Here is a 56,978-nt window from a genome sequence, read left to right on the forward strand (position 1 = left end):
CTACGTCGACGCCGAGGCGCTGGCGCGGGCCGTCTTCGGCACCCACATGGTCGCCAACTCCATCCTGATCGGGGCCGCGCACCAGGCCGGCGCGCTGCCGCTGTCCACGTCGTCGCTCGAGCAGGCGATCCGGCTCAACGGCACCGCGGTCGACAAGAACCTGGCCGCGTTCGCGTGGGGTCGGGCCGCCGTGCTCGACCCGGCGGGGACGGCGGAGGTCGTCGCGAAGGCCAAGGCCGCCGCGGCGCGGCAGGTGGCCGTCGACGAGCGCGCGGCCGCGCTGGCGGGCGGGGTCGAGGGCGTCGACGACGAGCTGCGGCGGTTGCTCACCGTCCGCGTCGCCGACCTCATCGGCTTCCAGAACGAGCGGTACGCCCGCCGCTACCTGCGCGTGGTGCGCGCCGCGGTCGACGCCGAGCGGCGGGTGGCCGGGGCTCCCGGCGACCTCGCCCGCGCCGTCGCGGCGGGCCTGCACAAGCTGATGGCCTACAAGGACGAGTACGAGGTGGCCCGGCTGCACCTGCTCGACTCCGCGCAGGACGCGGTGGTGACCGAGTTCGGCGAGGGCGCGGTCGCGTCGCTGCTGCTGCACCCGCCGGCGCTGCGTGCCCTCGGCATGAAGCGCAAGATCAAGCTGGGACCGCGTTATACCCCGGTCATGCGGGGCCTGCGGGGCATGAAGGCCGTGCGTGGCACGCCGTTGGACGTCTTCGGGTACGCCGAGGTCCGGCGCGTCGAGCGGGCGCTCGTGCAGCAGTACACCGCGATGATCGAGTCCGGCCTGCGCGGCCTCACCGCCGAACGGCTGCCGGCGCTCACCGAGCTCGCGGCCGCGCCGCAGGACGTCCGCGGCTACGAGCACATCAAGCTGCGCAACGTCGCGGCCTACGTCGACCGCGTGCGCACGCTCAGCGCGGCGGCCGGGGCGGACCCGAGCCTGGGCGACGGGCCGCTCACGCGGCTCTCGGCCCGTCCGGCCGAGCAGCCGGGCTGACCCCGCAAAACCACCGCTTTTGGCGGCAGGACGCAGCATGCTGCGCCCTGCCGCCAAAAGCGGGTCAGGCCGGGACGCCCAGGGTGCGCGTGAAGCCGTCGGGCACCAGCACGTGCTCGGGCGTCAGCTCGGCGAGCGACGACACCCCGATGCCCATGAGCGCCGAGTCGATCCCCGAGCGCAGCACGTCGAGGACGTTCTCCACGCCGGCCTGGCCGTTGGCGCCGAGACCCCACAGGTAGGCGCGGCCGATCATCACCGCGCGGGCTCCGAGCGCGAGGGCCTTGACGACGTCGCCGCCGCGGCGGACGCCGCCGTCGAGCAGCACCTCGATGTCGTCGCCGACGGCCGCGGCGATCGAGGGCAGGACCCGGATGGTGGCCGGGGTGCCGTCGAGGTTGTTGCCGCCGTGGTTGGAGACCGACAGTGCGGTGGCACCGGCGTCGACGGCGCGCCGGGCCTCGTCCACCCGGGTGACGCCCTTGACCATGAACGGCCCGCCCCACTGCTCGCGCAGCCAGGCGACCTGCTCCCACGTGGGCGGCGGCGTCTGCATCCACTCGCCGTAGACGCCGAAGAACGTCGGGGCGTCGGTACCGGGGTCCTGCATGTTCGGCACGGTGAGGTCCGGGATGCGCTTGGTGCGCAGGAAGTCGCGCAGCCACCGCGGCCGGGTGAGGGCCTCGGGGGCGAAGCGCACGGCCTCCTTGAGGTCGATGCGCTCCGGGATGCGCGGGCTGCCCCAGTCGCGGCCCATCGAGAACGACCAGTCGAGCGTCGCGATGAGCCCGACCGCCCCGGCGGCGCGGGCGCGCTCCATGCGCTGGACGATCTGGTCCATGCTGCCCGACCAGTAGATCTGGAAGAACGTCTGCGGGTTGGCGGCGACGACCTCCTCGACCGGCTTGCTCGCGAAGCTGGACAGCCCCATCGCGGTGCCCCGGGCGGCGGCGGCCCGGGCCACCGCGACCTCGCCGTCGGGGTGGACGGCCTGCACGCCGGTGGGGGAGATGACGACGGGCAGCGCGATGTCCTGGCCCATGACGTGCGTGCCGAGGTCGCGGGTCGCGGACTGGCCCGCCGTGCGCGGGGCCCAGCCGAGCTCGCCGAAGGCGGCCGTGTTGTCCTCGATCGTGACGCCGCGCTCGGACCCGGCGACGAGCGCCGAGTAGACGGACCTGGGCAGCCGCTTCTGCGCGCGGCGCTGGGCCTCGGCGACGCTCTCGAACCACGGGTTGGCCATCAGGTGCTCCTTCGACGGGTGGGGACGGGCCGCGCCCGCACGGGCAGCAGCGGGGTGATCGTGCGGTGCCGGACGCAGCCGGCGACGACGCCGGCGCCGTACGCGCAGTCGTCGGCGACGGCGGCGGCGGCGAAGCGGACGGGGTCGAGCTCCGGGCGGCGGCGGCGCCACTCAGTGAGCGCCGGGGCGAGCAGCAGCGCGAGGGCGCTCGTCCTGGTCCGGCGGCGTGTGGTGGCGAGCAGCAGCGCGGGAGCGGCGAACTGCACCGCGTAGCGGGCCACGCCGAGCCCGGTCTGCCCGACGCCGCGGACGACGTGCGCGGGCCGGACGGCGGTCGCGGGCAGGCCGGCCGCCGCCACCGTCCTACGGGTCGCGACCAGCGCGCCGGCCGCGGCGCCGACGGCCGTCATCGGCCGGCGGGCGAGCAGGGCGACGACGGCCGTGGTGTACCAGGGGTGCACGACCAGGGGAGCCAGGTTGCGCGGATGCTTGCGTGCCAGCGGCGCCGCGGACGTGCCGTAGCGGAACCGGCGCGCGAGCAGGCCGCGCCAGGTGTGCGGATCGTGGTGGGTGACGGTCGTGGCGGGGCAGTAGCGCACCTGCCCGCCGTCGGCGAGCAGCCGCCACACGAGGTCGACGTCCTCGCCGTAGCGCAGCGCGGGGTCGAAGACGTGACCGGCGCGGGCGACGTCGCGCAGCGCCTCGGTGCGCGCGACGAGCACCGCGGTCGGCACGTAGGACACCGGCGTGTAGGGCGCGACCCGGGCGGGCTCGGGGCCGAGGTCGAGGCTGCCGCGGGCGCGGCTGTAGCGCGCCGACGCGCTCGCCCCGCTCTCGGCGCGGATGCGCGGTGCCGCCGCCGCGGTGAGCGGGTCGGCCAGCTGGGCGGCGAGCTCGTGCAGCGCCGCCGGTGTCGCCTCGGTGTCGCTGTCGACGAGCGCGACCAGCTCGGTGGCGACCGCGGCGAGGCCGGCGTTTCGGGCGGCTCCGGGGCCGCCGTTCACGGCGAGGCGCACCACGCGGGCGCCGTGGCGCGCGGCGACCCGCCGGACGGCCGCCGCGTCGGGCGAGGCATCGTCGACCACGACGACGGGATGGACCCCGCCGAGCGCGGCGAGGGAGCGGTCGAGCTCGGCGGGCCGGTCGTGGACCGGGACCACGACCGTCAGCGACGGCACGCCGTCGCCCACCGGCGGTACGGGAGGCACCGGGTGCGCCATCCCAACGGCGACGAAGCGGCGGGCGACCAGCCCGCTCACCCGGCCCGCGACCGGCGCGCCGGAGCGCAGGTCCGCCCAGGCCTGCCGGCCGGCGGCCGAGAGCCGCAGCACGCGCGCCGGCTGTCCGCCGAACCACACCCCCGGCTCCACCTCCGTGGCGTCCGCGCCGGGGGTGACCCGGAACCCGTCGGGCAGCGGCACGTCCTCGACCGCGGGCCGGGCGGCGGTGGTGGTGGCCGCGGCCGCGGCGGTGCTCACAGCGCCAACCCGCCGTCGACCGGCACGACGGCGCCCGTGGTGCCGCTCGCGGCCGGGCTCGCCAGGAAGGCCAGGACGGCCGCGACCTCGCCCGGGTCGAGCAGCCGTCCGATGGGCTGCTGCGCGGCGAACGGGGTGGCGTCGGGCAGTGCGTAGAGTCGCGCGCTCTCGGCCAGGATGTCGGTGTCGGTCGAGCCCGGGCTCACGGCGTTGGCGGTGACGCCGGTCGGCCCCAGCTCGACGGCGAGCGCACGGATCGCGGCGGCGACGCCGGCCTTCGCGGCGCAGTAGGCCGCGAGCAGCGGGAGGCCGCGCGTCGCCGCCGCGGAGGCGACGGCGAGGAAGCGCCCGGAGCGCGGCGCGGGTCGCCGCAGCAGCGCGGGCACCGCGACGCGGGCGAGGTTGAGCGTGCCGGTCAGGTTGACGTCCACGACGGCACGTTCCTGCGCGAGCGGCACGTCGGGCTGCGGCACGCCCCCGGCGATGACGCCGGCGACGGCGACGGCCGCGTCCAGGCCGCCGAAGCGCTCCTCGGCCAGGGCGACGGCGGCGGCCAGCCCGTCGACGTCGCGGACGTCGGCCACGTGTGCGACGGCCTGCTCGCCGGCGGCGGCGACGACGGCGTCGAGTTGGGAGCGCGACGCCAGGGGATAGGGCAGGGCGGGATCGTCGGTGCACGCGTCGACCGCCACCACCTGCCAGCCCGCCGCGGCGAGGGCGGCGACGGTGGCCGCGCCGATGCCGCGGGCGGCGCCGGTGACCACCGCGACGCGGCTCATCCGGCTCGTCCGCTGGTGTGGATCGGGTCGTCGCGCGACCCGCTCGGGTCGGTGGCCCGTGGCCGGGCATCCGGCGCGAAGACCCGATCGACGAAGGCGACGAGCGCGCGTTCGAGACCGGCCAGCGTGGCCGCGCCCTCCTGCGCCGAGGCGCCGGTCGGGTCGCCGAGGACGCCGTTGGCACTCACCGCACGGACGCCGCCCGCGCGCAGCAGGGGCAGGACCTCGGCGATCGGTCGGGTGTCGCCCGGCCGTGCCGACGCGAGGTCGACGCGGCGGGCGTCCAACGCGAGCTGCAGGGACGTCTCGGTGCGGCCGGCGTGGGCGTCGACGTACCCGGTGGGACTCCACGCCTGCACCACCCGCCCCTCCGCGCGCAGCAGCGTGACCGCGCGCGTCAGCGGGGCGGCGTTGCCGCCGTGCCCCGACACGAACAGCAGCCGGCCGAACGTGAGCGACGCGGAGCGGCCGAGCTCGACGAGCAGGTGCTCCAGCGCGTCCTGACCCAGGGACAGCGTGCCGGCGAAGCCGTCGTGCTCGCCGCTGGAGCCGTAGGGGACGGCCGGTGCGACCACCACCGCCGGCCGCGCGGCGCCGAGCGCCGCGCACAGCGTCCCGGCGACGTCGGTGTCGGTCGACAGCGGCAGGTGCGGGCCGTGCTGCTCGGTGGCGCCGAGCGGCACCGCGAGGATCGACCCGGCCGCGGCGCGCTCGCGCACCTGCGGCCAGGTGAGGTCGCCGAGCAGCGTGGCGGTCACGCCGGCCGGAAGCCCGCGAGCGGGTTCTCGTCGCACGCCCGGTCGGCCGCGGCCGGCGGGGTCAGCGGGCGCGACGTCGAGAGGGTCACCGTGACCGGGGTGCGCCGCGGCGTGCGGGTCGTGCGGTGCGAGTGGTCGAGCGACGGCTTCGGCGCACCGGTCCGGTCGACGAGGGTGAGCATGCGCTCGCCGTGGCCCTTGACGCACTCCGGGTCGGGGCCGTCGAGGGGCAGGCCGGTGAAGAACTTCGCGGCCATGCAGCCACCGCGGCACGAGTCGAAGGCCGAGCAGCTCGAGCACGCGCCGCCGGTCTGCGGCTGACGCAGCTCGGTGAACAGCTCGGAGGTCTGCCACACGCCGCGGAAGCCGTCGGTGTCGCGGACGTTGCCGGCGAGGAAGTTCTCGTGGATCGCGAACGGGCACGCGTACACGTCGCCGACGGGGTCGACGAGGCACACGACCCGCCCGGCGCCGCACAGGTTGAGCCCGGGCATCGCGCCGTCGCCGAAACCGGCCAGGTGGAAGAAGGAGTCGCCGGTCAGCACGTTCTCGCCGTGCGCGACGAGCCAGTCGTAGAGCTCGCGCTGCTGCTCCGCGGTGACGTGCAGGTCGTCCCACACGTCGGCGCCGCGGCCCGACGGCCGCAGCCTGGTTATGCGCAGTTGTGCGTCATATCGGTCGGCGATCGCCTTGAAGGCGTCGAGCTGGCCCACGTTCTCACGCGTCATGACGACGGAGATCTTGAAGCCGCGAAAGCCCGCCGCCTTCAGATTCTCCATCGCGCGGATGGCCGTGTCGTAGGAACCGGGGCCGCGCACGACGTCGTTGATCTCGGCGGTGGCGCCGTCGAGGGAGATCTGGACGTCGACGTAGTCCGACGCGGCCAGCTGCGCCGCGACCGTCGGCGTGATCTTGACGCCGTTGGTGGAGAACTTGACCCCGACGTGGTGCTCGGTGGCGTAGTCGACGAGCTCCCAGAAGTCCGGCCGGACCGTGGGCTCGCCGCCGCCGATGTTGACGTAGAAGATCTGCATCCGCTCGAACTCGTCGATCAGCGCCTTGCACTCGGCGGTCGACAGCTCGCGCGGGTCGCGGCGGCCCGAGGACGACAGGCAGTGCACGCACGAGAGGTTGCAGGCGTAGGTGAGCTCCCACGTCAGGCAGATGGGCGCGTCCAGGCCGAACTGGAACTGCTCGACGAGCGGGAGCGGGGCGTCGGACAGTGCGGTCATGCGGGCGTCCTCTCGCAGATCATGCGTGACGTGGCGAGCGTGCCGAGGGCGGCGCGGTAGCGGGGGACCTCGGCGTCCGCGACCCCGGCGGCGACGCACGCGTCGCGGGCGGTGTCGAAGTCGGCGAGCCCCTGCAGCACGCGCAGCAGGGTGGGGTCCTTGAGGAAGGACAGCCGGCGGGTGCCGAAGTGGTACAGCAGCGCCCCGAAGCGTTCCGGGCGTACCGACACCTGGTCGTGCACCCGCCAGGCGGTGTCCAGGTCGAACGACATCGGTCGTGCGGTCTAGTAGACGCCGCACATGCCGTCGATGGAGACCTCTTCGACGAGGACGTCCTCGACGGGTGCCTCGGGGACGGCCGCGGTCTCGGTGGTCTCGTCGGTGACGGTGGTGGTGGTCTCGTCGGTCATCGTCTGGGTCCCTTCGGATCGGGCGGGGTGAGTTGCGGCACCCGGTGTCGCAACGTGGCAGCAGACTACGGTTGCGGCATCCGGTGCCGCAATAGGTCACGTCGGCTATCGTCGACCGGTGCCGGAGACGGGCCCCGCGAGGCCGGGCCGCAAGCCGACGACCAATCCCGAGGTCATCGAGGCGGCCGCCCTCCGGCTGTTCGCCGAGCACGGCTACGCGGCCACGACCGTCGACATGATCGCGGCCGAGGCGGGCACCAGTCGCCGGACGTTCTTCCGCTGGTTCGACACCAAGGCCGGCACGCTGTGGCGCGAGTTCGACACCGAGGTCGCCAACCTGAGCGCGCAGCTCGCGGCGGTCCCGCAGGACGTGCCGGCCATGGCCGCGGTCCGCCGGGCGGTCGTCGCGGTCAACCACTACCGGGCCGCGGACGTCGGGGAGCTGCGGGCGCGGATGACGCTCATCGGCTCCGAGCCGGAGCTCGCGGCCAGTGCCGCGGTCCACTACGACGCGTGGGAGCGGGCGGTGAGCGACTTCGTCGCCCGGCGCGCGGGGCTCGCCGCCGACTCGCTCTACCCGCTCGCCGTCGGTCGGGCGACGCTCGCGGCCTGCCGGGCCGCCTTCGACCGCTGGATCGCCAACGCCGACGCCGACCTGACGGTCTACCTCGACGCCGCGCTGGCCGCCCTCGCCGACGGGTTCGCCGACGCGGTCCTCGTCGCGGAGCCGACCGGCCCGCGGCGGCGCCGTCGCGCCCCGCGCCGCTGACGCGAAGTCGAATCCCTCGCGCCGCCCTGTTGAAGTGACGCACGTCTCGTCCTATGGTCTGACCACAGCAAGGTTGACCGAAAAGCGAGGTGCAGGGGATGACGGCAGTGCAGCAGCGGGCGGTCCCGATCCGCGTCATGCTGGCCAAGATCGGGCTCGACGGGCACGACCGCGGGGTCAAGGTGGTCGCGCGGACGCTGCGTGACGCCGGCATGGAGGTCATCTACACCGGGCTGCACCGCAGCCCCGACCAGGTCGTCGACGCCGCCGTGCAGGAGGACGTCGACGTGCTCGGCGTCAGCCTGCTCTCCGGTGCGCACATGCCGATCTTCGGCCGGATCTTCGCCCTGCTCGACGAGCTGCCCGAGCCCCATCGCTTCGTGCTGCTGGCCGGCGGGGTCATGCCCGAGGAGGACGAGGCCGAGCTGCAGCGCCTGGGTGTCGCCGCCGTCCTCGGGCAGGACACCACGCCCGAGACCATCGTCGCGACCGTGGAGCGGTTGGTCGACGAGCGCGCCGGCGAGAGCGCCGTGCGATGACGGTGACGGCGACCCGCATGGAGCAGTGGACGTGGCCGCCGGCCTACGACGACGACTACCGCCCGGCCGACGACGCGACGCACTGGTTCCCGGTGCGCGAGACCATGGCTCCCGACCGACGCGACGAGCTGCTGCTCGCCCGCATCCAGGAGGTCATGGCCTACGCCTGGAGCACGTCGCCGTTCTACCGCGCCAAGTGGGGCGCGGCCGGGCTGGAGCCCGGCGACGTGCGCACCCTCGAGGACTTCGAGCGGGTCCCGGTCGTGCACAAGGACGAGCTGCGCGCCGACCAGGCCGAGCACGAGCCGTACGGCAGCTACCTGTGCGTGCCGCCGCGCGACGTCCGCCACGTCAACGGGACGTCGGGGACGACCGGGCGCCCCACCGCGTTCGGCGTGAACGGTCGCGACTGGCGCAGCATCGCCAACGCGCATGCACGGGTCATGTGGGCCATGGGCATCCGGCCGAGCGACACCGTGCTGATCGGCTCGCCGCTGTCGCTCTACTGGGGCTCGTGGGGCGCCTACATCGGCGCCGAACGCCTAGGGGCCACGGTCTTCCCGTTCGGCGCCGGCACGGCGGGACAGAGCTTGCGGACCGTCCACTGGATGCGGCAGATGGGCGTGACGGTCTTCTACGGCACGCCGTCCTACGCGCTGCACCTGGCCGAGGTGGCCCGCGACGCGGGCATCGACCCGCGCCACCTCGGCGTGCGGCGGATGTTCTTCTCCGGCGAGCCCGGCGCGAGCGTGCCGTCGATCCGCGAGCGCATCGCGACCGTCTTCGACACCCGCGTCTACGACTCCGGCAGCATGGCCGAGGTCAGCCCGTGGATGCACCTCGGCGCCGGCTCCGACGAGCCGGGCGTGCTGTGCTGGCAGGACCTCGTCCACACCGACGTGTGCGACCCGACGACGCTGCGCCGACTGCCCTACGGCAGCGAGGGCACGCCGGTCTACACGACGCTCGAACGCACGGCGCAGCCGATGATCCGGCTGCTGTCGAACGACCTCACCCGCTGGGAGGCGCCGTCGGCCGAGCGGGGCCGGACGTACCCGTTCCTGCCCCGCGGCATCTACGGCCGCATCGACGACATGTTCGTGGTCCGCGGCGAGAACATCTACCCGAGCGCGATCGACGAGGTCGTGATGCGTTCGGACAACTACGGTGGCGAGCACCGGATCGTCATCAGCCGCGACGGGGCGATGGACGAGCTCGTCGTGCAGGTCGAGCACGACGGCGGGCTCGGCGGCGAGGGCGGGCTGACGCAGTGGTGCGCGACGATCTCCGGCCGGCTGCGCACCGTCCTCGGGGTCGGCGCGAAGGTGCTGCCCGTCGCGCCGCAGACCTTCGCCCGCACCGAGTTCAAGGCCCGGCGGGTGATCGACGACCGCGACCTGTTCCGCTCGCTGGAGGCGAGCACAGCCGGGGCGAGCACGGACGGGGTGTCCTGATGCCGGCCCCGACGCCCGCGGTCGCGGCGCCGTCGATCGAGGAGACGGTGACGCGCCTGCGACGCCGGGAGGCCGGGGCACTCGCGCGCGCGCTCACCGCGGTCGAGCGCCGCGCCCCCGGCGTCGACGACCTGCTCGCCCGGCTGCACCCCGACACCGGCCGCGCCCACGTGCTGGGCGTGACCGGCCCCGCCGGCAGCGGCAAGAGCACGCTCGTCACCCGGCTGACCCAGCAGTACCGGGCCCGGGGCCGGACGGTCGCGGTGCTCGCCGTCGACCCGTCCAGCACGTACAGCGGCGGCGCGATCCTCGGCGACCGCATCCGGATGTCGGACCTCTCCGGCGACGCGGGTGTCTACATCCGCTCCCTCGCCACCCGCGGGGCGATGGGCGGGCTGTCCCGCGCGGTGCTCGACGGCATCACCGTCCTCGACGCCGCCGGCTTCGACGCCGTCGTGCTGGAGACCGTCGGGGTCGGCCAGGCCGAGGTGGACGTCATCAGCGTCGCCCACACCGTCCTCGTCGTCAGCGTGCCCGGCCTCGGCGACGACGTGCAGGCGATCAAGGCCGGGCTGCTCGAGATCGCCGACGTGCACGTGGTGAACAAGGCCGACCGCCCCGGCGCCGACCAGACCTACGCCGAGCTGCGCGACATGCTGCGGCTGTCCCACCGCCGGCCGCGGCAGTGGAACGTGCCCATCGTCAGGACGACGTCGACCCGGGGCGAGGGCGTGGCCGAGCTCGCCGACGAGTGCGACACGCACCTGGCCTGGCTCGACGAGCACGGCGGCCGGGCCGAGCGGGAGAGACGCAACGCCGCGACCCGCGTCCGGTGGGCGGCCGAGGAGCTCGTGCTCGACCGGCTCCGCCCGGGGCACGGCGCCTTCGACGCGCACGTCGACGCCGTCGTCGCCCGCACCATCGATCCGCGCGCGGCCGCCGCCGAGCTCGTCCACCACCTGTGAGCCGACCGCAGGCACCCCGCAGCATCCGCAGCACACCGCAACGAGAGAGGCACCCATGGCAGAGGACGGCACGACCCCGGACCGTGACCGGCTGAGCAGCGACGAGCTCGTGGCGGCGGTCGCGGCCCAACTCACGGCGTGGGAGGCCGACGAGCTCGCCGGCTTCACGGCCCGCGCGCCGGAGAGTCGGACCGACTACGTGAGCGGCAGCGGCCTGCCCGTGCAACGCGTCTACACGCCGGCCGACCTGCCGGGGAGCTGGCAGGAGATCGGACTGCCCGGCCAGTACCCCTACACCCGCGGGCCGTACCCGACGATGTACCGCGGCCGGACCTGGACGATGCGCCAGATCGCCGGCTTCGGGCAGGCGGAGGAGACCAACGAGCGGTTCCGCTACCTCATCAAGCAGGGGCAGACGGGGCTGTCGGTCGACTTCGACATGCCGACGCTGATGGGGCTCGACAGCGACGACGCCATGAGCCTCGGCGAGGTCGGCCGCGAGGGCGTCGCCATCGACACGCTGCCCGACATGGCGGCGCTCTTCGACGGCATCGACCTGGAGCACATCTCGGTGTCGATGACGATCAACCCCTCGGCGTGGATCCTGCTCGCCATGTACGTGGCGGTCGCCGAGGACCGCGGGTACGACCTGGACAAGCTGTCCGGGACGGTGCAGAACGACATCCTCAAGGAGTACGTCGCCCAGAAGGAGTGGGTGTTCCCCGTGCACCCCAGCATGCGCATCGTGCGTGACTGCATCGTCTACTGCGCCGAGCACATGGCGCGCTACAACCCGGTCAACATCAGCGGCTACCACATCAGCGAGGCCGGCGCGAACGCCGTGCAGGAGGTCGCGTTCACGATGGCGATCACCCGGGCCTACGTCGAGGACGTCGTGGCGACCGGGGTGGACGTCGACGAGTTCGCGTCGCGGTTGTCGTTCTTCTTCGTCAGCCAGGCCGACTTCTTCGAGGAGGTCGCGAAGTTCCGGGCGGTGCGCCGCTACTACGCGAAGATGATGCGCGAACGCTTCGGCGCCACGAAGCCGAACTCGATGCGGCTGCGGATGCACACCCAGACCGCGGCCGCGACGCTCACCAAGCCGCAGCCGATGAACAACATCATCCGCACGACGCTGCAGGCGCTGTCGGCCGTGCTCGGCGGCACGCAGTCGCTGCACACCAACGGCCTGGACGAGGCGTACACGATCCCGAGCGAGCAGGCGATGAAGATCGCGCTGCGCACGCAGCAGATCATCGCCGACGAGACGAACGTGACGCAGGTGATCGATCCCCTCGGCGGCTCGTACTACGTCGAGGCGCTGACCGACGAGATCGAGCGCGGCATCGAGGACTACATGACGCGTGTCGAGGAGATGGGCGGTGTCGAGGCCGCGATCGAGCAGGGCTTCTTCCAGCGCGAGATCTCCGACACCGCGTACGGCTACGCCAAGCGCAAGGCCAGTGGCGACCGTCCGGTCATCGGCGTCAACCGGTACGTGGACGAGGACCCGGGCGAGCCGATCGAGACCCACAAGCTCGACCCGGAGTCCGAGCAGCGCCAGATCAACCGCCTCAAGCAGACCCGCGAGGACCGCGACCAGGAGCGGGCCGGACGCGCCCGTGCCGAACTGCTGCGCGTCGCACGCGATCCCGCGGCCAACCTCATGCCGGCGACCATCGAGGCCGTCCGCGCGCACCTGTCGATGGGCGAGATCACCGGCGCACTGCGGGAGGTGTTCGGCAGCTACACCGAGACCCCCGTCTTCTGACCGGACGGCCGGATCTCCTCGCGTACCCGTTCCACCCGCACCACTCGCACAACCACCGCGGACCGGCGACCGCCGGCTCGTCAGTTCGTCGCGTCGTCGTGAGCCCGGGAGAACCCATGTACAAGCAGATACTCGATCCGATCGCGGACAGCCTCGGCTGGTCGGCCCTGCTCGCCGCCCTGCCGCTGGTGCTGCTGTTCGTCCTCCTCGGCGTGTTCCGCGTCCGGGCGTGGGCCGCGTCGCTGCTCGGTCTCGGCGCGGCGATCCTGGTCGCCGCGGTCGGCTACGGCATGCCGTGGGGGCAGGTGCTGCTCGCCGGCAGCGAGGGTGCGGCGTTCGGTCTCTTCCCGGCGATGTGGATCGTCGCCAATGCCATCTGGGTCTACGAGATGACCCGTCGTTCCGGTCACTTCGACGTGCTCAAGCGCAGCTTCTCCTCGATCAGCCCCGACCGCCGGATCCAGGGCATGATCATCGCGTTCTGCTTCGGCGCGCTGCTCGAGGCGCTCGCCGGGTTCGGGGCGCCGGTGGCGATCTGCTCGGTGATGCTGGTGGCGCTCGGGCTGAGCCCGCTCAAGGCCGCGACCACCGCACTGGTCGCCAACACGGCGCCGGTCGCGTACGGCGCCGTGGCGCTGCCGATCATCACGCTCGCGAAGGTGGCCGACCTGCCGACGCGCGACCTCGCGCAGATGACCGGCCGGCAGGTGCCGATCCTCGCCGTCGTGGTGCCGTTCCTGCTGCTGTTCCTGCTCGACGGCCGGCGCGGCCTGCGTCAGCTGTGGCCGGCCGGGCTGGTCTGTGGCCTGTCGTTCGCGATCGTGCAGTTCGCGATGGCGAACTACGGCCCGGTACAGCTCAGCGACATCGCGGCCTCGCTGGTGTCGGCGGCGGCCACGCTGCTGTTCCTGCGGTACTGGCGCACTCCGGAGGTCCTGCCCGTCGAGCTCGACGGTGACGACGCCGGCGCCGTGCCCGCGGGCGGCACCACGCCCGGCGCCGGCTCGGTCGGCACGCTGCCGCGCACCCGGCCGTCCGCCGCGGCGCGGGTCGCCGTGCAGCGCGACCCCGCCGTCGAGCAGCTCAAGGCCTTCGCGCCCTACATCGTGGTGGTGGCGCTGTTCAGCATCGTCGCGATCCCCGCGGTGTCCGAGCAGCTGGCCAGGACCACCCGCATCGTGCAGTGGCCCGGGCTGCACCTGGTGAACTCCGCGGGCAAACCGCTGACGTTGACGTCCTACAAGCTCGACTGGCTCGTCGGCGGCGGGACGGTGCTGCTCGTCAGCGGCCTGATCACCGCGGCGATCCTGCGGCTGTCGCCCACGGTGGTGCTGCGCTGCTACGGCGCCGTCCTGCGCCAGGTCAGGGCGGCCGGCGTGACGGTGATGAGCGTGCTCGCGCTCTCCTACGTCATGAACGCCTCCGGCATGACCGTGACGATGGCGGCGTGGTTGGCAGGGGCGGGCAGCGCCTTCGCGGTGCTGTCGCCCGTCCTCGGCTGGTTCGGCACCGCCGTGACCGGTTCGGACACGTCGTCCAACTCCCTGTTCGGTGCACTGCAGGTGCAGGCCGCGCAACGCACCGGGCTGGACCCGGTGCTGCTCGCCGCGGCCAACAGCTCCGGCGGTGTCCTCGGCAAGATGCTCAGCCCCCAGAACCTCGCCATCGGCGCCAGTGCGGTGGGACTCTCGGGTCGCGAGGGCGAGCTGTTCCGGCGCGTGCTCGCGGCGACGGCCATCCTGCTGCCGCTGCTGTGCGTGGTCGTGGTGCTGCAGGCCACGTCGGTGCTGTCGTGGCTGGTGCCGTGACCGGGGCGCGCGGTACCCGGCAGTAGCGTGGTCCCCCGATGGTGCCGGTGCGGCGTGACGCCCCGGCCGAGGGGAGGCAGCGCGGTGGACGAGCCGCCGGTCGACTGGCAGCCGGTGCACCGGCAGCGCAGTCACGAGCAGGTGCTCGCGCAGATCGAGCAGCGCATCGTGCTCGGTCAGCTGCGTCCGGGGGACCGCCTGCCGCCGGAGCGGCAGCTCGCCGAGGTGCTCGGTGTCAGCCGCTCGGCGGTGCGCGAGGCGTTGCGGGTGCTGGAGTCGATGGGCGTGCTCGACGCGTCACCCGGTTCCGGGCCCGGTGCCGGGTCACGCATCGTGGGCGGCGGCGGCCCGGCGCTGTCCACCCTGCTGCGGTTGCAGGTCGGGCTGTCGGCGTTCAGCCAGCGCGAGGTCATGGAGGTCCGCGTGCAGCTCGAGCGGTGGGCGGTGCGCGAGGCGGCCGGCCGCGTCACCGACGCCGACGTCGACCGGCTGCATCGGCTGATCGAGCGAATGCGCGACGAGCACATCGACGCCGACCGGTTCAACAGCCTGGACTCCGAGCTGCACGTCGCGATCGCCGAGGTCAGCGGCAACAGCCTGCTGGCGGCGTTGATGCGTGGCATCCGCGACGCCGTGCACGCCGCGATGATCGTCGTCTTCGCCGGGCTCGAGGACGTCATGGCCGTGCGCACCGCGCTGTGCGACGAGCACGCCGCCATCGTGGCCGCGGTCGCCGAGGGCCGCGGCGAGGACGCCGCCACCCTGGTGCAGGCGCACATCGAGAGCTTCTACCGGACGGCCACGACCCGGCGACCCGGGTAGCGGCGCCGGCCGGGGGAGCCGGCCGGCCGCGCGACGGTCAGCGGTCGTCGGTGAAGTACGACGCGACCTGCGCGGCGGAGACCGCGGCGAGCCCGGTGACCGACCACCGGGGCGTGCGGTCCTTGTCGACGACGGTGGCGCGGATGCCCTCGGGCAGGTCGGGACCGGCGAGGAACGCGCACGACAGCGCGTAGTCCTGGCGCAGGCACTGGGCGAGGTCGGTCATCGCCGCGGCCCGTCGCAGGCCGGCGAGGGTGACCGCGAGCGCGATCGGACTGCCCGACTCCATGGTGTCGGCGGCGGCGTGGGCGGCGGGCTCGGCCTCGGCCCGCAACCGGCGCACGATCTCCTCGGCGTCATCGCCGGTGAAGCAGCGCGGGATCCACGCCGGGGTCGGCGCAGCGTCCGGCGGGGTGGTCGCGGCCGCGGCGACCGCGACCGCGGCGTCGGTCGTGCGCAGCCGGTCGAGCAGGTCCGGCAGGTGGTCGGTCGGCACGAACGCCTCGGCCAGCCCCACCCGCAGCAACGTCGCCGCGTCGAGCCGGGCGCCGGTCAGCGCGGCGTGGGTGCCGAGCTCGTCGGGCAGCCGGGCGAGCAGGTACAGGCCGCCGACGTCCGGGGCCAGACCGATGGCGACCTCGGGCATCGCCAGCTGCGTCGTGGCGGTGACGACGCGGACCGGCCGGTGTGCACCGATGCCCACGCCGCCGCCGAGCACGAGGCCGTCCAGGAACGACACGACGGGCTTCGGGTAGCGGGCCAGCCGCAGGTCGAGGGTGTATTCGTGCCGCCACAGGGCGCGCGCGAGACGGTGGTCGCCCAGCGCGGAGTCGCGGACGGCCACGATGTCGCCGCCGGCGCAGAACGCCCGCGGCGACGCGGTGCTGTCGAGCACCACCGTGCGGACGGCGTCGTCGTGGAGCCAGGCCCGGAGCGCGCGGTGCATGCCGTGCAGCATCGGCATCGTCAGCGCGTTGAGGGCCTTCGGCCGGTCGAGCGTGATGCGCCCGACCCGTCCCTCGACGCGAGCGTGCAGGTGCTCGGTACCGGTCTCGACCGTCCGGAGCGCGGTCACGGTCGTGGCCCGTCGCCGGCGGCGCGGGCGGCGCGGTCGAGCGCGGCCGTCCAGCCCGGGTCGTAGTCGCGGTGGCGGGTGTAGGCGAGCAGCAGCATCCGCACCGCGAACGGCGGCGGGGTGGCGCCGGCGTGCAGGTCGGCGATGACGTCACGCATCATGGCCAGGCCCGCCTGCGAGCGGCCGCCGGCCGCGGTCTCGTCGGCCAACCGGGCCTGCAGGAAGTCGAGCGCCGCCGGCGGGACGTCGATCGCGAGGCTCTCCCGGGTGGCGCGGGGCCGGCCCGTTCCCGTCATCGCGCATCCCTCGTCCGTCGAGCCGTCGGTCGGTCGGCGCCACCCTAACGACCGCCCGGACGTCAGCCGGACGTGACTCGGGGGTAGGTGATCTGACGTACGCGTCAGCGAGGCCGCGCGCGGGGCGCTGCGGCCGATGGGAGATTCCATGAAGGCAGTGACCTGGCAGGGCAAGCGCGACGTGCAGGTGATCGACGTCCCGGACCCGGTCATCCAGGAGCCGACCGACGCCATCATCAAGATCACGAGCACGAACATCTGCGGTTCCGACCTGCACCTGTACGAGACGCTGGGCACGTTCATGGATGCCGGCGACGTCCTGGGCCACGAGCCGATGGGCATCGTCGAGGAGGTCGGTGCCGAGACCGGCGACCTGAAGGTCGGCGACCGGGTGGTCATCCCGTTCCAGATCTCGTGCGGCCACTGCTACATGTGCGACCAGACGCTCTACACGCAGTGCGAGACCACCCAGGTGCGCGATCAGGGGATGGGCGCGTCGCTGTTCGGCTTCTCCAAGCTGTACGGCCAGGTGCCGGGTGGTCAGGCGGAGTACCTGCGGGTGCCGCAGGCGCAGTTCACCCACATCAAGGTGCCGGCCGGCCCGGGGGACGAGCGGTACGTCTACCTCTCCGACGTGCTGCCGACCGCGTGGCAGTCGGTGCGTTACGCCGACGTGCCCGACGGCGGGTCGGTGACGGTGCTCGGGCTCGGCCCGATCGGGGACATGGCCGCGCGCATCGCGCAGCACGAGGGCAGGCGCGTGATCGCCGTCGACCTCGTCCCGGAGCGGCTCGCCCGCGCGAAGGACCGCGGCATCGAGACGATCGACCTGCGCGAGCACGAGAAGGATCTCGGCGACGCGATCCGCGATCTGACCGACGGCCGCGGCACCGACTCGGTCATCGACGCGGTCGGCATGGAGGCCCACGGCTCGCCGGTCGCGAAGGGGATCCTCAAGGCGGCGTCCGTGCTGCCCGACGCCCTCGCGGCGCCGGTGACCAAGGCAGCGGGCGTCGACCAGCTCGCCGCGGTCAACTCCGCCATCGACATCGTGCGGCGCGGCGGCACCGTCTCGATCATCGGCGTCTACGCCGGCGCGGCCGATCCGTTCCCGCTGAACATCATGTTCGACAAGCAAATCCAGCTGCGCATGGGTCAGGCGAACGTCAAGAAGTGGGCGCCGGAGATCCTGGACAAGGTCCTGGGCGACGACGACCCGCTCGACGTGGAGTCGTTCGCGACGCATCGGCTGCCCCTCGCCGACGCCGCCCACGCGTACGACATCTTCCAGAAGAAGACCGACGGCGCGATCAAGGTCGTGCTGCAGCCCTAGCGTCCGGCCGGCTGGCCCCATAGGGGCGCGGTCATCGCACCACCTGGCCCCATGCGGGCGCGGTCACGGAGTCGTCACGACCGCGCTGGCATGGGGCCAGCTTGCTGTCGGGTCAGGTCAGGCCGGGTCGCGGACGAGCCGCGGCGGGGCGTCGACGACGTCAGCGCCGTTGGCCAGCCCGACGACGGCTGCGTCGGCCCAGCGCACGAGGGCGGGGACGTCGATGCCGTACGGCGGCTCGGGCGCGCCGGCCGCGATGCGTTCGCGGCCGCGGGTCAGCAGGGCGACGGCGCCGGTCCGATTGCCCCGGGCGGCGTGGGTCAGCCCGACCGCGAGCTGGGCCAGCCCCTGCCAGAGCTCGCGCTCCTCGGCCGGCGCCGCCTTCCACGCGCCCTCGAGCACCTCGTGGGCGTGGAACGGCGCGCCCATGTCGAGCAGCCGCTGCGCCTCGACGAGGGCCCCGCGGGGTGGCCGGACGATCGTGTCGTCGGTGGTGGGCACGCCGGCCGACCCCCGGGGGAGCGGGCGACCCAACCCGTCGCGCGGCCGGGAGTTGCGCGCACGTCCCTGCTCGTCGCGGTCTCGTTCGGTCCCGGTGACTGTCCGTCGGGCGTCCTCCTCGGCCATCCGACGATGGTGGCACCGATTCCGCCCGGATGTGGGCTCAACGATCGTGCGCACCGTCCGATGTAAGGGCCATGGGTGGTAGTGCCGTGGGCGGGGACGCCTACGTGCCCCGCGACGTGGCGGTGGCGAAGCGACTGGTGGTCGTGCTGACGGCGGTGGCGACCGCCGTCTCGGTGCTGTTCGCCGTGCTCGTCCCGTCCTCGCAGAGCTTCGAGCTGACCCTGGTGTCGTTGGCCGGGCCGGTCCTCGTGCTCGGCCTGGCCACGGTGATCAGCGTGTCCCCCGAGCCGGCGGGGTGGGTGTGGCTCGCCTACCCCATGACCGCCACCGTCTCGATCGCCGTCAGCGACTTCGCGAGCGCGGACGCCTCGGTGACCGGACAGCTGTTCTTCCTCTTCCCGATCCTGTTCGCGGGCTCCCAGCTGCGGCGCCGGCCCGCGGTCCTGCTGACCGTCGCCGCCTGTGCCTGCGAGGTGCTGGTCACCTTCAGCCTGCTGCCCGCCCGCAGTGCCGCGGTCGACGCCGGATACGTCTGCGCCAGCCTGGCCGCGACCGCCGGCATCCTCGCGTACGGCGCCGAGCGGGCCGACCGGCTCATCGAGCAGCTGCAGGAGCAGGCCGCCGTCGACTCGCTGACCGGGCTCTACACCCGCCGCATCCTCGACAGCGCGGCGGCGACGTCGCTGCACAGCGCCGGGAGCGACGGCGGCACGGCGTTGATCATCATCGACATCGACCGCTTCAAGCAGATCAACGACGAGCACGGCCACCTGGCCGGCGACATCGTGCTGCAGCGGATCGCCGACCTGCTGCGCGACAACAGCCGCCGCACCGATCTCGTCAGTCGCATGGGCGGCGACGAGCTCGCGGTACTGCTGCCCGGGTGCACGCTGCCCGATGCCGTCGAGCGGGCCGAGGAGCTGCTGCGCCGGGTCCGCGCGCTGCGCATCGATGTCGCGGCGGTGAGCATGTGCCGGACGGCGGACGGCTCGTCCCTGCGCGTCACCGCGTCGCTCGGGCTGGCGCACCTGCCCACCCACGCGACCGACGTGCACGACCTGTACCGGGCGGCCGACCTGTCGCTCTACGCCGCCAAGCGCGGTGGGCGCGACCAGCTGGCCACCCCGCTGACCGCCCCGGTCTGAGCCGAGCGACGCGGATCGCGCACCGCCCCATTGTCGCTACGTTCGATAGGAAAGCTAGAGTTATCGGACCGACTCCGGGAAGGTCCGATGAGCAGCATGCCGCGTTACGCCGACCCCGCGGACGTCACGCGGTACGGCGAGTACCGGGTCGTGCGCGACGACCGGCCGCTGTACCGCTTCGCCGAGCGGGTCAGTGCCGACGGACGGACCGGGTTCCGCGCCGAGCCCGGTCGGTACCACGTCTACGCGGGCTGGTTCTGCCCGTGGTCGCAGCGGGTGACGATCGAGCTCGCCCTCAACGGGCTGACCGACGTGGTGTCGGTGTCCTACGTCGACGGGGAGCGGGACGGTCGGGGCTGGGCGTTCCGGGAACGGCACGGCCCCGACTCGGTCAACGACTTCGCCCTGCTGCGCGAGGCCTACGACGCGACCGAGCCGGGTTTCGACGGCCACGTCTCGGTTCCGACGCTGTGGGACCGCGCGACCGGTCGGGTGGTGAGCAACGACTACCGCACGATCGGGCTCGACCTCGCGACCGAGTTCGCCGCGCACGGCACGCCCGCCGACACCTACCCCGTCGCGCTGCGCGAGCGCATCGACCGCCTGGACGCGTGGCTCGGCCCCGCGGTCAACCACGGCGTCACGGCGGCGGCGACCGACCTGCCCGCCCGGGCCGAGCTGCTCGACGCGTTCGAGGGTCTCGACGACCTGCTCGGCCGGCAGCGCTACCTGACCGGGGACACCGTCACCGAGGCCGACGTCCGCCTCTGGGTGACGCTCGTGCGCTTCGACGCGCAGCACAACGCCGGTGGCGACATCCTGCCCGAGGGGCTGCCGACCTTCCCCGAGCTGTGGGACTACGCGCGCGACCTCTACCGGCAGCCGGCCTTCGCCGCCACCACCGACTTCGCCGCCTTCGCGGCGCCGGGGGCACGCTCGTTCGACTGGAGTGCACCCGAGCGCTGACCGCTCGCGGTCCGGTATAGCGCACATGTGCGCAAAGTTGCGCCGTCCGGCCGACGGTGACGTTTGGTGATCGTCCCGGACATGGTTTACAGTGCGGCCTGACAAAGGTTAGCCTTGCCTAACTTAGCCGGATCGGAGCCCCTCCCACGGGTTCCGCGCCGCGCTTCGGCGCGCCCGGCGGACGGCACGGCGAGTACGACGGGGGTGGCCGGTGCAGGTCTGGCGAGCACGGCAGCGCGCCGCGCGCCTCGTCGTCGTGGCCACGGCCGCCGTCGTGGCGCTGGCCGCGGCCGGGTGCGACGGTGCCGCGGCACCCGGCTCGTCGACCGGCGACCCGCGGGTGACCGAGCGCGCGCAACCGCTGTCCGCCCTCACCGCCGCGCCCGACGCGCGCGCGTTGACCGGGCCGACCACCGCGACGGTGGCCGACGCCGACATCGTGCCGATCACCCGCACGCCCCACCCCGTCCTCCCCGCGACGGTGACCGACGTGCAGGGCACCCGGGTAGCCGTGCGCAGCGCCGCGCGCATCCTCGCCCTGGACCTCTACGGCAGCCTCGCCGCCACCGTCGCCGGGCTCGGGCTCGGTGATCGGCTCGTCGGCCGGGACGTGTCGACCGGGTTCCCGAGCGCTCGTGCGCTCCCGGTGGTGACCACGAACGGCCATCAACTCAACGCCGAGGCGATCCTGGCGCTGCACCCGAGCGTGCTCATCACCGACACCACGCTCGGCCCGTGGGACGCCGTCCTGCAGGTCCGCGACGCCGGCATCCCCGTGGTCGTCGTCAGCGCGCAGCGCACGCTGGGCACCGTCGGCACGCTGGTCGGCGAGGTGGCCGCGGCGCTCGGCGTCCGGGCGGAGGGCCGGACGTTGACCTCGCGGCTGCACGGCGAGATCGCCCGCACCGAACAGCAGATCCGGCGGATCACGCCCCGCGACCCGGCGCGCCGTCCGCGCATCGTCTTCCTGTACGCCCGCGGGCAGAGCGGGGTCTACTACCTGTTCGGCAAGGGCTCGGGGGCGGACTCGCTCATCACGGCGATCGGCGGGATCGACGTCGCCAGCGAGAACGGCGTGCGCGGCTTCACCCCGCTCAACGCCGAGGCGCTCGCCAAGGCCAAGCCCGACGTGATCCTGATGATGACCAAGGGGCTCGAGTCGGTCGGCGGCGTCAGCGGCGCGCTGCAGCTGCCCGGTGTCGCGCAGAGCCCGGCCGGGCTGCACCGACGCATCGTCGACGCGAGCGACTACGAGGTCCTGTCCTTCGGCCCGCTGACGGCCCAGGTGCTCGCGGCGTTGGCGCGTGCCGTCTACGCGCCCGGCTCGTGACCAGGGACCGGCGGCCGTGACCACCCTGACCCGGGCCGGCAGGGACACCGCACCCGCACCCACACCCGCGACCGCTCCGGGCCGGCCCCGCGTGCGGGGCCTGCGCAGCCGGGTCGCGGTGCTGTTCCTCGTCCTGACCGCGGGCATCGTGACGGTGGCGCTGATCTCGGCGGCGCACGGCCAGTACGGCATCGGGCTGTCCGACGTCGCCGCCTCGATCGCGCACAAGTGGTCGGGGCCGCTGCACCTCGGCCATCCCGTCCACGACCGCTTCGCCGAGGCGACGCTGTGGCAGGTCCGCATGCCGCGGGTGATCATGTCGCTGCTCGTCGGCGCGGTGCTCGCCACCGCCGGCGCGGTCATGCAGGGCATCTTCGGCAATCCGCTCGCCGAGCCCGCGGTCGTCGGGGTGTCCTCGGGGGCAGCCGTCGGCGCGGCGATCGTGATCGTGGCCGGCATCGGCGTCCTCGGCCAGTTCACCGTGCCCGCCGCGGCCTTCGTCGGCGGCCTGGTCACGGTGCTCACGGTGTACGTCCTCTCCCGGTCGAACGGCCGCAGCGAGGTCGTCACGCTCGTCCTCACCGGGATCGCCGTGAACGCGGTGACCGGTGCGGGGCTCGCCTTCTGCCTGTTCTTCGGGTCGCAGACCGCGCGCGACCAGATCGTCTTCTGGCAGCTGGGCAGCCTGAACGGCAGCCGGTGGAGCTACGTCGCCATCGTGGCGCCGATGGCGGCGGTCGGCCTGGTCGGCGCCATGGTGCTGGCCCGCCGCCTCGACCTGCTCGCCCTCGGCGACCGCGCCGCGCGGCACCTCGGCGTGCACGTGGAGCGGTTGCGCCTGGTCAGCATCGTCCTGGTGACGTTCATGGTCGCCGCGGCCGTCGCCTTCAGCGGCATCATCGGCTTCGTCGGCCTCGTCGTGCCGCACCTCATCCGCATGGCGGTCGGGCCGGGGCACCGGGTGCTCGTCCCGGCCAGCCTGCTGGCCGGCGGCCTGCTGCTCGCCTGCGCCGACCTCGTCGCCCGGACGGCCATCCACTACGCCGACCTGCCGATCGGCATGCTGACCGCCCTGGTCGGCGGGCCGTTCTTCTTCTGGCTGCTGCGCCGCACCCGCTCCCGCGCGGGCGGGTGGGCATGAGCGCCGTGAGCAGTGCGGTGACCACCGCAGTCGGCGGTGCGGTCGACGCCGTGCGCCGCCTGGTGCGGGTCGACGCGACCGTGCCGCCGGTGCCGCGACCGGGCGAGACCGCGATGTCCGCGCGTGGACTGGGACTGCGCATCGGCGGCAGTTGGCTGCTGCGCGACGTCGACCTCGACCTGGTCGCCGGCGAGGTGCTCGTCGTCGTGGGGCCGAACGGCGCCGGGAAGTCGACCCTGCTCGCGCTGCTGGCCGGCGACCAGAGCCCGACGGCGGGCACGGTGACGCTGGGCGACGCGCCGGCCCGCGGCACCCACCCGACCTGGCTCGCGCGCCGTCGCGCGGTGCTGACCCAGCGCCCGGAGCTCGCGTTCCCCTTCACCGCGGCCACCGTCGTGGGCATGGGACGGGCGCCGTGGGCGGGCACCGACGCCGAGGACGAGGACGCCGAGGCCGTCGCCGAGGCCCTCGCGACGGCCGACGTCGAGCAGTTCGCGCAGCGCCGCTACCCGACGCTGTCCGGGGGCGAGCAGGCCCGCGTCTCGTTCGCGCGCGTCGTCGCCCAGCGCACCGGCGTGCTGCTGCTCGACGAGCCGACCGCCGCGCTCGACCTGCTGCACCAGGAACAGCTCATGGCGAGCGCGCGGCGCCACGCCGAGGGCGGGCGGGCCGTCCTCGTCGTCCTGCACGACCTGCAGCTCGCGGCGGCCTACGCCGACCGGATCGCCGTGCTCGCCGGCGGTGCGCTGCTGGCCGTGGGGACGCCCGCGCAGGTGCTCGACCAGGACCTGCTCGAGGGCGCCTACGGCCTGCCTATCGAGGTCCTCACCCACCCCGTCACCGGCGGCATCGTCGTCGGGCCCCGCCGGGCGGCGGTGTCCGCCGGTCCCGAGCCCGACCCTGTCGGTACCGGGCCCGCCGCCGAGTCCGTCGTCGAGTCCGCCGCCGAGTCCGTCGTCGAGTCCAGGAGGACGACCGTATGACCCGCACCCGCACGTCCCGCCGCCGCGGTGTCGCCGCCGCGGCCCTGCTCGTCGCCCCCCTGCTCGCGGTGTCGGCCGGCGGGCTGGCACCCGCCCCGGCCGGCGCGGCCCCGGCGGCGCAGGTCTCCGTCGCCCCCGGGACCGCCGACCCGGACTACGCCACGACGCTGCACCTGCGCGGCACCCACTTCCAGTCGGTCAAGAACGGCTTCGGCGGGGTCTACGTGTTCTTCGGCGTCGTGCGGGGGACGTGGCGGCCGAGCCAGGGCGGCGTGAGCGGCACCAACTACGTCTACGTCCAGGACACCGAGCAGAAGGACAACCACGGCTACCAGCGCTTCGTCGCCTTCCCCGGCGACCCGACGGCCTACGCCGCCAACGGCGGCACCGTCTCGGCCAAGGGGCGCTGGAGCACCGACCTCGTCGTCCCGTCGGCGACGTTCCCCGCGCGCGGCCGCAGCGGCGGCGTCAGCACGATCGACTGCCGGCGCGAGCAGTGCGGCATCATCACGATCGGCGCCCACGGCGTCGTGAACCCTCGCAACGAGACGTTCACGCCGGTCACCTTCGCCGCGCCGGCCGCGGCGACGTCCGCCGCGCCCCGACGGACCCACTCCGCGGCCGCCGCACCGCGCACCACGTCCCGGCCACGCACCTCGGCGGCGCGACGCACCACGGCGACCACCAGCGCGGTCGCGACCACGAGCGCGGCCGCGACCGTCACGACCCCGGCGCCGCGGACCTCGCCGACCGTCGCCGGCCTCTCGGAATCGCCGGCCGCGGCGAGCACCGAGGAGACCGGCGGTGGCAACGCCGGGCTCGTCGTCGGCCTCGTGGCCGCGGGGGCGCTGCTCGTCGCCGTCCCCACCGGCCTGCTGCTGCGCCGCCGTCGCACCGGCACCGCCGACTGACCGTCCCACCCACCGACCCGCCCCACCCACGACCTGCCCCACCCACGACCTGCCCCACCCACGACCTGCCCCACCCAGACCTGCCCCACCCACGACCTGCCCAGCCCTGAACCACCCGGCCCAGCCCGAGATCGGAGCACCACCGATGCGCAAGTCCCTCCACGTCCTGGCCGCAGGGGCGGTGGCCGTCGCCGCCGCCACGGCGACCGTCACCCTCGCCACCGACGCCCATGCCAGCGAATCGCAGGTCACCGGGGTCTCGCTGGCCTGGGCGGTGTCCGACGAGCAGGGCGGGGGCGCGTTCTTCGGCGGCTGCAACTTCCTGTCCGCAGGCAAGGCCGGCAACACCGGTTCGTCGCGGTTGTGGACCCAGGCCGACGGCTTCTACTCCACCCGTGCCGGCAACGTGACCGTGGAGAAGCCGGACGCGGCCGGCACGTACGCCGAGCCCACCTGGAGCACCAAGTGCCAGGACGCGCAGGGCGCTGCGGTCAGTGCGGCCGCCACGACGTCGCTCACCCGCAACCGCGTGGTCCTGGCCGCGGGTCACGGCACGGTCGACCCGGCGAAGGGGACGGCCGATCTCGCCTGGACCGGGTCGTTCACCTCGGTGTTCTACGGCGGGCTGACCTACTGGTCGGCCACCGACCCGGCGCTGCACGTCGCCGCCGACGGCACCGGCACGCTCACCGCGACGGCCTCGGGGTACGGCGCCGACCGCGATGACACGTCCACGTGGGTGGCCATCAGCCCGCGGACGATCACGCTGGCCACGCTGCACGGTGTGCAGGTCACCGCCACCGGCATCACGGCCCCGACCGACTACGTCGGCGTCGCCGTGACGACCCCGTCGGGCGCGACCGCGCAGACGGCCAAGACCACGCAGAACGCGTCGTACTGGGGCTCGTTCCCGCAGAGCTACGTCGACTTCCAGCAGCTGACGGGACAGTCGTCCTACTGGTTCGCCAGCGGCGGCTCGCGCGACGCCGCGAAGGTGGCCCGACCGCTGGACGTCACCTGGCCGGCCGTCACCGAACCGGATCCGACCGACACCACGACGACCCCGGTACCGGACCCGACCGACACGACCACCACCCCGGCACCGGACCCGACCGACACCACGACCACCCCGGCACCGGACCCGGCCGACACGACCACCACCCCGGGCACGGCCACCACCCCGGGCACGGCCACCCCGTCGTCGGACGCCCCGTCGAGCAGCGCGACGGGTCGGCTGGTCGACGGCGTCCAGGGCGGGTCCCTCACCTGGGGCATGAAGAAGAGCTTCCGGGCCTACGTGGCCGCACCGAGCGGCAACAGCATCGTCGCGAAGGACGGCGCGACCATCCTGGCGCAGGACCAGGCGGTCGCCGGCAAGGCGAACAGCGGCACCTACCGCTGGCCGTTCAGCACGCAGCAGAGCTACACGTCGCCGTCGCGCTTCGCCACGCAGTTCGGCGGCGCGGTCACCTTCAGCTACCCCGCGCACTACTTCACGCTCACCCTCGCCAACCCCGCGGTGACCGTGTCGGGCGACACCGGCGTGCTCTACGCCGACACCACGCTGCAGGTCGACGAGCCCGGCGCCCGTGCCCTCGCGGCCGCGCCGACCACGCGCAAGCACGTCGCCCTCGCCTCGCTCACCGTCGACCCCGCCGCCGGGAGCACGACGGCGAGCCGGCTGACGCGGGTCGCGCACGTCGCGATCCGCGACACGTCCGCCTTCGAGTTCAACGGCACGAGCTTCTACCAGGTCGGCCAGGCGCTCGACGACGCGACGATCGTGCTGAGCGCGTCCGACGCCGCCGGCACCACCGACCCCGACGCCGCGGCCGGCGCGGTCGACACCACCACCGCGACCGGCAGCGACGCCGCCGACCTCGTGCCCGACGCGGTGACCAGGCCGGTCGCCGGCACGGCGGGGCTGGCCTCGACCGGGTCGGACCTGCGCGACGGCATCGTGCTCGCCGTGCTGCTCGGCGCCGCCGGGGCCGGCGCGCTCGCGCTCGGTCGCCGCACCCGCGGGACGCACCGATGACGGCGCCGGAGCGCACCGGCACGATCGGCACGGTCGATACCGTCGACACCGTGGCCGGCCCTCCCCTCACCGCCCGGCTGCGCGCCGCGACCCGCGACGCGCACGAGCGGGCCGAGACGACCCCGTTCGTCGCCGACCTCGTCGCCGGCCGGGTGCCGTTCCGCGGGTACGTCGCGCTCGTCGTCCAGAACTGGGCGATCTACCGGGCGCTCGAGGGGGTCGCCGAGCGGTGGGCCGCCGACCCGGTGGCCGGCGCGTTCGTGATCCCGGAGCTCATGCGGGTGCCGAGCATCGAACGCGACCTGGCCCACCTCGCGCCGCAGTGGCGCGAGGTCGCCGAGCGGCTGGTGCTGCCGGCGACCACGACGTACGTCGCGCGGCTCGAGACGCACGCGGCCACCCGGCCCGAGGCGTACGTGGCGCACCATTACGTGCGCTACCTGGGCGACCTGTCCGGCGGACAGGTCGTCGGCCGCAGCGTCGAGCGCGCCTACGGCGAGGACGGCGAGCGCTCCAGCTCGTTCTACCGCTTCGACGCGATCGCGAAGATCAAACCGTTCCGCGACGAGTACCGTCGCCGCCTCGACGACGCGCCGCTCACCGCCGCGCAGCGCGACGGTGTGGTGGCCGAGGCGGTCACCGCGTTCGAGCTCAACGTCGACGTCCTGCGCGAGCTCGGCGCCGCCGGCCGCGACACGGCGACGGGGCCGCTGCCCGGCTGACGATCCCACGGCGCGGACGAGACGCGCCCCGCACGCCAACGGGGCCGGGCATGCGACGCCCGGCCCCGTTGCCCGTGGCGTCGCCGACCGGCGGCGCCACAGATTCCTTGAGGAAGGAAGCCTCGAATGTATCCCACCAGCGGGCGAACCCGCCCGGACCGGACAGGGCGCGGCCGCGGCCGCGCTCGTGGCGCCGGCGTAGGGCTGGCCGCCGCTCTCGGCCTGGCCACCCTGGCCGTCCCCGGCACCGCCGCCGCCGCGTCGCGCTCGATCGACCACGCGACCTTCGAATGGGGCGTCAACGCGGTGTGGCAGGGCGCCGCCGCCAACGGCTCGTGCAACCAGTTCGTCGCCGGCATCGGCGACGGGACCGAGTCGACCTACAAGACCGTCGACGGCAACCTGCACCTGATCAAGCGTGGCCTGGACGGCTCCGCCGTCACCGTGACCGCGGACGACCGCTGCGCCGAGATGGCGCCCGGCGACGCGGCCCAACGCGGCCTGTGGGTCGACGGCACCGGCACCACCGACCCCGACACCGGCGCGACCACCGTGCAGTGGACGGGCGCCCTGACCGTCAACTCCTACGGCGGTGCGGTGCCCTGGTACGTCAAGGACCCGAAGCTCGTGACCGACGGCGACGGCACCGGCGCGATCTACGCCACCGTGGGTGGGTACACGTCCTCGCTGGCCGATCCCACGACGAAGACCCCGCTGCCGCCGCAGATCGGCGTGCGGGTGCTCGACCTGAAGGACGTCAGCATCAGCGGTGACGACATCGCCGCGACCCCGGTCTACGAGGGCGTGGACTACTACCCGCTCAACAAGCCCGACGACCCCGACTCGGGACGGCGTGCGACGTCGGTGATCACCGACGAGGTCAAGCAGGCGAACCCGCACTGGGGATCGTGGCCGACGCCGTTCGTCGACTTCCAGTACCGCACCGGGCTCTCGTCCTACTGGCACAGCAGCGGGCTGTCGGCCGACCCCAAGAAGCCGCCGCTGCCGATCGAGCTCGGCCTCGCCGGTGCGCTCCCGGCCACGCAGCCGCTCGCGGACGCACCGAAGATCACCGCACAGCCGGTGGGCGTCGCCGCAGTCACGGGTGAGGACGCGACGTTCTCGGTGACCGCCACCGGCGACGACCTCCGGTACAGCTGGCAGCGCAGCCCCGCCGCGGCGCCGGACTGGAAGACGGTGGCCGGCGCCCACAGCTCGACGCTGACCGTGCCGACGGTGACCGCCGCCGACTCCGACACCTCCTACCGGGCGGTCGTGACCAACGGGCAGCGGGGCACCTACTCCACGGGCGCCGGGCTCACCGTCGGCGACGCGAAACCGCTCGCGGTGGCCAGCGGCACCTCCGCCACCACGGTGTTCGCCGGCAACGACGTCACCTTCGAGGCGTACTTCACCGGCTACCCGACGCCGAAGTACAAGCCGCAGCTCAGCACCGACGAGGGCAAGACCTGGACCGATCTCGCCGGCTTCGGCGACGAGTCGTACCACACGATTCTCGGCGTCACCGAGAAGCAGAATGACGCACTTCTGCGCATTCTCGCCGACAACGGCCGCGAGAGGCTGGCCGGCACCCCGGGCGTGCTGCACGTGTTGCCGAAACCGACCACGCCGACCCTCGTCCGGCGGCCGAACGACCAGGACGCGCTGCCCGTCCTCGACGCCGCGAAGGGCTTCTCCGTGCTCGCGCTCGCCGGTGGCTACCCGGCACCGACGCCGGCCCACTACGACGCGGTCGTGCCGGCCGCGGTGTGGAGCGCGCGGGGCAGCAGCTACGACGGCACGGGTGCCGTCGCCGCCACCGAGGTGGACGGCTCCGGGTTCGACGCCGGCTACGGCTACGCGTACGTCGACGTCGCGGCGGGTGCGCTCGACCCCTCGGTGCGCTACGTCCTCGCCACCTACAGCACCGACCCGGCCGACCGCAGCCTCGACGCCGCCGTGCCGCTCGTGCTGAGCGGCCAGGAGGTCGTGGCGTCCACGGCGAGGGTGACGCTGTCGCGTAGCTCCGCTGCGTTCGGAACCGCGCTGAAGGCGACCGTGGCCGTCACCAGGGCCGGCAAGGCCGCCGCGGGGAAGGTGACGGTCGGCATCGGTTCGCGCCGCTACGCAGCGACGTTGGACAAGGCCGGCCGCGCGTCGGTGGCCCTGCCGCGCACGCTGGGCGTCGGCACGTACCGCGTGAGCGCCGCCTACGCCGGCAACGGCACCACGAAGGCGTCGTCGGCCGCGACGACGCTGCGCATCGTGAAGGCGACGGCGAAGGCGCGGCTCGCGATCACGAAGAAGCCGACGTCGCACAAGACCGGCCGGGCCGCGGTGCGGGTCGTGCGGACGGCGTCGGGTCCGGTCGCCCCGACCGGCACGGTGCGGGTGTACTTCGTCCGCGGCGGGAAGACCGCCTCGGTCGCCGTCTCGGTGCGCAAGGCCGCGCTGCAGGCCCTCACCGTGCCGAAGCTCGCCAAGGGCACCTGGCGGCTGTACGTCCGCTACTCGGGCTCGGCGCAGTACCGGGCGATCGGCAAGACCGCGGCCGGCCGGCTGACCGTCACCCGGTAACCCCTCGATCGTGGACCGAACTGCTCGCATTCCGAGCGGTTCGGTCCACGATCCGCCCGTCAGTGGGGGAGTGCCTCCCGCGCGTCGTGCCAGGTCGTGACGTCGGCCGGGTGGGGGACGAGGGTGACCGAGCGTGCCACGGCGAGCAGGTCGGCCCGTGACAGCCGGAACCCGCCGCCGATGTCCTGCTCGGGCTGCTCCTCGATCGTGAGCACGGGGCCGTCGTAGTCGATCGACACCGCACGCGACGTCGAGGTGACGGTGACCGACGCGGTCCGGCCGTGGATCGTGACCTGGTCGGTGCCCGCACGACCAGGCAGGTCACGCGGCATCGCGTCCGCGGTGACGGTCAGCGAGGCCTTGCCCAGTCGCAGGTCGTAGAGCGCGCTCCACCCCGAGTACCCGTGCTGGCCGGCGTTGTGGGGGTCGTTGCCGAGCGAGGTCAGCCACGAGCCGGTCGTGAGACCGGAGCCGGGCGCGAAGAGCACCGGGGTGCGGACGACCGAGGGCCTGCCGACGCCGACGTCCTCGGCGAGGGCGATGCCCGCGCGGCGGCTGATCCCGGCATCGCTGCGGGCGACGCTCGCCCAGGCACCCGGCGCGTACTGCCAGGCCACGCCGCGCTGCGCGCCGACCGGGTCGGCGCGCAGTTGCGCGTACACGCCGGGTCGGCCGTTGACCGTCACCGGCGTGGCCCCGGCGGTGGTGACGGGTGCCTTCGCGCCGTCGGGATAGACGCGCACGACGTACGAGCCGGCGGTGCCGACCAGCTGCAGGATCTGGACGTCGCGGTCGAGCAGGACGCCGGCGGGCCGCAGGCCGGGGTGGTCGACGGTGAAGGCCAGCGTGCGCCACGGCAGCGTGCGCAGGGCGCTGACGGCCGGCGGCATCGTCACGGCGGACCGCGACGTGCCCGTCGACCCGGACGGATGCGGGTCGGCGACCCGGTGCCGCTCGCCGTCCCGGCCGGCGAGGACGAGGGCCGCCGCGGCGACCAGGGCCACGGCGGCGACGCTCGCGGCCACGGCGAGCGGCCGGTTGCGGCCGCCGGACCGCTTCGGCGCGGCCGCGGCGGGCCGCTCGGGAGGTGCGGGCGACGGCGTCGCGGTCTCGTCCGCGATCCGCTCCAGCAGGGCGAACGCGGCGTGCAGGTCGGCTTCGGTCCTCACGGACGTGCCTCCATTCGGGACGGGGAGCCGGCCGGCGGGTCGCCGGCCAGCTCGATACGGAGGTTCGCGAGCGCCCGGGAGACGTTGCTGCGCGCGGCGTTCTCGCCGCTGCCCAGCACCTCGGCGATCTCGGCGTAGGGCATGTCCTCGTAGTAGCGCAGCACGAGTGCCGCCCGTTGCTGCCGGGGCAGCCGGGCCAGCTCGGCGACGAGCGCGAGCGCGTCGGCCCGACCGTCGGCGGGGTCGGCCACGGGCGTCAGGTACGCGTCGAGGTCGGCGTAGCTGCGCGTCCGGCCGGTCCGGCGGCGCCAGGTGAGGAACTCGTTGACGAGCATCCGGCGCACGTAGGCGTGGACGCTGTCGGCGGCCGAGACCTGTGCCCACCGTTCGAAGACCCGGGCGAGGACGTCCTGCACGAGGTCCTCGGCGAGCACCGGGTCACCGCAGAGCACGACGGCGAACCGGCGCAGGGCGCCCCGGCGCTCGCCGACGTACGCCTCGAACGTCGTGCCGATCGTCATGGCGCGCGCTGTGGCCCTGACCCGATCGTGGACCGAACTGCTCGGAATCCGAGCGGTTCAGGCCACGATCGCGGCGAGGTAGGGGGCGGTCCGTCCGGCGCTGCGCGCGACCTCGGCCGGCGTGCCCGCGGCGACGACCCGGCCGCCCTCGTCGCCACCGCCCGGGCCGAGGTCGACGACGTGGTCGGCGCCGGCGACGACGCCCATGTCGTGCTCGACGACGACGACGGAGTGCCCGGCGTCGACCAGCGAGTGGAGCAGGTCGAGGAGCAGGTCGACGTCGGCGGGGTGCAGGCCGGTGGTCGGCTCGTCGAGGACGAACAGCGTGTGGGCGCGACGGGTGCGCTGCAGCTCGGTCGACAGCTTGATGCGCTGGGCCTCGCCGCCCGAGACCTCGGTCGCCGGCTGGCCGAGCGTCAGGTAGCCCAGCCCCACCCGGCGCAGCGTCGCGAGGCTGCGGGCCACCGCGGGCACGTCGGCGAAGAAGTCCGCCGCGTCGTCCACGCTCAGCGCGAGCACGTCGGCGACGGACAGGCCCCGGTAGCGCACCTCGAGCGTCTCGGGGAGGTACCGCGCACCGTGGCAGACCGGGCACGGCGAGTAGGTGCCGGCGAGGAAGAGCAGCTCGACGGCGACGAAGCCCTCGCCCTGGCAGTGGTCGCAGCGGCCACCCTCGACGTTGAAGGAGAACCGGCCGGGCGAGTAGCCGCGCCGCCGCGCCTCGTCGGTGGCGGCGAAGAGCTTGCGCACCGCGTCGAACAGGCCGGTGTAGGTGGCGAGATTGGAGCGCGGCGTCCGGCCGATCGGCCGCTGGTCGACCTCGACGAGGCGGGCGATCGCGTCGAGGCCGGTGATCGTCTCGGCCGTCCCGCCCGGATCGCTTCCGGTGCCGGTGGCGTCGTCGTCGGCCGCGGTCTCGTCGTCGGCCGCGGTCTCGTCGGCGCGCGGACCGGCACCGCCGAGGTGGTCGCGCACCGCGGCCGCGAGCACGCCCAGGACGAGCGAGCTCTTGCCCGACCCCGACACCCCGGTCACCGCGGTGAGCACCCCGAGCGGGACGTCGACGTCGACGCCGGCGAGGTTGTGGTGCGTCACCCCGCGCAGCGACACGGTGGCCGTCGGGGTCCGATGACGCGGACGGGGACGCGGCGGGTCGAGCAGGTAGCGCCCGGTGGCGGAGTCCGGAGCCTCGCCGATCGCGGCGGGCGGCCCGCTGTGCAGGACCCGGCCACCGTGTGTCCCGGCGCCGGGACCGACGTCGACCAGCCAGTCCGCACGACGCATGACCTCGACGTCGTGCTCGACGACGAGCAGCGAGTTGCCGGCCGAGCGGAGCCGGTCGAGCACGCCGAGCAGTGCGCGGGTGTCGTCCGGGTGCAGCCCCGCCGACGGCTCGTCGAGGACGTACACGACGCCGAACAGCGTCGAGCGCAGGGCGGTGGCGAGCCGGAGCCGCTGCAGCTCCCCGGCGCTCAGCGTCGGGGTCGCGCGGTCCAGGGCGAGGTAGCCGAGCCCGAGCTCGGCCAGCGCGTCGACGCGCGCGACGAGGTCGGGCACGATGCTGCGCGCGACGTCACCGTGCGCGGCCCCGGCGAGGTGCGTGGCGAGCTCGGTGAGGGGCAGCGCGGCGAGGTCCGCGAGGGTCGCGCCCCCGAGCGTGACGGCCAGCGCCTCGGGGCGTAGGCCGGCACCACCGCACGACGCGCAGGGTCGTACCTCGACGTGGGCCAGCGCCTTCCTGCGCAGCGTCGCGCTCTGGGTGGTGGCGAGCGTGTGCAGGACGTAGCGGCGCGCGCTCTGGTAGGTGCCCTGGTACGGCCGCTGGATGCGGTGGGCCTCGCGCTCGGCGCGGACGGTGACGACCGGCTGCTCGTCGGTGAACAGGATCCAGTCGCGCTCGGCCTGCGGGAGCTCGCGCCACGGCACGTCGACGTCGTGACCGAGCGTGGCGAGGATGTCGCGGTAGTTCTTGCCCTGCCACGCCCCGGGCCAGGCGGCGATCGCGCGGTCGCGGATCGACAGGCCCGGGTCGGGGACGAGCGAGGCCTCGGTGGCCTCGTGCACCCGGCCGAGGCCGTGGCAGGTCGGGCAGGCGCCGGCCGGGGTGTTGGGGGAGAACGCGTCCGAGTCCAGCCGCGGGGCGCGCGCCGGGTAGTCCCCGGCGCGCGAGAAGAGCATGCGCAGCAGGTTCGACAGCGTCGTCGCCGTCCCGACGGTGGAGCGGGACTGCGGGGCGCCGCGGGCCTGGCGCAGCGCGACCGCCGGCGGCAGCCCGGTGATCTCGCGGACGTCCGGCGCGCCCACCTGGTCGATGAGCCGTCGGGCGTAGGGGGCGACCGACTCGAGGTAGCGCGCCTGCGCCTCGGCGTACACCGTCCCGAACGCCAGCGACGACTTCCCCGAACCCGAGACGCCGGTGACGACGACGAGCGCGTCGCGCGGCAGGTCGACGTCGACGTCGCGCAGGTTGTGCACCCGGGCGCCCCGGACGCGGATCGTCGCGTCGTCGCCCGGGGTCACCGGGGGATCCTCCCAGCCCCGGGGACGGCGGGGGTCAGGGCACCTCCACGACCTGCCCGGCCCAGGCGAGGCCGGCGCCGAAGCCGAGCAGCAGGGCGAGCTGGCCGCTGCGCGCGCGACCCTCGGCGAGCAGCTGCGTCAACGCCAGCGGGATGGACGCCGCGGACGTGTTGCCGGCCGAGGTGACGTGCCCGGCGACGACGGCGCGGGTGAGCCCCAGCCGCGCGGCGATCGCGTCGATGATGCGCAGGTTCGCCTGGTGCGGGACGAAGACGTCGACGTCGGCGAGGTTCACCCCGGCCCGGGCGCAGGCCTCGGCGGCGATGCCGGGCATCTGCTCGACGGCCCAGCGGAACACCGCCCGCCCGGCCATGCGCATCCGGCCACCGACCTGCGGACCGCAGTCGATGAGCCCGCCGGCCGACCCGTCGCTGCCCCAGACGACCGGGCCGACCCCGGTGCGGCCGCCCTCGGCCGGCCCCACGACCGCGGCGCCCGCGCCGTCGCCGAAGATGATCGACGTGCCGAGGTCGGCCGGGTCGACCAGGCCGCTCATCCACTCGGCCGCGACGATGAGGACGCGTTCGGCCACGCCGGTACGGATGAGGCCGTCCGCGGTGGCCAGCGCGTAGCTGAAGCCGCTGCAGGCGCTGTTGAGCTGCATCCGCCCGGCCCGCGGCGCGATGTCGGCGGCGAGGCTGCCGACGTCCCACGGCCCGGTTCCCGCGCTGCAGCTCGCGGTGATGACGAGGTCGACGTCCTGCTCGGCGAGCCGGGCCGCGGCGAGCGCCTGCCGGGCGGCCGCACGGGCGAGCGCGGCGATCTCCTCGGCGGACCCGGCGCGGCGCAGCTCGGCGATGCCGGTGCGGGCCTGCACCCAGGCGCCGGGCTTGTCGAAGGGAGCGCCGAGCTCGGCGGCGGTGCGGGTCGGGTCGGGCTGCGCGGCACCGAGGCCGAGCAGGCGCGAGCCGGCGCGCCGGGGGAATGAGATCACGCGGGCTCCGAGCCGGTCGGCGGGCGAATTTTGCTAGGACGACCAACTATCGGTGTTACCCGGAGGTATCGGAAATGCCCGGCCACGGCGCGTGCCGGGTGGCCGTTCGGCGGCCGGCCCCGTCGAGCGCCCGGCCGTCCGGCGGGCGCGTCGGTGGCCCGTGGCAGGGTGCGGGCATGGCCAGCCGACGCGACCGGCGCATCGTCCCCACGCGCCCCGACCTGCCCGCCGAGCTCGCCGACGCCGGCGCGGATCTCGCCGGCGTCCGCAGCTGGGACGGCCTGCGCGCCGACGCGTCGCTGCTGCTCCCCGAGCGCGTCCACGACCTCGACATGGTGGAGTGCGTCTGGCAGGACGTGGACGCGACCTCGCGGCGGTTCGACGGGTTGGTGTGCCGCGACGTCGTGTTCGAGGGCTGCGACCTCGCCGGCGCGGTGCTCGACGGCGCCCGGCTCACCCGGGTGCGTTTCGTCGACTGCCGGCTGACCGGGACCGACTTCGGCGGGGCCGCGCTCGAGGACGTCGTGATCGAGCGCGGTGTGGCCACGCTGGCGAGCTTCCGCGGCGCGCAGTCGTCGTGCCTGTGGGTCTGCGACACCTCGCTCGCCGAGGCGGACTTCTCCTCCGCGCGGCTGCGTCGCTCGGCCCTGCTCGACTGCGAGCTGACGGGTGTGGACTTCACCGGTGCCGACGTCGAGGGGCTGCACCTGCACGGCTCGTCCCTGGACTCGCTGCGGGGTGCCGGCGCGCTGGCCGGCGCGGCGGTGCGGGTGGAGGCCGAGCAGCTGGTGCCGCTCGGCGTGGCCCTGCTCACCGCCATGGGCGTCGAGGTCGCCGAGCGGCCCACGGCGCCCTGACCGATCCCGGCGGTCGCGGGGAAGGATGCAGCCATGACCGACAGTGACAGCGGGATCCTGCACCACATCGACGAGCTGGTCGCCGAGGAGAAGTCGCTGCGCGCGACGCCGGGCGGGCTGTCCGACGAGCAGCGGCAGCGGCTGCGTCACGTCCAGGAGCAGCTCGACCAGGCGTGGGACCTGCTGCGCCAGCGGCGCGCCCGGGAGGAGACCGGCGAGGACCCCGGCTCGGCCCACGAGCGCAGCGTGGGCGAGGTCGAGGGGTACCTGCAGTAGCGCCGTCCCCTCCCTCAGCGGGACAGGACGGCAAGCCGGGCGGCGTTGCGTCGTAGCGTCGCGGCGACGACGTCCGGGCGCTCGGCGTAGTGGCGCAGCTGCGTCGCGACGACCTCGGCCAAGGGCACCGGACGACCGTCGACGACCCACACGTCCCGGCCGCCGTCCGGGGCCGCACCGAGCGCGGCAGCGACGTCGGGCTCGACCGGGGCGCGCCGCTGGCCGAGGTACTCGCGGGCGGGTGGGACGACCTCGCCGGGCACGTCGAGGGCTGTGAGCAGGTCGGCGGCGATGCCCGCGAGGACGGCGTTGCCCGGGTGCGTCATCGTCCACAGCGCGCCCGGGTCGGCGAGCCGGTGGGTGACCTGCACCGTCAGCGGCCGCTCGCGGCGTGCGAGCTCGGCGAGCGAGTCCGCGGCCACGGCACGGACCGCGTCGGGCGCCGGGCGCGGCCAGCGGCTTACCGTCTCCTCGACGGTCAGCCCGGCCGCGGCCGCCTCGACCACCCGCAGGTCGTGGTAGTCGGTCAGCGGGGCGTCGACGCGGCGGCCGGCGCCGTCGTGACCATGGGCCTGGTACGGGAACGCCGCGACGTGGTGGACGACGGGAAAGGTCAGCAGCCGGCCGTCGGCGGGCAGCTGCGCGGCCAGCGCCGCCGTGCCGCAGCCCGGGTGGGAGTACTCCTCGCGCACCGGCTGGCTGATCAGCACCGCCGCCCGTCGGACCGCGGTGTGCACCGCGGCGAGCTCGGCGGGCGTCACCAGGTACACCGGCGGCACCGTCACGACCGCGAACCCGGCCGCGGCGAGCGGCACCCGCAGCAGGTCGGCGACGGGCGCGGCCTGGCAGTTGCCCCACACCACGACCGTCCGCCCGCTCACCGGGCCCCCCGGCGCCGGGCGAGCGGCGACCCGGCTGCCAGACTGCCGCCATGCCGATGAGCTCGACCGAGGGCAAGGACTGGACGCGGGCACGGATCGCGGCGCTCGCGCGGACGGGCCCGCTCACCGTGCTGGACGTGGGCCCCGGCGTGGGGACGTACGCCAAGCTGCTCGCCGGCCTGCCGATCGAGCGCATCGTCGGCCTGGAGGTGTGGGAGCCGTACGTGACCACGTACCGGTTGTCCGAGTACTACGACGGCATCGTCATCGGCGACGTCCGCACCGCCGAGCTGCCCGCGGCGGACGTCGTGATCCTGGGCGACGTCGTCGAGCACATGACCCGGGCCGAGGGCATCGCCGTCTGGGAGCGGTGCGCGGCGGTCGCGCGCCGCGCGGTCTACCTGTCGATCCCGATCGTGCACTACCCCCAGCACGAGATCGAGGGCAATCCGTACGAGGTGCACGTCGAGGAGGACTGGTCGCACGAGGACGTCCTCGCCACCTTCACCGGCATCGGCGAGTGGACGCTCGGCACCGAGGTCGGCGCCTACGAACGGCTGACCGGTCACGGCTGACCCCCCGGGGCGACGGCCGGCCGGAGCCGGCCGGCGAGGTCGCGTCCCGGCCGCGGTGCCGGGGCGGTGCGCTCGTGCCGCCCGAACAGCAGCGCGGCGAGCGCGTCGTCGCCGCGGGCCCGCGCGAGCGATCGCGCCGAGCGCAGCCGCAGGGCCGGGGTGTCGACGCGGCCGTGACGCTCGGCGAGCGCGGCGAGCGTCATGAGGTCGGCGAGGTCGGCCGGTGCGGTGAGCTCGGCGTGGCACCACGCCCGCGCCAGGACGTCGGCCGGTGGGTCGCCCAGCTGGACACCCGGCCCGGCGAGGACGTGCTCGGCGCCCGGCCCGTCGATCGCTGCGAACCAGAAGGAGCAGTCGGCACCGGCCGCCCGGGCAGAGCGGACGGTCGCGAGCGCGTCGACGTCGCCCACGCACCCCGCCCGGACCACGACCGAGGGGTAGGGCAGCCACGGTCCGGGGCCGCGGGACTCGGGGTCGGGCAGCAGCGCGGCGAGGGTGAGCGTCTCACGGTCCTTGCCCGCGGTCCGGGTGTCGGTGTCGCCGCGGTCGGCCCAGTCGGGGCCGTCGTGCCAGGCCACCGCTGCCGGCACGTGCGCGAGCACGGCGCCGGCGTTGCGGGCCCGGTGCGCGAGCTCCCAGTCCTCGCCGCCGTAGCCGACGAACCGCGGGTCGAAGCCGCCGGCCCGCCGGTACAGCTCGGCCGACATCGACAGCACGGCGCTGATGACGAAGCGGTAGGACCGGCGGTCGGCGTGCAGCAGGTCGGCGGTGTCGCGGTAGGCGTCCCGCAGCCACGCCGGCTCGGTCAGCTCGGGGGGACTGACACGACCGTGCCACCAGTCGGCCAGGGCGCTCGCCGGGAGTCCGGCGAGGTCGGCGTGGCGTCGCCGGCCGACGGCCAGGACGTCCGGGCACCGCGCGGGCAGCCGGGTCAGCTCGCGCACGAAGCCGGGCTCGGGGACGGTGTCGCCGTCGAGGAAGACGAGGACGTCGTGTCGGGCGGCTCGCGCGCCGAGGTCGCGGGCGGCGGCGGCGCGGAAGCCCTGGTCGTCCTGGTGCAGCACGCGGACCGGCACGCCCGCCGCCGCGGTCACGTCGGGTGGCCGGGGGGAGCCGTCGTCGACGACGACCACCTCGAGCGCGCCGCGGTGGTCCTGCGCGGCGAGACCGGTGAGCACGAGGTCGAGCTCGCGCTGCGCGTCGTAGTACGGGATCACGACGCTCACCGACGGCGGGTCGGCGGGTTCGCTCGCGAGGAGGTCCCAGCGGTTGCCGGGCACGACCGGCCGGCCGTCGGCGTGCCGGACGGCCGGCGGGGCACAGGCCGCCAGGTGCTCGCGGTAGCCGGCGGCGACGTCGGCGACCGCCGGGCCGCGCGGCGTCCCGGGGGCGAGCCGGGTGCGGCCGGGGTCGGCGAGGGCGGCGCGCACCGCCGCCGCCAGCGCGTCCGGGTCGTCCGGGTCGTAGAGCTCCACCGCGCCGGGGCGCTCGGCGGCGAGCTCGCGCGTGTACGCGCAGGCGGGCACGAGCGGTCGGCGGCCGTGGGCCAGCCAGGTGTTGATCGACGCCGACGCGGTCACCCGGCGGTTCGGGGCGACGGGCACGGCGGCATCGGCCAGATACGCCGCGAGCGCGTCGTCGGGCACGTAACCGGTGAGCAGCCAGCGCTCGCCCGCCTGCGCGGCGTAGCGGGCGACGAGGTCGTCGTGGCCGTCCGACGCGCGCCCCACCGCGGCGAGCGTGCTGCCCGGCGGGAGCGCGGCGACGACCTCGTCGTAGCCGCGGTCGGGGAAGACGAAGCCGAGCACGGTCACGCTGGCCGGGGGCAACGGCGAGCCCCCGGGCTCGGCCGGGTGGGCGGGCTCCAGCGGCAGGGGAACGGCGCGCAACGAGTGCACGGCGTCGAGACTGCCGGGCGGCAGACCCTCGACCAGGGCGAGCTCGGTGCGGCTGTTGACGACGACCCCCCGCGCGGCGGCGATCACCCGGGCATAGAGCACCCGGCGCCGCCGCTGCAGGTCGCTGTCGTCGTGCGGGACGTCGTGCAGGGTCACCGAGAGGGAGGCGCCGGCGGCGGCGACCCACGCCGCCACGCGCTCGAAGGCCGCGCCGGAGACGTCGAGGGCGGGGCCGAGGAGCCGGTCGGTCCAGGCCAGGTGGACGACGTCGGCGTCCGGGCGGGCGGGCAGCTCGTCGATCGACGCCACGTGCAGCGTGCGTTGCCCGCAGGCGGCCGCGACCAGCCGCGCGTGCCGCACGACGCCGTGCTCGGCCGGCCCGACGACGAGGTGCACGACATCGGTCATCGCCCGGTCACCCGGCGGTAGAGCGCGTCGTGGTGCGCGCGGACGAGGTCGCGCTCGGCCTCGCGCCCGCGGCGGTCCGCGGCGGCCGGGCGGGGCGCGGCGCAGACCGCGGCCACGGCGGCGCGCAGCGAGCCGCGGTCGAGCCCGCGCTGCTCGTCGTTGCCGTAGGTCGTGACGGCGTCCCACTGCGCGCGGTGGTGGCCGCAGTCGGGCGCGACGACGTGCGTGCCGAGGTCGCGGCACAGCTCCGTCCAGCCCGAGTGCGTGCCCCAGCGGTAGGGCAGGACGACGGCGTGCGCGGCCGCGACGCGCGCGACGACCTCGTCGTGCGGCAGGTAGGGGGCGACGTCGAGGTCGACGGGGAGGTCCGGTGCCAGTGCGGCCAGCCCGGCGAGCTCCGGCCGGTCGAGCACGGTCGGCCCGACGAGCACGCGGACCCGTCCGCCGGCGGCCGCCGCGCCCTCGGCGGCGGCGCGCACGACGTCGAGCGGGTCGCGCACGTTGCCGCGCAGCCCCTTGAGCGGGACGAGGACGGTCGTCGCGGCGTCCACCCGGGCCGGGACGGTGTCGAGCAGCGTGGGGTGGGCGACGACCTCGGGCCGCCGGCCGAACCGCGTTCCGCACTCCGCGGCCGCGCCGTCGGTGAGCGTCAGTGCCGCGTCGGCGGCGGCGAGCACGAGCGCCAGGTGCGCGTCGTGCCGGTCGCGGGTGGGGTGGTGCGGGTTGCGCAGGTCGTGGACGGTCACGACCAGCGGCAGCCGCAGCTCGCGCAGGCAGCGCAGCCACGCCGCCAGGTCCGCCGGCGCGAGATGGTCGAACCCGAAGTGCAGGTGCACGACGTCGACGTCCTGCGCGGATTCGCGCAAGACCGACGGGTCGAGCAACGGGTCGGGATCCCACCCGGCGACGCGCTCGGTCGCGACCCGCTCGACCGTCGGCGGGAGCACGGCGTCGAGGTAGTCGTGCCGCGCCGGGACCGTCGCGACCCGCACCGCGGCCGTGCGCCGCGGCGGCCGGTCGGCGGTGATCAGCCCGCGCTCGGCGAATGCGGCCAGCCAGCCGGCCATCGGCAGCTCGCCGTGCCGGCGCAGGTACACCGCGCTGTTGCGCAGGATGTCGTCCAGGTGCTCGACCGGCGGCCGGCTGACCGGGTGGTGCTGATGGAACGCATCGGCGCCGCCCGCGACCGCGGTCGGCACGCCGGCCCGGGCGGCGCTCGCGGCGAAGTCGGTGTCCTCGGCGCCGTAGCCGACGTACCCGGGGTGGAAGCCGTCCAGCCGCGCCCAGAGCGAGGTCGGGAGTGCGAACGACAGCGACCAGAACAGCTCGGGCGCGACCTCCTCGACCGCACCGGCCGGCGGGTCGGGGCGGGCGGGGTGCGGCGCCCGGGCGGCGACGAGCGCCGGCGCCGTCCACCCGCCGTCCGGTGCGGGGGGCAGGTAGGTGACCGGGCCGCAGACCAGCGCGTCCGGGCGGGTCGCCACCGCGGTGCGGTACCGGGCGAGCAGGTCGGGAGCCGGCACGCAGTCGACGTCGAGGAAGACGAGCAGGTCGGCGCCGGCCGCGATCGCCGCCGCCGCGCCGGCGTTGCGGGCGGCCGCCACCGGCAGTCCGGCACCGGTCGTGGGCAGCGTGAGCAGCTCGGTGGGGAGGTCGGGTCGGGCGTCGACGACGGCCGCGACCTGCGGGTCGTCGATCGCGACCACGACGTGCACGGCCGGCGCCGGGACGCACCGGGCGAGGAACTCGCGCTGCGTGCGCAGGTGCGCGTGCCGGCCGGAGACCACGGTGACGACGGCGGTGCGGCCGGCGACGAGGGCGGTCCGGGCGGTCACGCCGGTGCCCCGACGAGGGCGGTGCGGGCCAGGCAGGCGGCGAAGCGCCGCGCCCCACTCCCGTCGTTCCACCGGGCCCAGCCCGCGCCGCCCCGCTCGCGGGCGGCGGCCAGGACCGCCGGCCAGCGCTCGGCCGCCGGCCAGCCGGGCAGCACGACGGCCAGCCCGGCGTCGTCGAGCGCGGCGGCGGTCGCGTGCTGCTCGGCGAAGGGGCGCGACTGCGGCAACACCACCGCGGCCCGCCGGGCGGCCGACACCTCGGCGAGTGCGTTCAGCCCCGCGTGCGTCACGACGACCTCGGCGGCGTGCAGGTCGGCGAGGACGTCCTCGCTGCGCGGGCGGCCGGCCACCCCGGCGGCCCGGGTCGGCCAGCCGGTCGCGGCCGCGAGCGCGTCCACGTCGGCACCGGTGACCTCGGTGCCGCCGGTGCCGAGCAGCACCAGCAGCCGGCCCGGCTGCGGGGCCGGCGGCGCCGGGTGGCCGTCGAAGCGCGAGAGCGCGCCCGTCCACGTCGTCTTGGCCGCGAAGGGCCGCAGGTACGCGGGGTCGTAGACCTCACGGGGCCACGGCGCGAGCACGGCCGTCGCCAGCCGGTAGGCGAGGGTGTGGGCCGGGTCGTCCCGCTCGCCGGGCATCGCGACGACGGCGACCGGCACGCCGGTCAGTCGCAGCAGCGCCGCCACCTCGACCGAGACGTCGACGACCACGAGCCGCGGCCCCGCGGCCGCGGCCCACTCCACGAGCCGGCGCATCCGCGCGCGGTAGCCCGGTGACTCCACCGGGGCCCAGTGCAGCGCGCCGCCGGCGTCGGCGTCCATCGCGCCGGGGAGCGGCGGGTCGGCCGGCAGCGTGACCCAGCCCGCGAACGGGTGCGCCGCGGGCTCGGGCAGCGACGACAGCGCGACGACCGGCTCGGCGCACGCGGCGGCCACGGTGCTCGCGCGGGTCAGGTGCCCGCTGCCGTGATGGTGGACGTAGTAGCCGATCACGGTGCGGGAGTGCGGGCCGGGGCGGTCATGCCGCGACGGCCCCGGTGAGCAGCGCCTCGTAGCGGTCCATCATCAGCTCCAGCGAGCACGCCTGCTCGGCGCGGGCCCGCGCCGCGGCGCGGGGCAGCAGCACCGCCTCGTCGATCGCACCGGCCAGCGCCGCGATGTCGCCGCCGCGCACCAGTCGGGCGCAGCTGTCGTCCACGACCTCGGGCACGCCGCCGCGACGGAAACCCGCGACCGGGGTGCCGGACGCCAGCGCCTCGGCCACGACCAGGCCGTACGGCTCGTCCCACACCGGGGTGACGACGACGGCCGCCGACGTGCGGACCAGCTCCGACAGCGCCGCCTGGTCCAGGTGGCCGGCGTGCACGACGTCGTCGCCGAGCAGCGGCTCGATCTCGAGCTTGTAGTAGTCGCGGTCGTCGACGGGGCCGGCCAGGACGAGCCGGCGACCGGCGCGGCGCGCGGCGTGGATCGCCAGGTGGGGCGCCTTCTCGGGCACGAGCCGCCCGGTCCAGGCGAGGTCGCAGCCGCCGGGCCCGGCCGGCCAGCGCGCGAGGTCGACGCCGTTGGGCACGACGTCGACGTGGTCGAGCAGCGGCCGCCAGCGCCCGGCGGTGTGCTCGCTGACCGCGACGAAGCGCATCGCGGTGCGCGGGCCGGACTGCACGGCGCTCTCGAGCCACGGCGTCGGTGGCGTGTGCAGCGTCGTGACCATCGGCGTGGAGACGAAGCGTGCCATCGCGATGGGCAGGTGGTGCAGGCTGTGGTTGTGGACGACGTCGTAGCGTCCCGGCTGCGCGGCCAGCTGCATCATGACGCTGAGGTAGGCGTGGTGCTCGTCCAGGACGACGTCGGGCGGCATCGAGACGTCCGCGCGGGCGTCCTCGGACAGCACCGGCCCGGTCAGGGCGATGTCGCTGAGCGGCAGCCGCGGGTCGCTGCCGGGCGAGGCGAACACGGTGACGTCGTGACCGCGCTGCAGCAGGTTCGTGCACAGGGCCCACACGTGCGCGACCAGCCCGCCGGAGAACGGTTCGGCCAGCGGCGAACGCGAGGGGGCGATGACGGCGATACGACGTGGGCGCAGCACGGAGCCTCCGGCTCGATCCGGGTGCGCACCGCGGCTTGATGCGTAGGAGTGCCGGGCTCGGGCGTGCCGAGTCGACACCGCCGATCCAAGCAGACGGGTCCGACATTGCACCGGGCCCCCGTAGTTCAGGGTCCCCATCCACCGCCGGGTGGTCACGCACCCGTCGGGTGGTCGCACGGACGGCGACCGGTCGGGATGCCGACCGAGCGCTCGGCGGGGTCAGCGGTCCTCGAGGTCGCCCTCCGTCTCGAGGTAGGCCCGGCGCAGGGCGTCGAGCGTCTCGGGGTCGGGGGAGTCCCAGAGCTTGCGCTCGGCGGCCTCGAGCAGCCGCTCGGTGATGCCGTGCAGCGCCCACGGGTTGGACCGTTCGAAGAAGGCCCGGGTGTCGGCGTCGCGGACGTAGCTGTCGGCGAGCTTCTCGTACATCCAGTCCTCGACGACGCCGGCGGTGGCGTCGTAGCCGAACAGGTAGTCGACGGTGGCGGCGAGCTCGAAGGCGCCCTTGTAGCCGTGGCGCTTCATCGCATCGATCCAGCGCGGGTTGACGACGCGGGCGCGGAACACCCGCGCGGTCTCCTCGGCCAGCGACCGGGTGCGCACGGTGTCCGGACGGGTCGAGTCGCCGATGTAGGCGCGCGGCGCCCGGCCGGTCAGCGCGCGGACGGTCGCGATCATGCCGCCGTGGTACTGGAAGTAGTCGTCGGAGTCGGCGATGTCGTGCTCGAGCGTGTCGGTGTTGTGCGCCGCCACCGCGATGCGCCGGTACGCCGTCTCCATGTCCGGCCGGGCCTCGCGACCGTCCAGCCCGCGGCCGTAGGCGAAGCCGCCCCACGCCGCGTAGACCTCGGCGAGATCGGCGTCGTCACGCCAGTTGCGCGCGTCGATCAGCGGCAGCAGCCCCGCGCCGTACGCACCGGGCTTGGAGCCGAAGATGCGGATGGTCGCGCGGCGCTCGTCGCCGTGCTCGGCGAGGTCGGCCTGCGCGTGCGCGCGGACGAAGTTCGACTCGGCCGGCTCGTCGAGGTCGGCGACCAGCCGCACCGCGTCGTCCAGCATCGTCACGACGTGCGGGAACGCGTCGCGGAAGAACCCGCTGATGCGCACGGTGACGTCGATGCGGGGCCGCCCCAGCTCGGCGAGCGGGATCGCGTCGAGCGAGCTGACCCGACGCGACGCCTCGTCCCAGACCGGCCGGACGCCGAGCAGCGCCAGCACCTCGGCGATGTCGTCGCCGCTGGTGCGCATCGCCGACGTCCCCCACGCCGACAGGCCGACCGACGCGGGGTACTCGCCGGTGTCGGCGAGGTGGCGTTCGAGCAGCGAGTTCGCCATCGCCTGCCCGGTCTCCCACGCCAGCCGGGACGGCACCGCGCGCGGGTCGACGGTGTAGAAGTTCCGCCCCGTCGGCAGCACGTTCACGAGTCCACGCAGCGGCGAGCCGGACGGGCCGGCGGGCACGTGGCCACCGGCCAGCGCGTGCAGGACGTGGTCGATCTCGGCCGCGGTGCCGGCGAGGCGGGGCACGACCTCGGTGGCGGCGAAACGCAGCACGTCGGCGACGGTCCCGCTCGCCAGCCCGTCGACGGCGGCGGGCGACCAGTCGGCGTCCTCCAGGGCCTGCACGAGGCGGCGGGCCTCGGCCTCGTGCTCGTCGGCGTCCACGCCGGCGCCCTCGACGAGGCCCAGCGCCTCGCGCAGGCCCGGCAGCGAGCGGGCGCCGGCGAACATCTGCCGTGCCCGCAGGATCGCCAGCACCAGGTTCACCCGCGCCTCGCCGACGGGGGCGCCGCCGAGGACGTGCAGCCCGTCGCGGATCTGCGCGTCCTTGATCTCGCAGAGCCAGCCGTCGACGTGGAGCAGGAAGTCGTCGAACTCGGCGTCGTGCGGCCGGTCGTCCAGCCCGAGGTCGTGGTCGAGCTTGGCCGCCTGGATGAGCGTCCAGATCTGGGCGCGGATCGCGGGCAGCTTGCCCGGGTCCATCGCCGCGATGTTGGCGTGCTCGTCGAGCAGCTGCTCGAGCCGGGCGATGTCGCCGTAGCTCTCGGCCCGGGCCATCGGCGGGACGAGGTGGTCGACGATGGTGGCGTGCGCGCGCCGCTTGGCCTGCGCGCCCTCGCCCGGGTCGTTCACGAGGAACGGGTACACGAGCGGCAGGTCGCCGATCGCCGCGTCGGCGGCGCACGCGGCCGACAGCCCCGCGGTCTTGCCGGGCAGCCACTCGAGGTTGCCGTGCTTGCCGACGTGCACGACCGCGTCGGCGCCGAACTGCTCGCGCACCCAGTGGTACGCGGCGAGGTAGTGGTGACTCGGCGGCAGGTCCGGGTCGTGGTAGATCGCGACCGGGTTGGCGCCGAAGCCGCGCGGCGGCTGCACCATGACCACGACGTTGCCCGAGCGCAGCGCCGCCAGCACGATCTCGCCGTCGGCGGAGTTCGAGTGGTCCACGAACAGCTCGCCCGGGGCGGCGCCCCAGTGCTCGGTGACCGCGTCGCGGAGCACCGGGTCGAGGGTGTCGAACCAGCGGCGGTAGTCGGCGGCGGCGATGCGGACGGGGTTGCCGGCCAGCTGCTCCTCGGTGAGCCACTGCTCGTCCTGCCCGCCCGCGGCGATGAGGGCGTGGAAGAGCGCGTCGCCGTCCTGCTCGTCGACGCCGGGGAGGTCGGTGGCGACATCGCGGCCGAGGTCGTACCCCGCGTCGCGCATGGCGGCGAGCAGCCCGACGGTGGATGCGGGGGTGTCGAGGCCGACCGCGTTGCCGATGCGGGCGTGTTTGGTCGGGTAGGCCGACAGCATCACCACGATCCGCTTGTCGGCGTTCGGGATGCGGCGCAGCCGCGCGTGCTTCACGGCGATCCCCGCGACGCGCCGGGCGCGCTCGGGGTCGGCGACGTAATGCGTGAGGCCGTCCTCGCCGACCTCCTTGAACGAGAACGGGACGGTGATGATGCGACCGTCGAACTCGGGGATCGCGACCTGGTTGGCGGCGTCCATCGGCGAGAGGCCGTCGTCGGACTCCACCCAGGCGTCGCGCGACGAGGTGAGGCACATCGCCTGCAGGACCGGCACGTCCAGCCCGCTGAGCGCGGCGGCGTCCCACTCCTCGTCGGTGCCGCCGGCCTGCGCCGCGGCCGGCGTCGTCCCCCCGGCGGCCAGGACCGTCACGATCACGGCGTCGGCCGCGCGCAGGGTGTCGACGAGCGCGTCCTCGGGCGCGCGCAGGGACGAGCAGAAGATAGGCAGCGCGCGTCCGCCGGCCGCCTCGACCGCGGCGTCGAGGGTGCGGACGAAGTTCAGGTTCCCGGCGAGCTGGTGGGCGCGGTAGTACAGGACGGCGACGGTCGGCCGCTCCGCGTCCACGGCCGGCGCGACACCGTCGAGATGCCCCCACGACGGCATCGGGGTGGGCGGGTCGAACCCCTCGCCGGTCATCAGCACGGTGTCGGAGAGGAACGCGTGCAGCCCCGCGAGGTTGGCCGGGCCGCCCTCGGCCAGGTAGCGGTGCGCCTCGGCCGCGACGCCGATGGGCACCGTCGACAGCGCCATCAGCTCGGCGTTGGGGGTCGCCTCGCCACCGAGCACGATCATCGGCTTGCCCGCGTCCTGGAACCGGGCGAACCCGCTGCACAGGTTGTCCGGCGAGCCGAGCAGCCGGACGACGATCAGCTCGGCCGCCTCGAACGTCCCGCTCGACTGCTGGTGATCGGGGCCGCCGTCGGCGCGGGCCGGGTTGGCCAGCCAGTAGTCGGCGCCGCTCGCGCGGGCCGAGAGCAGGTCGGTGTCCGATGTCGACAGCAGGACGATGGTGCTCACGCGGGGCTCCTCACGGCCCGGGTCCGCGCCCGGGCATGGCGGCTGTGACGCACCGGGGCAGTTCCTGACTCGCCCGATCACGATCGGACTCACAGTGGCGGGACCGCGCTGGACTCGCACCAGCTTCCTGCGGCTCCGGTACCGCCCCAGCGTCTCACAGCGTCACCGTGCCGGTCGCGCCGTCTCCGGCGCCGTGACCGGCGCCGTGGCCGGGCGCCGCCGCGCGGACCGGCGGCCCGGCGGGTGCCGCCCCGGCGAGTGTCCGACAGCGCGTGTGCAGCCCGTATGCGGCCCGTGTGCAGTGCGTATACGGGCTGCACACGGGCCGTGTGACACCGGAGGCAGGGTGACGTGCGCGTCCGCGGCGCGGCAGGCGCCCCGTACGATCGGCCGCTGTGCCGCCGACCCCGCCGACCCTCGCCGCGGACCGCTGTCCGGGGCTGCTGCGGCTGATCGAGGCCGCGGACGGGCTGCTGGCCCGGGTACGGCTGCCCGGCGGACGGCTCGGGGCCGCCGAGCTGCACGCCCTCGCCGACGCCACCGACGCGGTCGGCGACGGCCGCCTCGAGCTGACGTCGCGCGGCAACGTCCAGGTGCGCGGCATGACGGCGGCGGGCGCCGACGAGCTGGCGCGCCGCATGACCGCGGCCGGGCTGCTGCCGGTGCCGGCGCGCGACCTCGTCCGCAACGTGCTCGCGTCGCCGCTCGCCGGCCTGACCGCGCCGCCGGAGCGCACCGCGCCGCTCGACCTCACCGCGCACGTGCGCGCGCTGGACGACCGGCTGCGGCACGACCCGGGCCTCGACGGCCTGTCCGGCCGCTTCCTGTTCGGTCTGGACGACGGCCGTGGCGACATCGCCGGCCTGGCCCCGGACGTGCTGCGGGTCGTGGGCGCCGGGGACCGGCCCGACGAGGTCGCGCGCGGCATGGTCGACGAGGCGCGGACGTTCCTCGCCGGCGCGGGCGGCGCCTGGCGCCGACCGGCGGCCGAGCGCCGCCACGACGGCGTCGTCCGCGCGCGGTCCGGACCCCCGCCGCTCGGTCGCGTCGCCCGGCTCGACGGCGGCGTCGCGCTCGTCGTCGCGCCGCCGCTCGGCCGGTTGACGTCGGCGCAGGCGCGGTGGCTCGGGGCCCACGCCCCGCGCGTCCGGGTCACCCCGTGGCGCTCGGTCGTGATCCCGCAGCCCACCGCCGGCGCCGACCCGGGCGACGCGGGCCTGGTCACCGACCCCGCCTCACCCTGGCGGCTGGTGAGCGCGTGCGCCGGCCGGCCGCGCTGCGCCAAGGCCCACGCCGACGTGCAGGCCGACGCCGCCGGCGGGCTGCGCGCCCATCCCGGCCGGCGGGTGCACTGGGTCGGTTGCGAGCGGGCGTGCGGTCGCACGTCCGATGTCGAGGTCACGATGGTCGCCACCGGGACCGGCTACCGGACGGAGGCCGTGCATGGCTGAGACCCGCTACGACTACGTGCACGAGGGCGCCGAGATCTACCGCCGGTCGTTCGCGACGATCCGGGCCGAGGCCGACCTCACCGGGCTGCCCGTCGACGTCGCCCGCGTCGCGGTGCGCATGATCCACTCCTGCGGCATGGTCGACCTCGCCGGCGACCTCGGGTACTCGTCGCAGGTGGTCGCTGCGGCGCGGACGGCGCTGCTGGCCGGCGCGCCGATCCTGTGCGACGCGCACATGGTGGCCTCGGGCATCACGCGCTCGCGGCTGCCGGCCGGCAACGACGTCGTGTGCACGCTGTCCGACCCCGGCGTGCCCGAGCTGGCTGCGCGGATCGGCAACACCCGCTCGGCCGCCGCGCTGGACCACTGGCTGCCGCGCCTCGACGGCGCGGTCGTGGCGATCGGCAACGCGCCCACCGCGCTGTTCCGGCTGCTGGAGCTCGTCGCCGACGGCGCGCCGCGGCCGGCCGCCGTGCTCGGCATCCCGGTCGGCTTCATCGGCGCGGCCGAGTCGAAGGAGGCGCTCGCGGCGTCGGGCCTGGAGCATCTCGTCGTGCACGGCCGCCGCGGCGGCAGCGCGATGGCGGTGGCCGCGGTGAACGCGATCGCCAGCGAGGAGGAGTGATGGCGGCACCGACCGGAGCAGGCACGCTCTACGGCGTCGGGCTCGGCCCGGGCGACCCCGAGCTGGTGACCGTCCGCGCGGCCCGGTTGATCGGCGCGGCGCACGTCGTGGCCTACCACTCGGCGCGGCACGGCCGCTCGGTCGCCCGCGCGATCGCCGAGCCGTACCTGCGGGACGGGCAGGTGGAGGAGCAGCTCGTCTACCCGGTGACCACCGAGACGACCGAGCACCCGGGCGGCTACGAGGGCGCCATCAACGACTTCTACGAGGCCGCCGCCGCCCGGCTCGCCGAGCACCTGGCGGCGGGCCGCGACGTCGTGCTGCTGGCCGAGGGCGACCCGCTGTTCTTCAGCTCGTACATGCACATGCACAAGCGCATCGCCGGCCGGTTCCGCACCGAGATCGTCCCGGGCGTCACGTCGGTCAGCGCGGCCGCGGCGGCGCTCGCGCAGCCGCTCGTCGAGGGCAACGACGTGCTCACCGTGCTGCCCGGCACGCTGCCGCCGGACGTCCTGGCCGAGCGGTTGGCGCAGACCGACGCCGCCGCGATCATGAAGGTCTCCCGCCACTTCGCCGGTGTCCAGGACGCGCTCAAGCACGCCGGCCGCATCGAGGACGCCTACTACGTCGAACGGGCGTCCGCCGCGTCGCAGCGCACCGAGCGGGCCGGGGACGTCGACCCGGCCTCGGTGCCGTACATGTCGCTGGTGATCGTCCCCGGCCCGGAGGCCGCGCAGGACCCGGTCGCCACCGCCACGGGCGGCGGGACCGCGGCGGCGCCGGCCGGTGGGCGGGTGGACGTCGTCGGGCTCGGGCCGGCCGGTCGTGACTGGCTGACCCCGCAGGCGATGGCGGTGCTGGCCGCCGCCGACGACGTCGTCGGCTACTCCACCTACGTGGCGCGGGTCCCGGCCAACCCGCGGCAGCGGCGCCACGCGAGCGACAACAAGGTCGAGGCCGAGCGGGCCGAGTTCGCCCTCGACCTCGCCCGCCGCGGCCGCCGGGTCGCGGTGGTCTCCTCCGGCGACCCCGGCGTCTTCGCGATGGCGAGCGCGGTGCTCGAGGCCGCGACCGACGAGCGCTACGCCGGCGTGCCCGTCGACATCGTCCCCGGGCTGACGGCGGCGCAGGCGGTCGCGAGCCGCGCGGGTGCGCCGCTCGGCCACGACTACGCGGTGATCTCGCTGTCCGACCGGCTCAAGCCGTGGGACGTCGTCGCCGCCCGCCTCGACGCCGCCGCGCGGGCCGACCTCGCGATCGCGATCTACAACCCGGCCTCGCAGACCCGACGGCAGCAGCTGCACGACGCGCGGGACGTGCTGCTGCGCCATCGCGACCCGGTCACGCCGGTCGTCGTCGGCCGCGCCGTGGGCAGCGACGACGAGACCGTCACCGTCACCACGCTCGGCGAGCTCGACCCGGAGACCGTCGACATGCGCTGCCTGCTCATCGTCGGGTCCTCGCAGACGCGCACGCTGGCCGTCACCGGCGAGCCGCGGGTCTTCACCCCGCGGCGCTACCCGGCAGCCGACTGAGCACCGCGTCGACGGTGTCGACGGCGGTCACCCCGTCGGGCAGCGGCGGCCGGTCGACGACGAGCACCGGGACGCCGAGCTCGCGCGCGGCGTCCAGCTTGGCGACGGTGAGCGGGCCGCCGCTGTCCTTCGTCACCAGCAGCCGCACGTCGTGCGCCTGCAGCAGCGCGCGCTCGCGGTCGAGGTCGTACGGGCCGCGGTCGAGCAGCAGGGTCGTGCGTGGCGGCAGCGGCACGTCGGGCGGATCGACGATCCGCACCAGGTAGTCGTGCCGGTCGTCGTCGGCGAACACGGCGAGGTCGCGCCGTCCGGTGGTGAGGAAGACGGTGCCTGCCGGTGACGTCCGCACGTGCTCGGCGGCCGCCGCGATGTCGGACACCCGGGTCCAGTCGTCGCCGGCCCGCGCGGTCCAGCCGGGGCGGCACACCACGAGCAGCGGGACGGACGTCGCCGCGCAGGCGGCCGCCGCGTTGGCGGAGATGGTGGCAGCGAAGGGGTGCGTGGCGTCGACCACGATGGTTGGCGCGAACTCGCGCAAGAACTCGGCGAGCCCGGCAGCGCCACCGAAGCCGCCGATGCGGACGTCGCCCACCGGCAGCGCGGGCCGGCTGACCCGGCCCGCCAGCGAGCTCGTGACGTCGGCGCCGGCCGTGACCAGTCGACGGGCGAGGTCGCGGGCCTCGCCGGTCCCGCCGAGCACCAGCACGCGCACGTCCACCACACTATGGCCGTGCGCGAGATCCTCGTCATCGGCATCGGCCCGGGCGATCCCGACCAGATCACGGTCGCCGCCGTCGCGGCGCTCAACCGCGTCGACGTGTTCTTCGTCGTCGACAAGGGAGCCGCGAAGTCCGGTCTGCTCGACGTACGCGACGAGATCCTGCGCCGCCACGTCCGCGACCAGGACAGGTTCCGCGTCGTCGAGATCGCCGACCCGCCCCGCGAGCGCCGCCCCGACGGGGCCGACGCCTACACCGGTGTCGTCGCCGACTGGCATGCCGCGCGCGCGGACCGCTTCGCCGACGCGATCGCCGGCGAGCTGGCCGAGGACGGGGTCGGCGCGTTCCTCGTCTGGGGCGATCCGGCGCTCTACGACAGCACCTTGCGCGTCATCGACCGCATCCTCGCCGGCGGGCGCGTGGAGTTCGGCTATTCGGTGATCGCCGGGGTGACGAGCGTGCACGCGCTCACGGCGGCGCACCGCATCCCGCTCAACCGCATCGGCGAGCCGATCCACGTCACGCCCGCCCGCCGCATCGCCGACGGGCTGCCCGACGGCCTCGACAGCGCCGTCGTCATGCTCGACCAGGGCTTCACCGCCGCCGCGCTCGACCCCGACCTCGAGGTCTTCTGGGGCGCCTACCTCAGCACGCCCGACGAGGTGCTGATCGCGGGCCGGCTCGGTGACGTCGCCGCCGAGATCACCCGCCGGCGCGCGGAGCTGCGCGAGCAGCACGGCTGGATCATGGACACCTACCTGCTGCGCCGCCCCACCCCGTGATCGACATCCACTTGCCGTCGCCGGGACGGCGGTAACCGGATGTGGATCACCGGCGAGGGTCAGCGGGTGCGGGACGCCGAGTACAGGTGGCTGTCGGGGAAGTGGGCGGCCGCGAGGGCCGTCCCGACGACGACGACGGCGGTCCGCCGGACGCCCGCCGCCCGGACCTGCGCGGCGATCGTCGCGAGCGTGGCGCGCAGGACGACCTCGTCGGGGCGGCTGGCGTACGCGACGACGGCCACCGGACAGTCGGCGCCGTAGCGCGGCGTCAGCTGCGCCACGACCTCGTCGATCGCCTGGACCGCGAGGTGCAGCACCAGCGTCGTCCCCGGGGTGGCGTGCGTGGTGAGGTCCTCGCCGGCCGGCATCGGCGTCGCCCGCTGCGCGAAACGGGTCAGCACCACGCTCTGCGCGACCGCGGGCACCGTCAGCTCGCGCCCCAGGGTGGCGGCCGCCGCCGCGAAGGCGGGGACGCCGGGCACGACGTCGTACGCGACGTCGGCCTGCTCCAGCCGGCGCACCTGCTCGGCCACGGCGCTGAAGACGGACGGGTCGCCCGAGCAGAGCCGGACGACGTCCTCGCCGCGGGCGTCGGCGGCCACGAGCTCGGCGACGATCTCGTCCAGCGTGAGGTCGGCGGTGTCGACGAGGCGGGCGTCGGGCGGGCAGTGCGCGAGCACCTCGGCCGGTACGAGCGAGCCGGCGTAGAGGCACACCCGGCACGAGGCGAGCAGCCGCTGCGCCCGCAGCGTGATCAGGTCGGCGGCGCCCGGGCCCGCCCCCACGAAGTGGACGGTCACGAGTCTCCCGCCGAGGGTCCCGGCTTGGTCCAGGACCACTGCGTGACGGGCATCGCGGGTCGCCAGCCGGTGAACCCGCCCACCGGCGACGCGCGTTCGACGTGCAGCCGGGTCAGCGTCCCGCCGTGCCGGGCGTACGTGTCGGCGAGCACGGTCTCGGTCTCGACCGTGACGCCGTTGGCGACGAGCCGGCCGCCCGGACGCAGTGCGGCGACGCAGGCGGGCAGCACGCCCGCGCCGCTCACGCCCCCGCCCACGAAGACCGCGTCGGGCGTCGGCAGGCCGGCCAGCGCGCTGGGCGCGGCGCCGGCGACGACCTCGAGGCCGGGGACGCCGAGCCGCTCGGCGTTGCGCAGCACGCGCTCGCGGCGGTCGTCGCGCGGCTCGATCGCCACCGCCCGGCAGGACGGGTGGGTGCGCAGCCACTCGATGCCGACGCTGCCCGACCCGGCGCCGACGTCCCACAGCAGCGCCCCCGGCAGCGGACGCAGCGCCGCCAGCGTCACCGCGCGGACCTCCTGCTTGGTCAGCTGGCCGTCGTGTTCGAAGGCGTCGTCGGGCAGCGCCGCGGCCCGCGACCGCGGCTCGGTGCCGGGGTCGGCGCGACAGGCGACGGCGACGATCGCCAGTGCGTCGTGCGGGTCGTCCGAGGCCGGCCCGACCCACTCGTCCGGGCCGCCGAGCTGCGCCAGCACGGTGACCTCGCTCGCCGCGTACCCCTCCTGCGCCAGCACGTCGCGGACGTCGCGTGCTCCGGACGTGCCCGGCGTCAGCACCAGCACGCGGTGGTCGGGCGCCAACGCCGGGCGCAGCAGCGCGAGCGGCCGACCCACGACGCTCACCACCTCGACGTCGGGCAGCGACCAGCCGAGCCGGGCCGCGGCGAGCGACACCGACGACGGGCTCGGCACGACGCGGACCGCGGCCGCGCCGAGGGCGCGCACCAGCGTCGTCCCGATGCCGAAGAACATCGGGTCGCCACTGGCCAGCACGACCGCGCGCCGGCCGGCGAGCTGGCGCAGCAGCGCGGGCAGCCCGGACGCGAGCGGCGCCGGCAGCGGCACCCGCTCGGCCGTCGTCGCCGCGTCGTCGAGCAGCGCCAACTGCCGCTCGCTGCCGACCAGCACCGCGGCCGTCGCGATCTCGGCGGACGCGGCGGGGGACAGGTCGGCGCGTCCGCCGGCGCCGATGCCGACCACCGTCAGCACGGACGACGACGGCGGGGCGGGCACCGTGCGAGTGTGCCGCACCGCATCGGTGGGCCGCGTTGACCCCGTCTTCGGAAGGCACCTAGGGTGGGTGGGCACTGCGGTGTGGGAACTCCGGTGAGAATCCGGGACGGTCGCGCCACTGTGAGTCCCGTGCAGGTACGGGGCGAGTCAGGTCGCACGCCGCAGCAGCACGTCCGACGACTGGGGACGCACGATCCCCGAAGGAGGCTCACCATGAGCAGCACGCACGCCCCCACCACCGCCGCGACGCCCGTCGTCGTCTCGCTGCCGAAGGCGGGGCTGCAGCTCGCGGCCGTCGTGCTCTTCGCGCTGCTGGCCTACTACTTCGTCGGCGTCGACCAGGGCATGACCTCGGTCTTCGGCGACAACACCGCGGTGCACGAGTTCGTGCACGACGCGCGGCACTTCCTCGGCTTCCCCTGCCACTGACGCGCCGCGCGGAGCGCTGACATGGAGTCACGCATCATCGTCCGCGGCATGCTGGCCGGCCTCGTGGGCGGCGTCCTGGCCTTCGTCTTCGCGCGCATCTTCGCCGAGCCGAAGATCCAGGCCGCGATCGACTACGAGAGCGACCGCGACGCCGCGCAGCACGCCCTCGACCGGGCCAACGGCATCCACGTCGAGGAGCACGAGCACGAGCTGTTCAGCCGGGCCGTCCAGGGCAACCTCGGCATCGGCGTGGGCATCGTCGTCTTCGGCATCGCGATGGGCGCGCTGTTCGCCGTCGCGTACTCGATCTGCCTGGGGCGGGTCGGCCGGCTGCAGCCGCGTGCCATCGCGCTGCTCGTCGCCGCCGGCGGGTTCCTCGGCCTCTACCTCGTCCCGTTCGTGAAGTACCCGGCCAATCCGCCGGCGATCGGCCACGAGGAGACGATCAAGGCCCGCGGCGCGCTCTACCTCGTCACCGTCGCCTGCTCGGTCGCGTTCCTGATCGCGGCGGTGTGGCTGGGGCAGCGGCTCGCCGAACGCTTCGGCAACTGGACGGCGGCGCTGCTCGCCGGCGCCGCGTTCGTCGTGGCCATCGGCGTCGTGATGATCGTGCTGCCCTCGACGGGCGAGCTCGCCGCCAACCGCGACGCCGGGTACGGCAACGTCGGGTCCGAGACACCGCTGCCGTTGCGCAACGCCGCCGGTGACATCGTCTTCCCGGGCTTCCCGGCCGACGTGCTGTTCACCTTCCGGCTGTACTCCGTCGGTGCGCAGCTGCTGATGTGGACGGCGATCGGGCTGGTCTTCGCGCCGCTCGCCGACCGGCTGCTGGGCCGCGGGACGCCGCGCCCGACCGTGCGACGGAGCGATCCTGTCCCGAGCTGAGCCGTCAGCGTGCCGCGGCGGCGCGCCACATGTCGTGTCGCGCCGCCTCGGGCACGAGCACGCAGTCCGCGCACTTGCCGCCGGCCGGGACCCGGTAGAACAGGCAGCAGTTCTCGCGCACGAAGAAGCGTCGCCCGGCGAACGGCTCGTAGCGGCCGGCGCCGGCGAGCGGTGCCCGCTCGAGCAGAGCGGCGACGACGTCGAGCGGATCGAGCGACGTGTCGGCGGGCAGCATCCCGGCGGCGCCGTTCAGGGCCGAGGCCAGGTTGCCCCAGAGCGTCTGCGGCGACACCGCGAAGCATCGCCGGTACGCGTCCAGGACCGGCCGCGCCACCGGCTCGATCACGAGCTCGACCAGGGCCGTGGCGGCCGCCGCGGCAGAGTCGACCACGCGGCCCCCCGGGGCGGCGAACGCGACCGGCAGCGGTCCGCCGTCGGCCGGTCGCCACGCCACGCGCTCGACACCCAGCTCGGGCACCACGCCGGCGAGGCACGCGGTGGCCAGCGCCGGGGCGACCAGCCGCG

The 56,978-nt window shown here is 75.0% G+C and carries 51 protein-coding genes and 2 riboswitches (2 of these 53 only partly in view); of the genes, 27 read left to right on the forward strand and 24 right to left on the reverse strand.

Going from position 1 to position 56,978, the window contains the following annotated elements; all coding sequences use genetic code 11:
- On the forward strand, positions 1-994 hold the 3' end of the coding sequence (locus tag BUE29_RS16185; RefSeq protein WP_200800251.1) for an indolepyruvate ferredoxin oxidoreductase family protein. The gene continues 2,618 nt to the left of window position 1, outside the view; only the last 994 of its 3,612 coding nucleotides appear in the window; its start codon lies beyond the left edge, outside the window; its stop codon occupies positions 992-994.
- Positions 995-1,058: 64 nt separating this feature from the next.
- Here the strand turns inward: BUE29_RS16185 and mftD are convergent, their stop codons facing one another.
- From mftD to mftA, 7 genes are read right to left on the reverse strand one after another with little or no spacing between them, the layout of a single operon-like run.
- Positions 1,059-2,237 (reverse strand): pre-mycofactocin synthase MftD, encoded by a 1,179-nt coding sequence (gene mftD / locus BUE29_RS16190; RefSeq protein WP_073391454.1) that lies wholly within the window; start codon positions 2,235-2,237, stop codon positions 1,059-1,061.
- Complete coding sequence (mftF, locus tag BUE29_RS16195; RefSeq protein WP_073391455.1) at positions 2,237-3,715, reverse strand: mycofactocin biosynthesis glycosyltransferase MftF; 1,479 nt, start codon at positions 3,713-3,715, stop codon at positions 2,237-2,239. The genes mftD and mftF overlap by 1 nt, the downstream gene beginning before the upstream one ends.
- Positions 3,712-4,494 carry a mycofactocin-coupled SDR family oxidoreductase gene (locus BUE29_RS16200; protein ID WP_073391456.1) on the reverse strand — a complete coding sequence of 261 codons (783 nt, stop codon included), beginning with the start codon at positions 4,492-4,494 and terminating at the stop codon, positions 3,712-3,714. Before BUE29_RS16200 ends, mftF begins: the two co-directional genes overlap by 4 nt.
- A complete protein-coding gene (mftE, locus tag BUE29_RS16205; protein WP_234971489.1) occupies positions 4,491-5,252 on the reverse strand; it encodes a mycofactocin biosynthesis peptidyl-dipeptidase MftE in 762 nt (253 codons plus the stop codon). Before mftE ends, BUE29_RS16200 begins: the two co-directional genes overlap by 4 nt.
- On the reverse strand, positions 5,249-6,484 hold the full coding sequence (gene mftC, locus BUE29_RS16210; RefSeq protein WP_073391457.1) for a mycofactocin radical SAM maturase: 1,236 nt from the start codon (positions 6,482-6,484) through the stop codon (positions 5,249-5,251). Before mftC ends, mftE begins: the two co-directional genes overlap by 4 nt.
- On the reverse strand, positions 6,481-6,756 hold the full coding sequence (gene mftB, locus BUE29_RS16215; protein WP_073391458.1) for a mycofactocin biosynthesis chaperone MftB: 276 nt from the start codon (positions 6,754-6,756) through the stop codon (positions 6,481-6,483). Before mftB ends, mftC begins: the two co-directional genes overlap by 4 nt.
- Before the next feature lie 12 nt (positions 6,757-6,768).
- Positions 6,769-6,894: a mycofactocin precursor MftA gene (gene mftA / locus BUE29_RS16220; RefSeq protein ID WP_073391459.1), complete on the reverse strand. Its 126-nt coding sequence runs from the start codon at positions 6,892-6,894 to the stop codon at positions 6,769-6,771.
- A gap of 118 nt (positions 6,895-7,012) precedes the next feature.
- Between mftA and mftR the strand changes: the two genes are divergently transcribed.
- From mftR to BUE29_RS16255, 7 genes are all read left to right on the forward strand, one after another.
- Positions 7,013-7,663, forward strand: coding sequence for a mycofactocin system transcriptional regulator (mftR, locus tag BUE29_RS16225; protein WP_073391460.1), 651 nt, complete (start codon positions 7,013-7,015; stop codon positions 7,661-7,663).
- 98 nt (positions 7,664-7,761) lie between these two features.
- The gene (locus BUE29_RS16230; protein ID WP_073391461.1) at positions 7,762-8,202 is read left to right on the forward strand and encodes a cobalamin B12-binding domain-containing protein; all 441 of its coding nucleotides are present in this window, start codon (positions 7,762-7,764) and stop codon (positions 8,200-8,202) included.
- Positions 8,199-9,656, forward strand: a complete 1,458-nt coding sequence (locus BUE29_RS16235) for a phenylacetate--CoA ligase family protein (RefSeq protein WP_200800252.1) — start codon at positions 8,199-8,201, stop codon at positions 9,654-9,656. Before BUE29_RS16230 ends, BUE29_RS16235 begins: the two co-directional genes overlap by 4 nt.
- Positions 9,656-10,621 carry a methylmalonyl Co-A mutase-associated GTPase MeaB gene (gene meaB / locus BUE29_RS16240; RefSeq protein WP_073391462.1) on the forward strand — a complete coding sequence of 322 codons (966 nt, stop codon included), beginning with the start codon at positions 9,656-9,658 and terminating at the stop codon, positions 10,619-10,621. The genes BUE29_RS16235 and meaB overlap by 1 nt, the downstream gene beginning before the upstream one ends.
- A 55-nt stretch (positions 10,622-10,676) precedes the next feature.
- A complete protein-coding gene (locus tag BUE29_RS16245) occupies positions 10,677-12,392 on the forward strand; it encodes a methylmalonyl-CoA mutase family protein (protein ID WP_073391463.1) in 1,716 nt (571 codons plus the stop codon).
- Between the two features lie 116 nt (positions 12,393-12,508).
- Entirely contained in the window at positions 12,509-14,200 is a 1,692-nt protein-coding gene (locus BUE29_RS16250; RefSeq protein ID WP_073391464.1) for an L-lactate permease, read from the forward strand.
- 84 nt (positions 14,201-14,284) lie between these two features.
- Complete coding sequence (locus tag BUE29_RS16255) at positions 14,285-15,022, forward strand: FadR/GntR family transcriptional regulator (protein WP_073391465.1); 738 nt, start codon at positions 14,285-14,287, stop codon at positions 15,020-15,022.
- Positions 15,023-15,059: 37 nt separating this feature from the next.
- On the opposite strand, the gene BUE29_RS16260 is transcribed toward BUE29_RS16255, so the two are convergent.
- Positions 15,060-16,097: an enoyl-CoA hydratase/isomerase family protein gene (locus BUE29_RS16260; RefSeq protein ID WP_073391466.1), complete on the reverse strand. Its 1,038-nt coding sequence runs from the start codon at positions 16,095-16,097 to the stop codon at positions 15,060-15,062.
- Positions 16,094-16,393 carry a hypothetical protein gene (locus BUE29_RS16265; protein ID WP_073391467.1) on the reverse strand — a complete coding sequence of 100 codons (300 nt, stop codon included), beginning with the start codon at positions 16,391-16,393 and terminating at the stop codon, positions 16,094-16,096. Before BUE29_RS16265 ends, BUE29_RS16260 begins: the two co-directional genes overlap by 4 nt.
- A gap of 148 nt (positions 16,394-16,541) precedes the next feature.
- Here BUE29_RS16265 and BUE29_RS16270 point away from each other — a divergent pair, with 148 nt between their 5' ends.
- Positions 16,542-17,726, forward strand: a complete 1,185-nt coding sequence (locus BUE29_RS16270) for a zinc-dependent alcohol dehydrogenase (RefSeq protein ID WP_073391468.1) — start codon at positions 16,542-16,544, stop codon at positions 17,724-17,726.
- 117 nt (positions 17,727-17,843) lie between these two features.
- On the opposite strand, the gene BUE29_RS16275 is transcribed toward BUE29_RS16270, so the two are convergent.
- A complete protein-coding gene (locus BUE29_RS16275) occupies positions 17,844-18,227 on the reverse strand; it encodes a DUF309 domain-containing protein (protein WP_234971490.1) in 384 nt (127 codons plus the stop codon).
- A gap of 197 nt (positions 18,228-18,424) precedes the next feature.
- Between BUE29_RS16275 and BUE29_RS16280 the strand changes: the two genes are divergently transcribed.
- The 9 genes from BUE29_RS16280 (at position 18,425) to BUE29_RS16320 (ending at position 30,166) form a co-directional block, all read left to right on the forward strand.
- A complete protein-coding gene (locus tag BUE29_RS16280) occupies positions 18,425-19,498 on the forward strand; it encodes a GGDEF domain-containing protein (protein WP_159440886.1) in 1,074 nt (357 codons plus the stop codon).
- A gap of 87 nt (positions 19,499-19,585) precedes the next feature.
- Entirely contained in the window at positions 19,586-20,464 is an 879-nt protein-coding gene (locus tag BUE29_RS16285) for a glutathione S-transferase C-terminal domain-containing protein (RefSeq protein WP_200800253.1), read from the forward strand.
- 211 nt (positions 20,465-20,675) lie between these two features.
- Positions 20,676-21,794: a heme/hemin ABC transporter substrate-binding protein gene (locus tag BUE29_RS16290; protein ID WP_073391472.1), complete on the forward strand. Its 1,119-nt coding sequence runs from the start codon at positions 20,676-20,678 to the stop codon at positions 21,792-21,794.
- Between the two features lie 16 nt (positions 21,795-21,810).
- Entirely contained in the window at positions 21,811-22,935 is a 1,125-nt protein-coding gene (locus BUE29_RS16295; RefSeq protein ID WP_084181260.1) for a FecCD family ABC transporter permease, read from the forward strand.
- Positions 22,932-23,918 (forward strand): heme ABC transporter ATP-binding protein, encoded by a 987-nt coding sequence (locus tag BUE29_RS16300; protein WP_073391474.1) that lies wholly within the window; start codon positions 22,932-22,934, stop codon positions 23,916-23,918. Before BUE29_RS16295 ends, BUE29_RS16300 begins: the two co-directional genes overlap by 4 nt.
- Positions 23,915-24,829, forward strand: a complete 915-nt coding sequence (locus BUE29_RS16305; RefSeq protein ID WP_073391475.1) for a hypothetical protein — start codon at positions 23,915-23,917, stop codon at positions 24,827-24,829. The genes BUE29_RS16300 and BUE29_RS16305 overlap by 4 nt, the downstream gene beginning before the upstream one ends.
- A 145-nt stretch (positions 24,830-24,974) precedes the next feature.
- Positions 24,975-26,867 carry an HtaA domain-containing protein gene (locus BUE29_RS16310; protein WP_143168211.1) on the forward strand — a complete coding sequence of 631 codons (1,893 nt, stop codon included), beginning with the start codon at positions 24,975-24,977 and terminating at the stop codon, positions 26,865-26,867.
- Positions 26,868-26,917: 50 nt separating this feature from the next.
- Positions 26,918-27,589, forward strand: coding sequence for a biliverdin-producing heme oxygenase (locus tag BUE29_RS16315; protein ID WP_073391586.1), 672 nt, complete (start codon positions 26,918-26,920; stop codon positions 27,587-27,589).
- A gap of 126 nt (positions 27,590-27,715) precedes the next feature.
- The gene (locus BUE29_RS16320; RefSeq protein WP_073391477.1) at positions 27,716-30,166 is read left to right on the forward strand and encodes an Ig-like domain repeat protein; all 2,451 of its coding nucleotides are present in this window, start codon (positions 27,716-27,718) and stop codon (positions 30,164-30,166) included.
- Between the two features lie 59 nt (positions 30,167-30,225).
- Here BUE29_RS16320 and BUE29_RS16325 read toward each other — a convergent pair whose 3' ends face one another.
- From BUE29_RS16325 to BUE29_RS16340, 4 genes are read right to left on the reverse strand one after another with little or no spacing between them, the layout of a single operon-like run.
- Positions 30,226-31,335, reverse strand: a complete 1,110-nt coding sequence (locus BUE29_RS16325; protein WP_073391478.1) for a hypothetical protein — start codon at positions 31,333-31,335, stop codon at positions 30,226-30,228.
- Positions 31,332-31,856, reverse strand: a complete 525-nt coding sequence (locus tag BUE29_RS16330; protein WP_073391479.1) for a SigE family RNA polymerase sigma factor — start codon at positions 31,854-31,856, stop codon at positions 31,332-31,334. Before BUE29_RS16330 ends, BUE29_RS16325 begins: the two co-directional genes overlap by 4 nt.
- 57 nt (positions 31,857-31,913) lie before the next feature.
- Entirely contained in the window at positions 31,914-34,376 is a 2,463-nt protein-coding gene (locus tag BUE29_RS16335; RefSeq protein ID WP_073391480.1) for an excinuclease ABC subunit UvrA, read from the reverse strand.
- Positions 34,377-34,410: 34 nt separating this feature from the next.
- Complete coding sequence (locus tag BUE29_RS16340) at positions 34,411-35,370, reverse strand: beta-ketoacyl-ACP synthase 3 (RefSeq protein ID WP_073391481.1); 960 nt, start codon at positions 35,368-35,370, stop codon at positions 34,411-34,413.
- Between the two features lie 176 nt (positions 35,371-35,546).
- Between BUE29_RS16340 and BUE29_RS16345 the strand changes: the two genes are divergently transcribed.
- Both BUE29_RS16345 and BUE29_RS16350 read left to right on the forward strand, forming a co-directional pair.
- Positions 35,547-36,227, forward strand: a complete 681-nt coding sequence (locus BUE29_RS16345) for a pentapeptide repeat-containing protein (protein ID WP_073391482.1) — start codon at positions 35,547-35,549, stop codon at positions 36,225-36,227.
- Between the two features lie 33 nt (positions 36,228-36,260).
- The gene (locus tag BUE29_RS16350; protein ID WP_073391483.1) at positions 36,261-36,503 is read left to right on the forward strand and encodes a DUF2630 family protein; all 243 of its coding nucleotides are present in this window, start codon (positions 36,261-36,263) and stop codon (positions 36,501-36,503) included.
- 14 nt (positions 36,504-36,517) lie between these two features.
- Here the strand turns inward: BUE29_RS16350 and BUE29_RS16355 are convergent, their stop codons facing one another.
- Positions 36,518-37,384: a WcbI family polysaccharide biosynthesis putative acetyltransferase gene (locus BUE29_RS16355; protein WP_073391484.1), complete on the reverse strand. Its 867-nt coding sequence runs from the start codon at positions 37,382-37,384 to the stop codon at positions 36,518-36,520.
- A 50-nt stretch (positions 37,385-37,434) separates the two neighbouring features.
- Here BUE29_RS16355 and BUE29_RS16360 point away from each other — a divergent pair, with 50 nt between their 5' ends.
- A complete protein-coding gene (locus BUE29_RS16360; RefSeq protein WP_073391485.1) occupies positions 37,435-37,959 on the forward strand; it encodes a class I SAM-dependent methyltransferase in 525 nt (174 codons plus the stop codon).
- Here BUE29_RS16360 and BUE29_RS16365 read toward each other — a convergent pair.
- The 5 genes from BUE29_RS16365 to cobN all read right to left on the reverse strand — a co-directional run bounded on the left by BUE29_RS16365 (position 37,950) and on the right by cobN (position 47,995).
- A complete protein-coding gene (locus BUE29_RS16365) occupies positions 37,950-40,265 on the reverse strand; it encodes a glycosyltransferase (protein WP_073391486.1) in 2,316 nt (771 codons plus the stop codon). The two genes, BUE29_RS16360 and BUE29_RS16365, sit on opposite strands and share 10 nt — an antisense overlap.
- Complete coding sequence (locus BUE29_RS22870) at positions 40,262-42,100, reverse strand: glycosyltransferase family 2 protein (protein WP_073391487.1); 1,839 nt, start codon at positions 42,098-42,100, stop codon at positions 40,262-40,264. Before BUE29_RS22870 ends, BUE29_RS16365 begins: the two co-directional genes overlap by 4 nt.
- Positions 42,097-43,089, reverse strand: coding sequence for a glycosyltransferase (locus BUE29_RS16375; RefSeq protein ID WP_073391488.1), 993 nt, complete (start codon positions 43,087-43,089; stop codon positions 42,097-42,099). Before BUE29_RS16375 ends, BUE29_RS22870 begins: the two co-directional genes overlap by 4 nt.
- A 25-nt stretch (positions 43,090-43,114) precedes the next feature.
- Complete coding sequence (locus BUE29_RS16380) at positions 43,115-44,185, reverse strand: glycosyltransferase (protein ID WP_200800255.1); 1,071 nt, start codon at positions 44,183-44,185, stop codon at positions 43,115-43,117.
- Between the two features lie 219 nt (positions 44,186-44,404).
- Complete coding sequence (gene cobN, locus BUE29_RS16385) at positions 44,405-47,995, reverse strand: cobaltochelatase subunit CobN (RefSeq protein ID WP_200800256.1); 3,591 nt, start codon at positions 47,993-47,995, stop codon at positions 44,405-44,407.
- Positions 47,996-48,033: 38 nt separating this feature from the next.
- A riboswitch (cobalamin riboswitch) is annotated at positions 48,034-48,160 on the reverse strand.
- A gap of 230 nt (positions 48,161-48,390) precedes the next feature.
- Here cobN and BUE29_RS16390 point away from each other — a divergent pair.
- From BUE29_RS16390 to BUE29_RS16400, 3 genes are read left to right on the forward strand one after another with little or no spacing between them, the layout of a single operon-like run.
- Positions 48,391-49,446 (forward strand): hypothetical protein, encoded by a 1,056-nt coding sequence (locus BUE29_RS16390; protein WP_073391489.1) that lies wholly within the window; start codon positions 48,391-48,393, stop codon positions 49,444-49,446.
- Positions 49,439-50,071, forward strand: coding sequence for a precorrin-8X methylmutase (locus tag BUE29_RS16395; RefSeq protein ID WP_073391490.1), 633 nt, complete (start codon positions 49,439-49,441; stop codon positions 50,069-50,071). The genes BUE29_RS16390 and BUE29_RS16395 overlap by 8 nt, the downstream gene beginning before the upstream one ends.
- A complete protein-coding gene (locus BUE29_RS16400) occupies positions 50,071-51,606 on the forward strand; it encodes a precorrin-2 C(20)-methyltransferase (RefSeq protein WP_073391491.1) in 1,536 nt (511 codons plus the stop codon). Before BUE29_RS16395 ends, BUE29_RS16400 begins: the two co-directional genes overlap by 1 nt.
- Here BUE29_RS16400 and BUE29_RS16405 read toward each other — a convergent pair.
- On the reverse strand, positions 51,575-52,318 hold the full coding sequence (locus tag BUE29_RS16405; RefSeq protein ID WP_084181304.1) for a cobalt-precorrin-6A reductase: 744 nt from the start codon (positions 52,316-52,318) through the stop codon (positions 51,575-51,577). The two genes, BUE29_RS16400 and BUE29_RS16405, sit on opposite strands and share 32 nt — an antisense overlap.
- Before the next feature lie 18 nt (positions 52,319-52,336).
- On the opposite strand from BUE29_RS16405, the gene cobF reads away from it, so the two are divergent.
- Positions 52,337-53,107: a precorrin-6A synthase (deacetylating) gene (gene cobF, locus BUE29_RS16410; RefSeq protein WP_073391589.1), complete on the forward strand. Its 771-nt coding sequence runs from the start codon at positions 52,337-52,339 to the stop codon at positions 53,105-53,107.
- Positions 53,108-53,166: 59 nt separating this feature from the next.
- Here the strand turns inward: cobF and cobM are convergent, their stop codons facing one another.
- On the reverse strand, positions 53,167-53,907 hold the full coding sequence (gene cobM, locus BUE29_RS16415) for a precorrin-4 C(11)-methyltransferase (protein WP_073391493.1): 741 nt from the start codon (positions 53,905-53,907) through the stop codon (positions 53,167-53,169).
- Complete coding sequence (cbiE, locus tag BUE29_RS16420) at positions 53,904-55,139, reverse strand: precorrin-6y C5,15-methyltransferase (decarboxylating) subunit CbiE (RefSeq protein WP_073391494.1); 1,236 nt, start codon at positions 55,137-55,139, stop codon at positions 53,904-53,906. Before cbiE ends, cobM begins: the two co-directional genes overlap by 4 nt.
- A 74-nt stretch (positions 55,140-55,213) precedes the next feature.
- A riboswitch (adenosylcobalamin (AdoCbl) riboswitch) is annotated at positions 55,214-55,304 on the forward strand.
- A 48-nt stretch (positions 55,305-55,352) separates the two neighbouring features.
- Between cbiE and BUE29_RS16425 the strand changes: the two genes are divergently transcribed.
- The gene (locus BUE29_RS16425; RefSeq protein WP_073391495.1) at positions 55,353-55,568 is read left to right on the forward strand and encodes a CbtB domain-containing protein; all 216 of its coding nucleotides are present in this window, start codon (positions 55,353-55,355) and stop codon (positions 55,566-55,568) included.
- A 21-nt stretch (positions 55,569-55,589) separates the two neighbouring features.
- Positions 55,590-56,453, forward strand: coding sequence for a CbtA family protein (locus BUE29_RS16430; RefSeq protein ID WP_073391496.1), 864 nt, complete (start codon positions 55,590-55,592; stop codon positions 56,451-56,453).
- A gap of 4 nt (positions 56,454-56,457) precedes the next feature.
- On the opposite strand, the gene BUE29_RS16435 is transcribed toward BUE29_RS16430, so the two are convergent.
- On the reverse strand, positions 56,458-56,978 hold the 3' portion of the coding sequence (locus BUE29_RS16435; RefSeq protein WP_073391497.1) for a (2Fe-2S)-binding protein. It continues 244 nt past the right edge of the window; only the last 521 of its 765 coding nucleotides appear in the window; its start codon lies beyond the right edge, outside the window; it ends in the stop codon at positions 56,458-56,460.

It is taken from the genome of Jatrophihabitans endophyticus (assembly GCF_900129455.1).
Classification (GTDB): Bacteria; Actinomycetota; Actinomycetes; order Mycobacteriales; family Jatrophihabitantaceae; genus Jatrophihabitans; species Jatrophihabitans endophyticus.

Excerpts from the sequence above, each read along its gene's own strand:
- mftD (WP_073391454.1), bottom strand. The coding sequence starts at position 2,237 with ATGGCCAACCCGTGGTTCGAGAGCGTCGCCGAGGCCCAGCGCCGCGCG.
- BUE29_RS16200 (WP_073391456.1), bottom strand. The coding sequence starts at position 4,494 with ATGAGCCGCGTCGCGGTGGTCACCGGCGCCGCCCGCGGCATCGGCGCG.
- mftC (WP_073391457.1), bottom strand. The coding sequence starts at position 6,484 with ATGACCGCACTGTCCGACGCCCCGCTCCCGCTCGTCGAGCAGTTCCAG.
- mftB (WP_073391458.1), bottom strand. The coding sequence starts at position 6,756 with ATGTCGTTCGACCTGGACACCGCCTGGCGGGTGCACGACCAGGTGTCG.
- mftA (WP_073391459.1), bottom strand. The coding sequence starts at position 6,894 with ATGACCGACGAGACCACCACCACCGTCACCGACGAGACCACCGAGACC.
- BUE29_RS16230 (WP_073391461.1), top strand. The coding sequence starts at position 7,762 with ATGACGGCAGTGCAGCAGCGGGCGGTCCCGATCCGCGTCATGCTGGCC.
- BUE29_RS16235 (WP_200800252.1), top strand. The coding sequence starts at position 8,199 with ATGACGGTGACGGCGACCCGCATGGAGCAGTGGACGTGGCCGCCGGCC.
- meaB (WP_073391462.1), top strand. The coding sequence starts at position 9,656 with ATGCCGGCCCCGACGCCCGCGGTCGCGGCGCCGTCGATCGAGGAGACG.
- BUE29_RS16245 (WP_073391463.1), top strand. The coding sequence starts at position 10,677 with ATGGCAGAGGACGGCACGACCCCGGACCGTGACCGGCTGAGCAGCGAC.
- BUE29_RS16250 (WP_073391464.1), top strand. The coding sequence starts at position 12,509 with ATGTACAAGCAGATACTCGATCCGATCGCGGACAGCCTCGGCTGGTCG.
- BUE29_RS16265 (WP_073391467.1), bottom strand. The coding sequence starts at position 16,393 with ATGACGGGAACGGGCCGGCCCCGCGCCACCCGGGAGAGCCTCGCGATC.
- BUE29_RS16270 (WP_073391468.1), top strand. The coding sequence starts at position 16,542 with ATGAAGGCAGTGACCTGGCAGGGCAAGCGCGACGTGCAGGTGATCGAC.
- BUE29_RS16280 (WP_159440886.1), top strand. The coding sequence starts at position 18,425 with ATGGGTGGTAGTGCCGTGGGCGGGGACGCCTACGTGCCCCGCGACGTG.
- BUE29_RS16285 (WP_200800253.1), top strand. The coding sequence starts at position 19,586 with ATGAGCAGCATGCCGCGTTACGCCGACCCCGCGGACGTCACGCGGTAC.
- BUE29_RS16300 (WP_073391474.1), top strand. The coding sequence starts at position 22,932 with ATGAGCGCCGTGAGCAGTGCGGTGACCACCGCAGTCGGCGGTGCGGTC.
- BUE29_RS16305 (WP_073391475.1), top strand. The coding sequence starts at position 23,915 with ATGACCCGCACCCGCACGTCCCGCCGCCGCGGTGTCGCCGCCGCGGCC.
- BUE29_RS16310 (WP_143168211.1), top strand. The coding sequence starts at position 24,975 with ATGCGCAAGTCCCTCCACGTCCTGGCCGCAGGGGCGGTGGCCGTCGCC.
- BUE29_RS16320 (WP_073391477.1), top strand. The coding sequence starts at position 27,716 with ATGTATCCCACCAGCGGGCGAACCCGCCCGGACCGGACAGGGCGCGGC.
- BUE29_RS16330 (WP_073391479.1), bottom strand. The coding sequence starts at position 31,856 with ATGACGATCGGCACGACGTTCGAGGCGTACGTCGGCGAGCGCCGGGGC.
- BUE29_RS16345 (WP_073391482.1), top strand. The coding sequence starts at position 35,547 with ATGGCCAGCCGACGCGACCGGCGCATCGTCCCCACGCGCCCCGACCTG.
- BUE29_RS16350 (WP_073391483.1), top strand. The coding sequence starts at position 36,261 with ATGACCGACAGTGACAGCGGGATCCTGCACCACATCGACGAGCTGGTC.
- BUE29_RS16360 (WP_073391485.1), top strand. The coding sequence starts at position 37,435 with ATGCCGATGAGCTCGACCGAGGGCAAGGACTGGACGCGGGCACGGATC.
- BUE29_RS16365 (WP_073391486.1), bottom strand. The coding sequence starts at position 40,265 with ATGACCGATGTCGTGCACCTCGTCGTCGGGCCGGCCGAGCACGGCGTC.
- BUE29_RS16395 (WP_073391490.1), top strand. The coding sequence starts at position 49,439 with ATGGCTGAGACCCGCTACGACTACGTGCACGAGGGCGCCGAGATCTAC.
- BUE29_RS16400 (WP_073391491.1), top strand. The coding sequence starts at position 50,071 with ATGGCGGCACCGACCGGAGCAGGCACGCTCTACGGCGTCGGGCTCGGC.
- BUE29_RS16425 (WP_073391495.1), top strand. The coding sequence starts at position 55,353 with ATGAGCAGCACGCACGCCCCCACCACCGCCGCGACGCCCGTCGTCGTC.
- BUE29_RS16430 (WP_073391496.1), top strand. The coding sequence starts at position 55,590 with ATGGAGTCACGCATCATCGTCCGCGGCATGCTGGCCGGCCTCGTGGGC.